Consider the following 57157-nt stretch of genomic DNA (forward strand, 5'->3'; position numbering starts at 1 on the left):
GCGTTCGCGCAGCTCATCGGGGTACTTCCTCGGTGCTGCCATGACTCTCATCCTTCCCAGGAATGAAAGCCTCCATCAGACCCGGCACGAAACAATCGGGCACGGTGACCCTGATGCCGTTGCCGATCTCGGTGGTCTCCTCCTCCTGCACGTCCCAACTGTGGAGTTCGATACCGGGCAGGTGGCGTTGGGCGCCCAGGGCGGGGATGGCCATGTGCACCTCCTGACCGTCCCAGCGCCTGAGCCCCTGCATGCCCCACAGCCGAGCCGCGGTCTGTCCGGCGGCCCGAGCATGCGGTCCGAGGGCGAGCTGGGCGGCCATGACCGCATGGTGGAGCCGCTCAGGGCTTGCCTGGGTGGGTTGCAGAGAGCGCACCGCGTAGACCTGGCGGTGCAGGCGCACCCACTCCCCGCCGCGGACGAGCCGCCTCAGGTCGGCCTGGGTGAGTCCGCAGAAACGGGCCTGCTGCCAGGAGATGGCGCCGTACTGGCGGAACGCGGTCGCGATGGCAGCGGCCATGGGCGGCCGCGCGCCGGGGACCGGCCATGCGGGTGGCAGGGCGCCGGCCTCTGGCACAGGACGGGACAGAGGCACCGAGTCCGCGTCGCCCCCGGTCCCTACCGGCACCCAAGCACCGTCCCGGGAGGGCTCGTTCCCCCGCTGCGAGCCAGAGCCTGGGCAAGCTCCGGAGCTTGCCTGGGGCCGGGGGCCGCGGCCCGGCCCCCACCGAAGACCGAGCCCGGGCAGGGATCCGGGACCAGAGACACGGCCGAGGCCGGAGGCAGAACCGGGGTGAGAGCGAGAACCGGGAGCAGAGCAGGACCAGGGGTTCGTGTGCGCCGAAGGGGTCATGGCTCCACTATCGGCAGGTCAGCTCCCCCGCGCCATACTTCGCCGAGGCCTGTGGACAACCCCTCCCCGCTCCCGTGGCCCTGTACCGGCAGCCGCTCTCACACGGGAGAACCATCCGGTCCGGCCGGATGCGCCCTCGGAAAACAACTCGACGGCCTCACACAGTGCTGCCACAGTATCGCCATGGTGAATCCGGAACTCGTGACCGCAGCTGACCTGAAGCTCATGCAGGGGCTGGCACAACACGTCACCGCCAGCCGCCCGGAACTGGTGAACAGCGACGCCGCGTTCGGTGAACTGGCCTGGAACTGGGGCAGGAGACACGCCGGGGAAGGAGCGCACGGTCCGCGCCGGCTGTGGTTCTCCGGCGGGGAACTGGTGGCCTGGGGCTGGGTCTGGCCGCCGCGGCAGGCCCGGTTCGACGACGGCTCGGTGAAGGAGATTCCCGACGCCTATCTGTCCTACCAGGTCCGTCCCGACCACGCAGGGCTGGTCGACGAGGTGATCGCCTGGTACGACAGCACGGCAGCCGGCACCGAGCGCCGGGTCGCGCCGAGCGCCACCGACGGGTTCGCTCTGGAGCGGTGGGCGGCGCACGGCTACGGGACCGACCCGGAATCGCTCGGCGACACCGGCTCCTGGACCCAACTCAACATGCGGGACCTCGCCGAGGTGGAGCAGCCGGCACTACCGGACGGATTCCGGTTCCGCACCGCCGACGAGGCAGGTGCCGAGGCCGCGGTCCGGGCCCATGTGGACGCCTGGTCACCCTCCACCTACACCGCCGAGAGCTACCGGGGCGTCCGGCAGGCGCCGGGATACCGCAGCGACCTGCACGTCCTGGTGGAGGCCCCGGACGGGACGATGGCCTCCTCGACGATCGTGTGGCTCGACGAGGTCAACAGGATCGCCCAGTTCGAACCGGTAGGGACGCACCCGGCCTATCGGCGCCAAGGCCTGGGAAGGGCCATGCTCCTGCACGGAATGCACCTGGCCCGGGAGGCGGGAGCCACCCGCATGGCGGTCGTCTGCCTGGGCGCTCCGGGGCACCCGGGGGCACGGGGTCTGTACTACGGCGTCGGGTTCCGGATGTTCACGCGGGACGCACCACTCGTCAAGCCCGCGGGCTGAAGGTCGACCGGGGCAGCGGCCTTCTCGACCGGCAGACCTGGGCAAGGGCCCCGATCGCGTCCAGTGAGCCCGGACAACGCGAGGGCACTCGATCGCTGTGTTCGGGAGGTGGCATCGGGAAGGCACTCTCCGACCGGGCTCACCTCTCCCCGTACCGCCCTCAAGGGAAAATGCAAGAGGCAAGCACCCGCAGCCCCGGCGGAGTGCTCGTCCCGTCGGCACCGTCTGCCCCATGCCGGTGCCCGAACGTGTGTCGAGACGAGAAGAGGCAGCACCGTGGCCATTACCACCCAGGTACGCACCTACACCGTCCGTGAGGGCCTGCTCGACGAGTGGGCCCGCCGCTGGAAGGAGGAGATCGTCCCTCTGCGTCTGGAGTTCGGCTTCTCCCTCGGTGGTGCATGGCTCGACAGGGAACGCAACCACTTCATCTGGGAGATCTCCTACGACGGCCCGGAGGGCTTCGCCGAACGCAATCGCCAGTACTGGGTCTCCCCCAAGCGCGAGGAGATATCGCTGGACCCCAACGAGTACCTGGTCACCACCGACGTCCGCGAAGTCACCCGGGTCTACTGACCTTCCTCCGTTCTCATCGCGAGCAGGTGCGTACGGCGCTCCTCCGGGGTCAGCGTCCGGAAGGTGCGCCGACGCGCCACGCGCATCAGCTCCTCCAAGGGCATGTCGGTATCCCACACGCGTACGGTTCCGTCCCTGGAGCCGGAGGCGACCAGGCGTGATCCTGCGCTCCAGGTGATGCTCAGAGCCCGGTCACGGTGGACGCCCACCACCAAGGGGTCCTCCCCACTGCGCACATCCCAGACCCGAACAGTGCGATCGTGGGACGCGGTGGCGATCTTTTCCCCGTCAGGTGACCAAGCCACTGCCGGCACGCGACCGCCGTGTCCGCTGAGCACCCGCTCCGCCTGGCCCGTGGCCAGGCTCCACACCCGCGCTGTCCAATCGGCGGAGGAGGTGGCCAGGCGCGTCTCATCGGGTGCCCAGGAGACGGCGTCCACCCAGTTCTCGTGACCGGTGAACACCATGCTTTCGCGGCCGGTGGCCAGGTCCCACACCCGAGCTGTGCGGTCGTCGGAACAGGAGGCGATCATCCGACCGCTGGGAGACCAAGCCAGGCCCACAACCCAGTCCTGGTGGCCGCGCAGTACTGCCAGCAGCGAGCCGTCACGGGCATCCCATACATGGATGCACCGGTCCTGGGCACCTGTGGCGATGCGATCGCCATCGGGTGACCAGGCCACACACCACACCGTGTCGGTATGCCCTCGCAGGACGACAAGTTCCTCCGCAGTGAAAACCCGGGCTGTACGGTCGGACGAGGCGGTGGCCAGCATGCTTCCGTCAGGGGACCACTCCACGTTCCATACACGGTCGCGATGGCCGCGCACCAGGAGAATCTGCTCGCCTGTGGCGGTGTCCCAGACGCGAACGGTGGAGTCACCGGAAGCCGTGGCGACGCGGGTACCGTCGGGATGCCAGGACACGCCCTCGACGAAGTCGCGGTGACCCGTGATTGGCGGTCCCGGGCTCGGCAGAAAAGTCCCGGCCCACAGGCGCAGAACTCAGCGCAGGCCGAGAAGGCCGAAGCCACCTCCGCGGTCCTGGTAGGCCACCACGACCGCACCGGGCACGGACTCCACCGAGGAAACGTGCGCACCGGGGATGCCCAGGTCCACGCGGATGTCCTCGGCGCCGGCCTCCCAGGGACGGAGAACCGCTTCGGGGTCCGTTCCGCTGCCAACCGTGAAGGCCAGGCCCTCGCCCAGGACCGCTACAGGATCCCCGTCGGCAGGGCCGTCCGCGGGACCGAGCTCGGCGGCCTTCCCCCACGAGGGTCCGCGCAGTACACGGCGGCCGTCCTCCTCGCGGGTGACCGCATGGCCGCGGGGGCCGGTGCCGACCAGGTCGACGCGTTCGGCCAGAACTCGGCCGGTGGCCGCGTCCACGAGGTTGGGCAGGGGGTCGATGCCCCACATCAGCAGGCGGCCTTCTCCGGTCGGCACCATGCGGGCGAGGTGGAAACCGAGATCGTCCACGGACTCCTCGGTCCGCCACAGCTCGCGCCCGTTCCCGGCGGCGAGTGCCACCGTCCCGGCGATGCCCTCCTCGTCACCGGGACGTTCGGTGCAGGCGTAGCGGATCACGACCGCACCGCCGGCTGCAACCGGCTTCCCGCTCTCGGCCGACAGCTCTGGGCCGGTCTCGCAGCGCAGCTCCTCCAGCTCCCAACGGGGTTCGCCGCCGTGCAGCGGGTGGGCGACCAGACCGGGGCCCCCGGCGGCTCCGGCCTGCTCGACGGCCAGGTCCTCGGTGAGGAGGATCTCGGTGCCCTCGGCCACGGTCCGTTCGTCGACGACCGCGCCGGTGTGCGAGTCGAGCAGCCGCAGCAGCCGCTCCTGTCCGGCGGGGTCCTCGGCCAGGTGCAGGGCGAGGTGGCGGCCTCCCTCGGCCAGATGCCACCCGGTCACCTGGAGGCTGCCGTCCTGGTGGTCCCACAGGGTCCTGCCGTCGTCGCCGGACAAGGCCACCACGCCCTCCGCCCGGACGACGGCGACACCACCGGGAAGGGCCGCGGTCTCGGGTGCGGAGACTCCGCCGAATCCCCGCTGCCAGGCCACCGAGCCGAAGGAGTCTCGGTGGTCGGCGGCGGCCGGGAGCACTTGCGGCACGCTGCCACCGCACAGCAGCACGGTGGCGGCCGCCAGCGCGAGGGAGAGGAAGCGAAGTACGTTTCTGGGCACCACGAGGTCCGGGGTCGAGAGAGGTGGGGTGGCATGCCCGATCGTATCCGCGCCCGCCGGACGGGTGGCGGCCCCGTCCTCTTGCCGGCCCGGTCACGGGACAGCGTATTTTCTCCGGAATGCAGCGGGGCCGCACAGAGCGGCCCGGGCCGGCCCGGCGAACGGTCGAAGGGGTCCGTTCCGGGCCGTTCGGCGCAGGGATGCGATCGACTCGCGCATGTGTCCGGGGACCGCGCCCGCGGGAAGGCCCCACAATGAGGTATGGACGTCCCCCGGTTGCTGGAAGCCGCTGCCCTGCTCGTTCCCACCGGGACCACCACCGAGAACGACATCACGGTCAACGACGTCTGGGAGTACCTCGCCCGGGACGAGTGGGAGGTGGCCCTCGGGCTGCTGGAGGAACTCGGCGACGCCCCACCGCTTCCGGCGGGCTTCTGGGAGACACTGGCCACCGCGGCCGGGCAGATGCGGCTGGACAGGAGCGCGTCATGGTGCCGTTTGCGCTGCTACGAGGCCCGCAACGGCACCATCCGAGCCGACCTGACCCTCCGTTCGGCAGCCGAGACGCGACGGCAGGCACCTGTCCCCGGCGCCGGCGTCCTGCGACCGATGTGGGACATCGGCGGCCGCACCCCTGTCGGCGGACCGGACCTTCTCGTCGCCCTGCTCTGGGTGGAGTACACGGCCTTCTTGGAACCCGGCGCACGGGCCCCGGTGCGGCTCGCTCCCCTGAGTCCCTCTCTGTGGCACGGCCTCCGGCCCGGCCAGGTGATCACCATGCACGAGGACCGCTCGGTGGTGGGCACGGCGGTCGTCCTGGAGGTCCGACCGCCGATGGATCCGGTCGGCCTCCAAGACGTCGGCAGTGCGGTGCCGCCTCGGCCCGCGGGATCGGCCGGGGTGTCCTGAACGCTCGCTGCTCAGGGCTTGCGGGCCAGTCCGCAGAACTCGTCCATCTCCATGGCCCCACCGGCCTCCGCGGGGTGCGGACGCCACAGCGGACACGGAACCACACCCGGTTCCACGAGGCGCAGGTTGGCGAACAGGGCCGTGATCTGCTCGGGGGTGCGCAGGTGGTAGCGGGCCGAGCCGACCTCGTTCCAGCGGCGCACCGCCTCGACCATCGCCTCTCTCGTCACCGCACTGGTGCTGTGCACGATCGTGAGGAAGCTACCCGGGGCCAGCCCTCCCATGATGCGGTCGACGATGGCGCGTGCCTGAGTGTCGTCGCCGACGAACGGCAGGATTCCGGACAGGACCACCGCCACCGGCCGCGACAGGTCCAGGGTGCGGGCGGCCCCTGTGAGGACGACGAGGGGGTCGCGCAGATCGGCGCAGACGTAGTCGGTCGCACCCTCACGCGTGCCGGTGAGCAGGGCGCGAGCGTGGGCGAGCACCAGCGGATCGTTGTCGGCGTAGACCACGCGGGCGGACGGGGCGAGCGCCTGGACGACCTCGTGGGTGTTGTCGGCGGTGGGTAGGCCGGCGCCGATGTCGAGGAACTGGTCGACGCCTTCCTCCGTCACCAGATGGGCGAGGACGCGCTTGAGGAAGCTACGGGTGGCGAGGGCGATGTCGACGATCTCGGGCAGGGCGGCGGCGATCCGGTCGCCCGCCTCGCGGTCGACCGGGTAGTTGTCCTTGCCGCCGAGCCAGTAGTTCCAGATCCGCGCGGAGTGCGAAACGGTGGCGTCGAGGGGGAGCGTGGCAGTCATTGCGACTCCAGGGAGCGGGGAGACGGCCACCCACCCTACGGCGCTCGGAGGAAACACGCCCGACCGCGGGAGGACGCGCCCCTCGGGGCCCGGCGTCTGCCGTGGTGCCCGCGCCTTGGCGGACCGGTGGCCGGATCCGGCCACCGCCGGAGAACCACTTACAACACATACCGCACGAAAGCTACTTTTCCAGTCATTTCGCCACCAATTGCACCATTCCCCTCATTCCAAACAAAAGGGGCCCCATTGGAAATGAAAAAGTTACCTCGCATGAAAAACATTCCGTGCTATCTTCTTTCCAGCGCGCCTACCCCCCATCACAGGCACGCGGAAGATGCAGCGACACGCACCCTCGAAGGACCTGACCTGCTGTGTCGTCGACACGGTGATCGGGCGAACGAGAGCCCGCGCCACCGACCGCGCCGCGGACGCACCGGCGGCACGAGAAAGTGTCTTCCCGGCCGCCGGACAAGGTCGGCCCCGACGAGAGGGCATGTTTCGGAGTCCGGCCCGAGCACCCCGTCGATGAACCTCCGGGACACCGCCGAGGCCAGCAGGTGCTCCCACTGGCCATCGGTGACCAGTCCTCCGAAACCGCGCCTGGGCATGGGCCCCTCCTTCTTCCGCGCCGTGGACGGCAAGGAGGATTCTCGCCCTCCGGGCGCGGTCCGATACGGCGTTGGCCGACTCCGGACAGCGCCGCGGCGCCCCGGCCCGGGGCTCAGGCCTTGGGATGGTGGTGGCCGCCGGGCGCCAGGAGGGTGATGAGGATGCGCGCCGCCCCGCCGACGGGAGCGACCGCGTGGGTCACGGAGGCGGCGACATGCACCATCCCGCCGACGCCCAGCTCGTGGCTCTCCCCCTCGACGTCGAAACGCACCCGCCCCTCGATCACCTGCACCAGGATGGGCACGGGCGCGCTGTGGTCGGGCAGGCCGGCGTCCTCGGCCAGGGCCAGGTGCATGACGCGGACGTCGTCGTCGGAGAACAGGCGCGCGGGCGAGACGCGGCCCTCCTTGTAGGGGTTCTGCTCCCGGAGCTGGTCGATCCCGGCGGAGACGAGGGTGGCCGGTGCGGTGTCGCGTGTCATGGGGTGCTCCTCCTGTGGCGTTCGTCCGGCCCCAGGCTCGCACGGAAGCGGGCGCGGGGGCCCGCAGCCCCTCCCGGAATGTCGCGGGCCGGGGGCATCGTCCGCCCACGGAGGCCTTCCTCTTGCGCCCGCCCCGCCCTGGTCGAAAATCGGAGGAGCCCCGACTCGGCGGTCTCTCCGACGACGGGCCTGGGGCCTCTCCGGCGGGCGCGAGGACCGGCACCGGGAAGCCTCCCCGCCGCCGCCCCGCCCCCTGTGAACTGCGCCAACCACGGCTCCGTGCTCACGCGGAGCCCCGGTCGGCATGCCCTGTGTATAGTCAGGCCCTGTCAGCGCACGACTCGAACGGGAAGGCCGCATGGACACCGGTGACGTGGAGGTGACCTCCGCCGAGATCGCCCGGATCGCCGGGGTCAAGCCCACCGCGGTCAGCAATTGGCGGCGGCGGTACGACAACTTCCCCGCGCCCGTAGGCGGCACCGACCGCAGCCCCCGGTTCGACCTGGCCCAGGTGGAGTCGTGGCTGGCCGCCCACGGCCGGGAGCCCAACATCGACCCTGAACAGCGCCTGTGGCAGGCACTGGAATCGGTCCGTTCCTCCCTGCCCGCGGCGGACGCCCTCGGCCGGGTGGGCACGGTGCTGCTGCACCTGCACCGCAACCCCGGCCTCCTCGAGAAGGACGCCGACACCGGTGAACTGCTGAGGGCGGCAACCGAGGAGTTCGCGGTTCTGCAGGGGCGCACCGGCCTGGAGACCCACGACGACGACAGCGGTTCCCCGTCCGAGGGCCCGCTGTCGGTACTGGTCGACGCGGCCGTGCAGGCCGCCCGCCGCAAGAGTCCCGCCTCGGTCTTCGAAGGCCTGATGGCACGCCTGGACCAGCGCTTCCCTTCCGGTTCGCACACCGTTCCGCCCGCCCTCGCCGACCTCGTCGCGCACCTGGCGGGCCCCGGAAGCACCGTGGCCGATCCCGCCTGCGGCCGGGGCGAGTTCCTCGCCGCCGCCGCCCGCGCCGGGGTGGACCGTCTGTACGGCCAGGACCGGGAGGCCTCGGCGGTGCGGCTGGCCGCGCTGCGCCTGGCCTTCGCCGGCGCCCTGGACGGGGAGGCGCAGCTGCGGGCGGCCGACGCGCTGCGCTCCCCCGCCTTCCCCGAGGCGCAGGCCGATGCCGTGGTGTGCGCTCCTCCCTTCGGAGAGCGCAACTGGGGTGCCGAGGAGCTGGCCGAGGACCCGCGGTGGACCTACGGGGTGCCGCCGCGCCTGGAGTCGGACCTGGCCTGGGTCCAGCACTGCCTGTCCCTGGCGCGTCCGGGCGGGCGCGTGGTGGTGCTGCTGCCGCCCGGTGCCGCCCAGCGCCCGTCGGGACGGCGCATCCGGCGGGAGATGGTGCGCGCGGGACTCTTCCGCGCGATCGTGTCCCTGCCTCCGGGCTTCGCGGCACACTACGCCGTACCCCTGCAGCTCTGGGTGCTGGAGCGCCCCAAACGCACGGGCGGCGGCGGGCCTGTGCTGGTGGTGGACACCGCCGAGGAGCCGCCCGAGGCCGTCGCCGACACGGCCGGACGCCTCTGGGAGGAGTTCTGCGCCTCCCCCGAGGGCTTCGCCGAGCGTCCCGGCACGGCGCGGACCGTGGACCTGGTGGACCTGCTGGACGAGGACGTGGACCTGACCCCGCGCGTACACCTGCCCCTGCCGCGCACCTCGGCCGGGGACGTGGAGCTGTTCACGCGGCGCCGGAGCCGGTGGGAGGAGGCGCTCGGCTCGCTGCGGTCGCTGCTGCCCGAGGTACCGGAACCGGGCCCCGTGCACACCGACGAGGTGGTGACCCTGGGAGAACTGGCCAAGGCCGGGACGGTGACGATCCGGCGGCCCTCGGCCCGCCGCGCCGACGAGGAGGCGGGACAGCGCACACGGGCGCGGGTGATCACCGGCAAGGACCTGGTGGCGGGTGCTGCGGCCTCACACGAGGAGGAGGTGGACGCCGACCCGATGCGCAATCCCCCCGTGCAGGAGGGCGACGTCCTCGTTCCCGTGTACGCGCCCCGGCCGGTGGCCCGGGTTGCCTCGGCCCAGGACGCGGGTGCCTATCCGGGGGCGGGTGTGTACGTGGTGCGCACCAACCCGGCCGCGGTCGACCCGTGGTTCCTGGCGGGCTTCGTCACCAGCGGAGCGGAGAGCCGCACCGCTGTGCGGGCCGGCAGCACCGGAAGCCTGCGCATCGACCCCTCGCGGATGCGGCTGCCGGTACTGCCTCTGCAGGAGCAGCGCCGCTTCGGGGAGATGTTCCGCCGCGTGGCCCGGTTCCGCGAGGCCCTGCGCGAAGTGGGGGAACTGGGTGACGCGCTCGCCGACCAGGCCTCCGATATGGTCGCCGAGCGCTGGGACGCCCGGGCCCCGCGCACCTGACGTCTCGGCCCCGCCCCGCGTCCCGGGGCGGGGCGGGCCCGGTCAGGTGCCGGCGGAGGCGGCCACCGCGGCCGGGGTCCGGAAGTACTGGTGGGGCTGGAAGATGCAGATGTTCGTCTCGCCCTGCACGTTGGCGTCGGTGACCTCGACGAAGTAGGCGTAGGAGGTGTCGGCTTCCAGTCCGGCGCCCACCTTCACCGCGGAGCGGTTGAGCCCGGCGTCGGCGCGCCCCCTCATCCGCTGGATGAAGATGTTGTCCCACCAGGTGAGGTTCTGGGTGTCGAACTCGCGGGCCGACCTTCCCCGGGCCAGGCGGTAGATGTAGTACGCGTCCGGCCCGCCGTCGAGGTCCAGGGTCCGCCACGAGCACTCCAGCTCGCCGTCATCGGGCACCCCGGGCAGTTCCTCGCGGCCGGAGGGGCTGAAGGAGTCCAGGAGCTGCTCGCGCCGGGCGGTGTAGTGCTCCACCAGTCGCCGCGAGGCGTCGCCGTCCTGCCGGCGGGTGCGGCTCTGCGTGCTGCCGTCGGTACCGCGCACCTCGATGGTGTACTCGCCGCCGGGCAGGAAACCGGTGGGCAGGTTGACCATGTACCAGTAGTAGTCGAGGGTCCGGTCGTAGATGTAGCCGTCGGTGTCGGCCGGGGTGAACAACTGGTTGGTGAACGCGACCTCGTAGCCGCCCGGCCCCCGGGCGGTGATGGACTCCACGAGGTCGGGGGTGGGCACGCCCGGGGTCGGGTGGAAGGAGACCAGGAACTTGTGCTGCTCCTTGGGCAGCGGGGTTCCGTCGAAGTCCCAGTAGACGTCGCAGGCCATGATGTCGTAGATGCGCAGGGGGGATCCGGTCACGGCGTTGTTCCTCTCGGTAGCGGTCGCTGGTCCGAGTGTCCTCCAGGCGGGACCCGCGCGCATCGGTCGATTGCCGGTTTTCGGACCGTCCCGCCTCCGTTCCCGGCCTTCCCGGAGACACATGAAAAATCCTCGCATTCCGCCATATCCGGAGCTTTTCCGCAGCGGGATCCCAGGTTTTCCCGGCGGATGTCGAGGAAAGCCCACGCAGTCTGTCACGGGAGCGGTAGAAGAGACGTGATCTGCTTTCAGCGAGGAGAAACCGGGAGCGGACATGCCCTCTCACCCCACCCCCCACCGGGACCTTCCGCCGTGCTCGGCCCGCCCCGCAGCCCTGCACCCGGCAGCGCGTCTGGCCTTCACCGCCTCCCATTCCCCCCTGTACGCCAACACCCTCGCCCTCGCGCGCTGGACCGGGCCCGCCGTCCCGGTCACCGCGCGCGGGATCCCCGAGCTCTCCCTCGTCCGCGAGGCCGTGGAGGTCCTGGCGCTGCAGCAGGAAGGTGAGCGGCCCGGCCCCGGTGTCCGGCGGCCCGACCGCTTCGGTTCCCCCTCGGGGACCCCGGCCTTCGACCTCCCCTGGTGGGAGGCCGTCCGGCTCGGCATGCTCGAGGTCCGCTCGGGCCGCGCCAGGCCGGCACCGAACCTGGAGGAGCGATCCCGCGATCCCGACCAGGTCCTGCGGTGGTGGACCGACATGTTCGAGACCACCGTGGAGTGCTGGCGCGGCGACCTGGCCGCGCTGGAGCCGGACGCGACCGGCGTCGGCCTGCTGCCGCGAGTGCTGCGTGTGCTCTACGACGCGCCCGACCGGTGCCGCATGCCCTTGGAGCAGCTGACCGAAGCGCTGCTGCCCGGGCCCGGCCTGTCCGAGCACGCACGCTCCCGTCTGCCCGAACTGCTGAGGTGCATGTTCTCCCAGCTCGGCGAGACCGGTGCGGTACGGGCCGGCCGCCTCTCGCCCGTACCGGACCGCGGTCCCGGGTCCCCGTACCTGGTCAGGCTCACCCCCCTGGGCCGCTACGGGGTGCGCGGACTCCTGCTCGCCTCAGGGGTGCCCGCCCCGCTGGTGGAGGACTTCGCCAAGACCGACGCCGCCACCTTCCTCGACTCGCTGCCCTCCTTCTCCGACGACGGACGGCTCATCGCCGTCGACACCTGGACCGCGGCGCGCGCCCCCGCCCGCGTGCTGTGGGAGCTCAGCCGGGTGGTGGACGGCCCCGGGCTGGTGCTGCGCCGCCGCGAGGCCGCGAGGGTCATCGGCACCGTCTGCTCGGAGCTCGTGCCGCAGCTGCGCTCGATGGCCTCCTCGGGCCGGCCCGCGCTGTCCGCCCTGGCCGCAGCGGTCCTGGTGACCTCGGGGATGCTGGACCAAGCCGAGGTCAACGCGGTCCTGGATCAGCACGCCCCCTGGGTGATGGTCGACATCACCGCCACCGCGCTGGCCGAGGGCGAGGACCCGGTCGACTTCCTCTCCGGGATCACGGAGGGGCTGGAGTCGGTCATCATCGACAACGCCGACTTGCTGGCGCGCTCGGAGCACCCCGACGCGCTGCGGGTGCTGGACGCGCTGGCCAGGCACCACCCCGACCCGGGGACCGCGGCGCGGGCCCGGGAGGCCGCGGACCTGGCCTGGGCCTGCCGGTCCCGGGGGCGCTTCCGCCGCTAGGCCCCCGGCCCGCGCCGCGGGGCTCGACGGCTTCCCCTGCCCGGGCAGGCCGGCGGCCTACCTGTCCGACCGCCGCGACAGGGGCATCCCACGGGCCCCGGAGCCGTCGGTCGGCAGGCCCCTCTTCCGAAGGGCCGGCCGCGGGCGCCTTCCGGCAGGACGGGCGGGTCTCTGCCGTCCTGCGGAAACACGCCGGACCCCGAGGCGGACGGGCCGGTCCTGGACGGATCTCAGAGAGCGTCGAGGTAGACCCAGTCGCCCTCGTGGCGGACGAACCTGCTGTGCTCGTCGAGCGTGCCCTCGCGTCCGTTCTCCCGGTACACGGCGCGGAAGGCCACCGTGCCCTCCTTGTGGAAGGGGGTTCCACCGGTGGTGGAGAGCACCTCCAGCCGCACCCACTCGGTGCGCGGGTCCAGGTCCAGGGAGGCGGGGCGGGTGTCGGGGTGCCAGCTGCGCATCAGGTAGGCGCGGTCGCCGACCGCGAAGGCGCTGTAGCGCGAGCGCATGAGCTGCTCGGCGGTGGCGGCCTGGGCCGAGGCGCTGTGCAGGCGGCCGCAGCACTCGTCGTAGGTGCCCGGTGCACCGCAGGGGCAGGGCGAGGCGGACCGGGGAAGGCGGTTGCGTGGCATCCCCCCATTGTGCCGCCCCGCGAGGTGAGGTGCGGTCGAACCGATCCCCGGAAGCCCTCAGCCGCCGGCGCTGAGGCGGCCCGCCGCCCGATCGCGCGGGCGGCGGGCCGCACGGCGGTTACCGCACCTCGGCGGTGTAGGTCTCGCCGAGGCCGAAGGAGTCGTTGAACTCGACGGAGGCGGCGGTGAAGGCGCCCTCCGCGGTGATGGTGCCCTCGGCTCGCTGGCCGGGGCTCAGGGTCACGGCGTCGATCTGCCCCTGTCCTGCCATCAGGGAGACGTTCTTCTTGGTGCCGTCGTCGGCAACGATCTCGAAGTAGAGGGGGTTGACGTCGATGTCCTCGTCCCCGTTGTTCTCCACCGTGACGTACACGCTGGTGTGGTCCCCGCCGGTGTCGAGGACACCCGGCTCGTACTCGACGGCCTCGGCGGTGAGGACGACGTCCTGCGGCTCCTCGGCCTCCTCCGTCTCCTCCACCTCCTCCCCTTCTGCCGCGGCCTCCTCGGCGACCTCCTCGGCGGGCTCCTCCTGTGCGGTCTCCTCCTGCGCAGTCTCCTCCCGGGTGGTCGCGGAGTCCCCCGAGCCGCCCGAGGAGAGCACCGCCACGCACCCGGCGAACAGGAACAGGACGACGAGGACGGCCAGGCAGCCTCCGCAGCCGAGGCCGATCTTCTTGCCCGTGGACATGCCCTGCTTCGGGGGCGCGGGCGGGCCGTAGGGGGGCTGCGGGGGCTGGGCCATGGTGCTCTCCGGTCTGTGTACAGGCGGTCCGGCGGACCGCCGGGGGACGTCGCGCGTCGGGGGCCGTGCCGGTCGGGGAAGGGCCGAAGGCGGTGTCTCCACGCCTTTCCCACCCAGTACGGGCGATACGCTCCCTCTGACGCGAAGCACACACTACACCAGTACGTGTGAACTATGCCAACCATGTACACGTTAGAACGTGAACAAGTACTCCCAGGGCTGCGCACACAGAGATCCCCGGTGCCCTCACACGCCGGTGCCGCACCGCCCGGGCAGGGGCAAAGCGTGTGTGCCCTCTCCCCCTGCGGTCGGCAAGGGAGCGCCCAGGCGCACGGAAAATCTCGAAGACCGCTCCCGGTCTGCGCGCCCCGCCGCCACGGAACCGCCAAGCCGCGGTGATGGACAGGGGAGGCCGCCCCGTCGCCGTGGGAACAGTGACCCCCATGACCGCACGGAACAGCACCCCCGGCTGCCCACGGAAGGTGGTTCACCATGACTGTGCTGGAGTTCCGGGTCCGCAGCCCCCTGCGGCTGCTCCTGGTCCCACCGCCCCGGTACGGACCGGCCTCGGCGGAACACGCCGGCATCGAGGAGGTGCTCACCGAACTGCGCGAGCACCTGATCTCCTTCGGTCACGAGGCCGCACTGGCGGACCCCGAGCAACCGGCACCGGCGACGGGCTCCGTGCTGCGGCTCGCCGAGGAGCTGCGCCCGCATCTGGTCCACGAGCACGCACCGACCGCGCAGCCCGCTGTTCCCGCGTTCCCCGCCCCCACCCTCGTGACCGTGCACGGGCCCGTGGCCCCCGACGTCCCCGCGCGCCCCGGAGCGGGCCTCGTCGCGGTCTCACAGGCCCAGCGGCGCTCGGCACCGCGGCTGCCCTGGATCGCCACCGTGCACAACGCGGTGGCTCTGCACCGCTGGCCCTTCCGGCCCCGGGACCGGAAGGAGGACCACGTCCTCGTCCTCGGCCGCTGCGCACCCGGTGAGGGGATCGACACCGCGATCCTGGCCGCCCGGGCCGCGGGCCGGCGCACCGTGCTCGCGCTGAGGTGCTCCGGACCCGACGAGCAGGAGCACTTCGACGCGGCGGTCCGGCCCCTGCTGGGACCCGACACCGCATGCCTGGGCGAGCCCACCGCGGAGCAGAGGGCGGAACTGCTGGGCCGGGCGGGGTGCCTGCTCCTGCCCGGCCGCCGACCGGAGCCGTGCGGTACGGCCGCCGTCGAGGCGATGGCCTGCGGCACACCGGTCGTGGCGCTTCGTCACGGCGCTCCGGCCGAGACGGTGATCCACGGTGTCACCGGAGTACTGGCCGCCCGGGAGGAGGAACTCGCCGCGGCGATCGGCCCGGCCGCGCGACTGGACCCGCGCGCCTGCCGCGAGCACGTGCGCCGCCGTTTCACCGGCAAGGCCATGGCACTCGGGTACGAGAGGACCTACCTGTCCTTCCTGAGCGGAAACCGCGCACGGGCCGGCGGGCGGGGAGACCGCCCCGTGGCCTGAGCCGCCGCGACCGCCTCAGTCCGCGGGCTCGGAGGCGGTGGTCTCGACGCTGTTGGGCGCACGGGTGTCCTGCGGGTCGCCGGTGTCGCTGCTGCCGATGGTGAAGAAGGAGCCGAGGATCCCGATCACGTACACGAGGAGGATGAGGACGAGGCACCCGGCGCACCCCAGGCCGACCTTCTTCCCCGCGGACATGCCGCCCCGGGGCCGGTCGGGAGGCGTGGAGGAGTCGTGGGGAGGCTGCTGGGATTCGCTCATGGCATAGCTCCGCTCTGTACGGACAGGGACGCGAATGGGCGGGACCATTGCTTCCGGACGCTCCGGCACCGTACAACACGGCATTCGGCAAATGCCAAGCAACTCTCTGCCCTTGCCCGGAACTCTCCCATTCGATTTCTGAAACCCGGTCGTACACAAAAGGAACACAAAAAATGGCCAGGGTACGCACCGGGCCGGGCTCCCCGCCCCGCGCGGCCCGCCTTCGGGCCGGGAGGGCACCCGCGGCCTCGGGGAGGCCGGACACCACCGGGCGGCCGCGCGAGAGCGGCCGCCCGGGGTCCGCCGGGGCCGGGGCCGGCGGGCCGGGAAGAACCTAGGACAGGTTCTTGCTGTCGGTGTCCCACTCGCCGGCGCACAGGCCGCAGTCGGGACCGACGAACTCCCGGCGGGCCTGCTGGTCGCCCTTGAGCTGCCACTTCAACCAGGCCGTGCCCACCCGGCCGTACTCGCCCCCGTTGGGCTCGGCGAAGGTGCCGTAGTGGCCGACGTCGAGGTGGCCGATGAAGGCGGGCAGCCCCCGGGGCAGGCGGCCGTAGTCGTCCAGGGCGTTCTCGTAGGCGATGTCGCTCGGCCCCCCGGTGAAGTAGGCGATGGGGGCGTGCAGGTCCTCCAGCAGGTCGTTGTCGCGGTCGCTCAGCAGGCCGCTGTTCCACAGCACGGTGGTGTCGATGCGCGGGTCGTCGGCGACCTCGTAGGTCTCCAGCCCGCCGCAGGACTGCCCCATCACGGCGATGTTGTCGGTGTCGATGCGCCCCCGGTACTCGCTGAACAGTCGCCCGTTCTCCTCGATCGCCCAGTCGACGGCCTCGATGAGCATGTCGGCGTCGGTGCGGCCCGAGCCGCCCGGGCGGCCGTTGGCGATGACCAGGAAGCCGTGGGAGGCGAACTCGGTGAGGATGTTCTCGAACCAGGTCCCGTCGGCCCGGCAGGCGCCGTTGCCCCAGGCGACGACGGGCAGCCGCTCGCCCTCGGGCAGGTCGACGGGGCGGTAGACGGTGTGGTCGCGCAGGCGCCAGGTGGTGGTGTACTCGGCATCGTAGGGGCCGGTGCCGCCCATGGTCTCGACGGTGTCGGCGGAGGCAGCCGACACGGCGGGGGCGAGGGCGACGGCCGTCAGCAGGCCCAGGAGTAGAGCGGTCGTTCGGCGAAACGGATTTCGCGATCGCATGTCGCGGCTCCTCTGATTTCAGCGGGGTTTCGGGGGGTGTCCGACGCGCCGGACTTCGAATATTCGTCACGCACCGCAACGTGTCAACGACAGCAGAAAAGGACACGTGATTTCACCGATGCCTTTCCTCCCGTTTTCCCGGAAAACACGGGAGGCGGAATCCACTCCGGCCGGAGGTCCCCGCGCCCTCAGAGGTCGATGACGGTCTTGACGCCGTCGCCGCCCGGCCCGAAGGCCTCCAGGGCGTGCTCCAGCGGCAGCCGCCGGGTGATCATCCGCTGCAGCCAGGAGCGGTCGGCCGCGGCCAGCGCCCGGGCGGCCTGCTCGTAGTGGCGCAGGTTGGCGTTGACCGACCCCAGGAGGACGTCGTTCTCCAGGACGAGCTCGCGGTTGACCGCCCCCGCGTCGATATCGACCGTGCGGCCCCGCCCGGAGAGCCCGGTGAAGCACACGATCCCGTAGGGGGCGTTGCGGGACATCACGTCCACGACCAGCTCGGGGGCGCCCGTGGCCTCGATGACCACGTCGGGTTCTCCGCCCGCCGCGGCGACGGCGCCGGCGACCCCGCCCGTGTGGTAGGCGGCCCCCAGGTCGGCGACCAGGGCGGGCTTGACGCCCTCCTCCACCATGTCGAGCACGTGCACCTCCAGGCCGCGCTGCACGCCCATCAGGGCGGCCAGGAGGCCGATCGGCCCCGCACCGGTCACCAGCAGGCGGCGGGGCTCGAACCAGGACCGGTTGCCGATCTTCTCGATCTGCTCCCAGGCCTTGGCCACGACCGTGGCGGGCTCCATCAGCACCCCGACGCGTTCCAGTCCCGGGTCGAGCCGCACCGCGTAGTCGGCCTCCACGGTCCAGACCTGCGAACCGTAGCCGTGCAGGCCCTTGATGCCGCGTTCGGTGAAGAGACCGTTGCGGCACATGTCGAACTCACCGCGCGCGCACGCGCCGCACGGTTCGGGGTCGGGGCGGCGCACGACCCCGGCCACCAGGTCCCCGGTCGCGAAACCGCTGTCCGGCGGTGCCTTGCGCACCCGCCCCAGCGACTCGTGGCCCAGGATCAGGTACTCGGCACCGGGCGGCGCGGAGCCGTGCTCACCCCGGACGATCTCCCGGTCGGTGCCGCAGATGCCCAGCGCCACACCGTCCACGAGCAGTTCCCCCGGCCCCGGCACGGGTTCGGGGACCTCGCGCACCTCCGGTGTCCCGGGCCGCGACGGCACCACTGTCAGAGCGCGCATGGCCTTCCCTTCCTCCCCGGGCCGCACGGTCCCCTGTCCGGCGGCTCCTTCTCCCGGCTACCCGGACGGCGCCCGCGGCACACGAGGCGGGCACCTCAGGAAAGATTCGATTACCCAATTTTTTTGCCGAACGAGGAGAATCCCCTCCGAACTCCATGAAACCATCACCACCCTCCGCCATTTCCCTTGTTCCCCACGCGCACACCGGACGGCGCCCTACACTGAAGAAGGGAATCGCCTTTGGGAAATATCCGAAACCTCCGAAAGGGAATAATCCAGCATGTCACCAGAAGAAATAAGGTCAGCACTGGCATCCTCCCCGACACACCCCTACGAGACCCTCTTTCCCGATGACCACTGGGGGCACAGAACCCAGGCGGCCGCGAACAAAACGATCTCGGGTGTGTGGAAACTTCGCAATTTTCCTGAAATCAACGTGAACCCGCCCGTCGACTGGGAAAAGGCAGCATCCCCCAACAGGGCGTGGAATTTCCATTTCCACTCCTGGGACTTCCTCAGCTGCGTCCTGGCGGCCCATGACCGGACCGGGGAGCCCCGCTACCTCTCCTGGGCCGTGCAGGTCGTCTGCGACTGGGCCAGGTGCCACCCGCAGGTCGCCCCGGGGATGGCCTGGTACGACACGGCGATCGGACTGCGCGGCTACCGGCTCGGTTACGTCGTGGAGCGGGCCGCCCGCTCCGAGCACGTCGGCGACGCCGACCTCACCCTCCTCCTGCGGTGCGCCGAGCTCCATCTGGAGGCGCTCTCCGACGACCGGTTCTTCGCACCCCACTCCAACCACGGCTTCTACGTGGCCGCGGGGCAGCTGGCCCTGACCCGCAGGCTGCGCGGCCTGCCCGGCCTCGGGATGCACAGGAGGCAGGCGCGCGAGCGCGTCCGCCAGCTGGTCAGGACGCAGTTCACCCCCGGCGGGATCCACCGGGAGCACTCCCCCGGATACCACCTGGTGGCCGCGGCCACCTTCCAGAAGCTGCTGGACACCGGGCTCGTCGGCGAGGAGGAGTTCCGGCCCATGCTCGACCGCATCCAGGAGGCACTCGCCTGGTTCGTGCTCCCCAACGGCCGCCTGGCCATGTTCGGGGACACCAGCCACGTGAGCGTCCTGCGCGAGGAGCAGCCGCACATCGCCGACCCCGCCCTGACCTTCGCCGTCACCGGAGGCACCCGCGGCAAGGCGCCCAACGACCGCTGGCGCTCCTTCCCCGAGGCCGGTTACTTCATCGCGCGCGACCGCTGGCCCAAGGGCCCCGAGGACTACGCCGACTGCTCCTACCTGGCGCAGACGGCAGCGTTCCACTCCAGGACGCACAAGCACGCCGACGACCTCTCGATGGTCTGGTACGACCGGGGCCACGAGATCCTCGTCGACGCGGGCAAGTTCGGCTACCTCGACCAGACCACCCCCGACAGCGACCTGGGCAGGGCCGGTTTCCCCTACGCCCACCCCTCACGCGTGTACGTCGAGTCGACCCGGGCCCACAACACCGTGGAGATCGACGGGGCCAGCTACCAGCGGCGCGGCGTCACCCCCTACGGCTCGGGGATACGCCGGGCGGGCGAGCACCGGGGGATCCTCTACTGCGGAACCCACGTCAGGCACAACAGGACCATCCGGCACGCCCGCACCCTGGCCCTGCTCCCCGGCGAGTGGCTGCTGGTCCACGACTGGCTGTGGGACACCGCGGAACGGCCCCACACCTACACGCAGCGGTTCCACTTCGCGCCCGAGCTCGACCTCTCCCCGGTCGGCGACCGCTTCGCCGCCGATCTGCCCGACACCAGCCGGCTCCACGTCGTACCGCTCCTGCCCGCGACCGCCCTGCCACCGGTCAAGGGGCAGAGGGAGCCCGACCTGCTGGGGTGGATCTCGCGCAGGGACGGCGAACTCCGCCCCTGCTGGACGTCGGCCTACCAGATCGCCGGGGAGCCGTCCTGCTCCATCTCCACCCTCATGGCCTTCGGCAGGAAGGCCCCCGAGCCGGGGCTGTCCACCGTCGACAAGCAGGGCGAGAGGGTGTGCCTGCGCTGGGCGCACGAGGGTGAGGACTGGACCCTGTCCTTCGGCCGCCCGGACCGCAAGGACTTCTACTTCCACATGGAGCGGGAAGCGGTCCCCTACGAGCCCACGCCTCTCCAGCGGGTGGTCGACTGGATGCGCGAACGCCTGCCCGTCCTTCCCGGTGACGGCCTGGCGGAGGAGTCCCGTCGGGAGAGCACCGCCGGACGCCTGTACAGCCGGCGGTGACCCGGCGGGGGCGGGGCTGCGCCCCCGCCCCCGCCGCGGTCCGGGACCGGAGATGCACCGCCACGGCCCCGGGGACGCGGCCGTCAGCCTTCGGCCGGGCGGAGCATGGCCCAGGTCCGGGGGCCGCCACCGGGCAGGTCGTACTCGGCGGTGACCTCGAAGCCCAGCGTCTCGTAGAAGCCCACGTTGCCCGGTTCCGAGGTCTCCAGGAAGGCGGGGACGCCGGCGGCGTCGGCCTCGCGCAGGCCGGCGGCGACGACCGCCCGGCCCAGGCCCCGCCCCTGGAACTCGGGGCGGACCCCCACCGTGCCCAGGAACCACACCGGGTGGTCGGGCCGGTGGCGGGACATCTCCTCCTCCGCCGAGGCGTAGAACTCGGCACGGTCGCCCGCCAGGTCGGTGAAGACCGGCAGAAGGTTCTCCATCACCTCGGCGGCCCCGCCCGACTCGGGCGTGGTCCACACGGCGACGGCGCCGAGGTCCTCGGACACCCACACCCTGCCGTGGGGCAGGCCGACATCGCTCAGGAACAGCCGCTGGAAGCGGCGCAGCCGGTCGGGGTGGTTCTCGGCCGCGATCGTGTGGCGGGTGAAGGCGTAGTCGGCGAAGGCCGCGGTCAGGGTGTCGGCGGCCGCGTCGACGTCGTCGTCGACGGCTTCTCGGATCACGTGTCTCCTCCTCGTCGGTACCCGGTCCCCGACCGGGCACAACGGAAGAGGCTACCGGCGGTCTTTCCGGCCGGACGCGGAGGCCCGGCGGCGGGCCGCCCACCGCCGGGGCGGACGCGGCGGCACACGGCCGCCGCGCCCGGGGGCTGCTCAGGAGGGGATCAGTTCGCGCTGCACGTGACTGTGGGCCAGGTCCAGTTGCCGTTGTGCTCGATCGTCACACCCCAGTTGTTGCCGTTGCCGTTGGGGGTGGCGTGCATGACCTGGGAGCTGGGCCAGTTGGCGCTGACGTTCCAGGTGGCGCTGATTTTGGCCGGGGAGGGCACGTTCATCGTCACGGTCCAGTTGTCGGAGCCCGAGACCGAGACGTTGAGGTTGTAGCGGTCGTCCCACTGCTGCCCGGCGGACAGCGTGGCGGTGCAGCCACCGCCGCCCGGGTTGCCGGGGTCGGGGTTGCCGGGGTTGCCGCCCCCGGAACTCCCCAGCGTCACGTTGGAGCTGCCGCTGCTCTGGTAGCCCTCGGTCGCCATGATCATGTAGTCGTGGTTGCCCAGGTTCATTCCGTGGCGGGCCCAGGCGTCGAAGTGGTTGCCGGCGTTGATGCTTCCGCTGGAGCGCCTCGACTGGCGGACGCTCCAGTACTGGGGGAAGGTCTGGGTACCGTCGATGGAGGGGGCGTCGTAGCGCATCGTGCGGTAGATGTCGTAGGTGCCGCCGTCGGTGGTGACCGTGCCCTTGTAGTCACCGGTGGGCCGGTAGGTGCCCCAGTTGTCGACGATGTAGTACTCCACGAGGGGGTTGCGGGTCCACCCGTAGAGGGTGAGGTAGGAGTTGCCGGAGGGGTTGAAGTCGGCCGAGTAGTTCACGGTGCGGCGCCCGCCGGTGCTCCATCCCTTGCCGGCGACGAAGTTCCCGGTGTTGCGCCACGAGGTGCTGTAGTTGCCGCCCTGGCCCAGTTCCATGGAGACGGTGCCGGGGCTGTCGGTCCAGAACGAGTAGAAGTAGCCGCCGTGGTTGCCGGTCTGGTTGGAGGTGACGGCCGCGGCGGCGGTGCCGGGCAGCATCGCCGCGGCCATCACGAGTGCCGCTGCGGCGGCGCACGCTCGGCCGGCGAGCCGCCGCAGGCGGTTTCTCGTACGGGTGGGGGTGAAGGACATGCTTCCTCCTGGTGAAAGCGGGTGGGGGCCAGGAAGCGCGAGACGACCCGGCGGGGTGGTCGGCGGCCGGAAGAGGCCTCCGCACGTCGGCGTCGGGCAACGCGGCGAGTTTGTCCGGTTGCTGTAGGTGACAGTATTTGTTCGACCTCTCCGGCTGTCAACAGTTTCCGGAACCTTTCAGGAAAGTTAATCTGCCCAAGAAAGCATAAACCCAGGACAGGCGGCGCCTCCTGGCACTCCATCCCGGAAAGTACGGCGAAACCCTCAACACAAAGGCCTACGACAGGGACAAAGTTGCCGAAAATTTTCGGACACCTTCCGGGGTGGAACGAGCGGTCCGAGACATGGCGGGAGCCGGTGCCCGCAAGGCCGCACCCTCGGCGGGCACATCCTGCTCACCTTCCCCGCCCGCCCGGACCATGGGCATGTGGACGCAGGAGGAAGTGCAGGCGCAGAAGCGGCCGAAGGTTTCCAGTCACCCTCACCCTGACCAGCGGCTTTTCTTCTCGCGGTCTTGTACTTGCGGTCACTTCGGCCGGCTGTGGAACAGCAGTAGAACGGGGTGAAGTCGACTCCGGACACCAGATCACGAGGAATGAGGAGTAACCGGGAGAGCAGGGCCTCGGAGTTCTCGCACTTCAGATCCCTGCGGCTCGATCCCAGGTGGTCCCGTGAAGCCCGAAGGTTCTGTCCGGGTCGATGGCAACCGCTCTGCCGAGCCTTCGTGTGCCTGTGAATACGAACCCCGACCTTTATGGCGTAGATTCACGTACTTTGTCCGCACAAGGGTCCCGTGGAAAGCCTGGGCCGGCAGGAGGCCTGCGGCCACGGCACCTCGTCCGCCCCCGGAGCCCGGACCGGCCGCCGCCCCTCCGCCGGCGCTTCCGAGGGCGGCGGCCCCGCGCTCCGGCACTCACCCGGCCACACGCTCACGCAGGATCTCCACGCCGTCGCCGGTGAGCTCGCCGAGGTAGGCGGGGCGGCCGGTCATCGCCATGACCAGCTCGAGCGTGCGTCCGGAGACGAGCGGTCCGGTGCCGGAGGCGAAGGGGCCGTCGACGGCCCGGAGCCTCAGGCCCCGGACCCGGCTTCCGGCGACGACGACCTGGTCCGAGCCCTGGTAGTAGGCCGCCACACGGGTCAGCACGTCGATCGGACGGTCACCCGCCATCCCCAGGGGCCCTCTGATGTCCTCCCCGTGCACGATCACCTCTCCCAGGAGGGCGGGCCCGGGCAGCGGCGGCGACGTCGTGCTCTCCACCACCGACCGGAAGCGCGCGAGGGTCTCGGCACCGGAGTCCCCCAGCTGCTCCGCCAGGCGCACGGCGACCTGGGCGTCGAAGTCGAACCGGCAGCGGACGACCCCGGCCAACCATTGGAAGCCGTTGAGGGTCGCCGACGAGGTCAGGTGCGCCAGCACCTCGCGCACCGTCAGGCCCTCGCACAGCGACGGCGTCGCCCACTGCTCCTCGGTCAGCCCCGACAGGTCGTCGGCCAGTACCGAACGTTCCCGGTGGATCAGCGGCCACAGCCGCGCGCGGCCGCTCACGGGCGGTCCCCGGGGCACGGGCAGAACACTGGTGGCATCATCGGACACTCCTCGGAGCACGCCTTCCCGACCTGGTCGGGCCGGACACCGGATTGTCGCCCCGGCCTACGACAATCGCGTGAGCGCTCCCGGGGTCCGCCGCCCCGCCCGAACCGGGCAGGGGGACCTCCGGCTATCCTCCGGGAGCCGCTCCCGTGGCGGCGCCCGGGAGACCGGGACCGTACGCCGCTCACCCCCGGAGGGCCCATGCCGCACACGAGACCCACGAACTGGGCGGGCAACGTCACCTTCGCCGGCACTCGGATCCACCGGCCCGGGAGCGTCGACGAGCTGCGCCGCATCGTCCGGGACAGCACGCGGGTCCGTGCTCTGGGCAGCGGCCATTCCTTCAGCACCGTCGCCGACTCCGACTCCGAGCTGGTGCGCCTGGACGGCCTCCCCTCGGAGGTCGAGGTCGACGCGCGCAAGCGCACCGCCACCGTCACCGCCGGCATGCGCTATGCCGAACTGCTTCCCGCGCTGCACGAGCAAGGGTTCGCCCTGGCCAACCTGGCGTCGCTGCCGCACATCTCGGTCGCCGGCTCCTGTGCGACCGGTACCCACGGGTCCGGGGACGGCCTGCGCTGCCTGTCCGCCGCGGTCCGCGCCGTGCAGCTCGTCTCCCCCGACGGCGACCTGTTCCGGCTGAGCCGCGAGGCCGACCCCGAGGTCTTCCCCGGCGCGGTGGTCGCGCTGGGCGCTCTCGGCGTCGTCACCCGCCTCACCCTGGAGATCGAGCCGGCGTTCGAGGTGTCCCAGCGGGTCCGGGTCGGGGTGCCCCTGGACGAGGTGGCCGACCACGTCGACGACGTGTTCGGCGCGGCCTACAGCGTCAGCCTGTTCACCGACTGGCGCGACGAGGGCACGGTGTGGCTCAAGCACCGCACCGACCGGCCGGAGGGCAGGTGGAGCGGAGGCCGGCCGGCGCGGCGGCCCGTGCACCCCGTCCCGGGAATGCCGCCGGAGGCCTGCACCGAGCAGGGGGGAGTCGTCGGCCCCTGGTACGCGCGCCTCCCCCACTTCCGCCCCGAGCTGGAACCGAGCGCGGGCGAGGAGCTGCAGTCCGAGTTCTACGTGCCCCGCGAGTCCGCGAGGGACGCCTTCACCGCCCTCCGCGGCATCGGACACCTGCTGGCCCCGGTGCTGCACGTTGCGGAGGTGCGGACGGTCCGCGCCGACGACCTGTGGCTGAGCCCCGCCCACGGCCGGGACTGCGTCACCTTCCACTTCACCTGGCTCAAGGAACCGGCGGCCGTGGCGCCGGTCCTGGCCGCCGTGGAGGAGCGCCTCCTGCCGCTGGGCGCCCGCCCGCACTGGGGCAAACTCACCTCGATGGCCCCGGCCGACGTCATCGGCGGGTACGGGCGCGCCGCGGACTTCGCGCGCCTGATGCGCGACCTCGACCCGGACGGGAAGTTCCGCAACGCCTTCACCGACGCCCTCTTCGGCCGCGGGTGACGGGGGCTCCGCGCCCCGGCCGCTCACAGGCAGTCGATGAGGCCGCACATGTCGGCGCGTGAGGCGGAGGCCTCCAGGTCGTCGTACCAGACGTAGCTGTCGCGGTCCGGGGCGAACCCCTCGCTGGAGCCGCCGAAGAAGGTCGAGAAGTAGGCCTTGTCCACCAGGTCGCCGTTGGACACGAAGCGCAGTCCGGTGACCAGCGCGGCGGGCTCGCCGTCGTAGAAGACCTCGATCTCCCCGTCGGGGTTGGCCCGGCCGTCGGTGACGGTGTTGATCCTGACCCGCTGGACGATGTTCACCCACTCGCCCAGGGGGTAGTGGACGTCGGCGCCGTCCACGCGCAGGAGTTCCTGGTCGCCGTACTTCCCCTCCTTGTCCATGTGGTAGTAGTACACGGCCGCCTGGCCGTCGCGGCGCCAGACCATGCGCGAGGTGAAGCCGTTCTCCCCGTCGCACACCTCTCCGCCCGAGCACGCCTCGCCCGCGGCCAGGCCGATCCCGAGCTTGCCGCCGAACGAGGTGGTCCCCCAGCTGAAGTCCTCGCTGAAGCGCGCCCAGTGGGACAGGTAGTACTCGCGCGCCGGGGTGAGCCGGAAGGGTGCCAGCACACCGGAGTCGCGCGCACCGAACTCGCCCTCGGGGTAGAACACGCGCAGCGACTGCCCGCCGCTGCGGGCGGGGACCGAGTCGTCGATGAGGGTGCGCTCGTCCAGGCCGAGCTCGCTGTCGGCGTGCCAGCCGTCCTCCTCCCATTCCGCCAGGGTGTAGGCGCTGCCCGGGGCCGGGCGGTCGAAGGTGTTGTACCGGTAGGTGGGCGAGCCGGGCGGGGGTACACCGTCCGCGGCTGCGGGCACCGGGGCCAGGGCGGTCACGGTCAGCAGCACCAGGGAGGCGCACAGGGCCTTGGGCGTCATGGGCGACCTTGCTTCCGTCGGAGCGGGACAGGGAAGGCGCGCCGGCGCGGCCCTTCGGAGCGGCCGTGCCGGAGCCGCAGCCATCTTTTCCCTGGTCGGCCCCGCAGCCGGTGAACGACACGGGCCGGTACCCGAAGCAGAGCCCACCGCCTCCGCCCCGATCGGCCGGGGCCGGCTGCGGGGACCGGCCTCACACCGGTCCGAGGTCGCCCAGCAGGTCGTCCAGGACCGTCTCCTCCTCGACGCGCATCCCGCACTCGGCCATCGCCTCCGCCAGGGCCGGGTCCCAGCCGGTCGGGGCCGCGGTGCCGCTGAGTGGACGGCTCCGAGCACCGAGGGAGGAACGGTAGTCGGCGGCGGTGAGCCGCCACGGCTCCCAGGGCACCTGCCGTGCCACCGCGTTGGCGATCCGCACCCCGCCCCAGTCGAAGTCGGTGTGGAGCCGCACCGCGGCTCCTCCGTCCGCCGCCTGGCGCAGCAGGGTCAGGGCGGCCGCGCTCGGTCCCCCCTGGAGGCAGACCAGCGGTGCGCACCGCGCACCCAGGCGGTCGGCGGCCTCCGCGACCACGACCGGGTTCTCGCAGACCGAGACCACCAGCCCCGGCCAGAGGGTGTGCCGGGGCTCGGAGACAAGCTGGCGCAGGGTGAGCACGGCCGGCTGCCCCTCCCCGGCCAGGGAGGTCAGGGCCCGGCCCGTCGCGGTTTCCGGGTTTCCGGGAAGGTTGAGGACCAGAACGGTGGAGGACAGTTCGTCCTTGAGCACTCCCACCGAGGCCCACACGCGCCGCCGCCAGGCCGCACCCTCGCCCTCGGCCTCGTCCCCCAGCAGGCGGGCGGCGCCCAGGACCAGGGTGGTCACCGACCTGTCGTCGTCCAAGGCGTGGGCGTCGCCCAGGACCCGGGCGGCCAGGTGGGACAGGGCCACTCCGCCGGCCGGAAGCGCGGCCACGACCCGGGCCGCCCCCTCCAGCAGGGGGCCCGCCTGTTCGGGCCCGCCGGCCATCCGCCGGACGCGCCCGTCCCTGCGTATGCCCGCGCACCAGGTCCGCAGGGCCGGTACGGAGGCGCACACCTGTTCCAGGGGTGCGAACGCGCGGTCCCAGGCGCGCTCCTCCCGTTCACGCTCCTCCTCGCGCGGCACCACGGGCCCCGAGAGCAGTTCCACCGCCGCGGCCAGCCCGTCGGGGCAGGCACCGCTGTCGCGCAGGAGGGCGTCGACCTGTTCCAGGCGCACACTCACGGTGGTGCCGCGCCCGGGCCGGCGGCCCAGGAGTGAGGCGAGGGCGGCGCGCTCCTCCTCCGTCGCGCCGCTGCGGGTCACGGTCCCGGTCAGCAGCCTGCCCTCGTGCAGTCGGCGGCGCGCCCGCTCCAGGAGCCAGGCCGTGGCGGGGGTGCCCAGCAGCCGGCGCAGCCGGGGCAGGTCGGGGCCGCTCACTCCCACAGGCCTTCCTGCCCGTTTCCTCCCCCGGCCCGGCTGCCGGAGGGTACCTCCTGCGGGCTCTGCGTCCCCGGCTCGTGCGGTTCGGGCGCGGGGAGGCGTTCGCGGCCGTTCCACTCCCAGCGCGTGACCAGGACCGCGGAGATCCCGTCCACCCTGGACAGCTGGGCGATGGACAGTCCGGGTACCTGCGGGTAGCACCCCCACTCGCGTTCGCTGGTCATCACCACGTCCAGGTCGAAGGCGTGCAGCAGCCCCAGGCACTTGGCGCGGGAGTCGTCGTCGACCCCCGCGAAGGCCTCGTCCAGCATGATCAGGCGCGGGGCGTGCGGATTGGTGGCGGTGGCGTAGTAGGAGGAGGCCGCCGAGAAGAGCGGGATCGACGCCGCCAGCACGCGCTCGCCGCCCGAGGCCGGACCGGTGGCGCTGTTCCACTGCCCGTGCTGCTTGCGCTGCACGGTGAACCGGTGCCAGGAGCGGTGGTCCAGGGCCCGGGTGAGGCGGTCGAACCACGGAGCGCCGGGGTCCTCCTCGCGCTCCCGCTCGATGAGGCGCTGCAGGAAGTCGCCGACGGCGGAGCGGTCGTCGGCCGACCAGGCGTCGGCGGTCTGGCGCAGCAGCCGGCTGCGTGCCCCGGCCACCCCCTCGGGGGCGTCGCGGCGCAGCTGCCACAGCAGGCGCAGCCGCATGCCGGTGCTGGTGGGGCGTTCCTCCAGTTCGGCGTTCATCCGCTCCACCTGGAGCTCGGCGGCGCCGATCAGGTTCTGCAGCGTACCGGCGACCTCGGTGAGCAGGTGGTTCTCCAGCACCTCGCGTTCGCGGGCCGAGAGCAGGGCGCGGCGGGCGGCCACCTCCTCCCCCAGGGCGGAGGCGAGCTCGGGCACGGACTGCTCCCTGCCCTGGAAGGTGACCCGGACGAGGACGACGCCCGCCTCGGGCCAGGACGCGGCGCCGTGCCCGTGCTGGGACAGCGCGTCCTGCAGGTTCTTGAACTGCACCGACAGGTTCTTCTGGAGCCGGTCCCAGACCTGGTCGGAGTCCTCGGTCTCCTCCAGGGCGCGGTCGACGGCGCGGGCCAGGCGCACGGCCGGGTCGGCCGCCCACTCCCGGCCCGGGTTGGGTATGTCCAGGTCGGGCAGGGCGATGCCGAGCACGCCGGTGCCGGCGAAGGCGCGCAGGGCCTCGACCGCCTCGGCGCGGGCGCCCACGGCCTCCTCGATGTCGGTGTCGAGCCTTTCGACCTGTCCGGCTGCCCGGCCCCGCCGGTCCAGGGCGTCGGTGCGCTCGTTCTCCAGCAGGCGTTCCTGGTCTCGGCACTTCTGGAGTTCCTCGGCCACCTGGGCGAGCATGCGGTTGAGCTCGGCCACCGCCGTGCCCACGGTCCGGCCGAGGGTGTCGTGGCGCTCGGCCGCCTCCTCGGCCTCCAGCCGCAGTTCCTCGGCCCGCTCGCCCAGGTCTGCGGCGAGCTGGGCGGCGCGCTCGGCCTCCTCCTGCCCGCTCTCCCGTACGCGGGAGGCGTCGAGGTGGGCCCGGGCCGCGGGCCACAGTCCCGCCAGCGCCACCCGGTAGGAGGAGAGCGCCTCCCGCCCGGCGGACAGTTCCTCCTCCGCGGTGGGCGTACCCAGTTCGGCCGCGGTGTCGGCGAGCTCGGCCCGCGCCTCGTCGAGCCGGGTGCGGGTCCGGCCCAGGTCTTCGGCACGCTCGTCCCTGCGGCGGGTGAGGTCGACGGCGGCCCGGACGGTGTCGGCGACCCGCGCGTGGGCGGCGCGCAGGGCGGTGTCGTCGGGCAGCGCGTCGAGCTCGGCGCGCAGCACGCGGCGGCGCCCGGCGAGGCGCTCCAGGCCGGCGCCGGCCTCGGCCAGTCGCGCTCCGACGGTGTCGAGTGTGCGGGCGATCTGGTCCAGACGGTCGCGGCGGGCCTGCTCCCGGGCGCCCTCGCCCAGGTGCCGGGCCTCCTCCTTGGTCCAGCTGCCGCGCAGGGCGCCGGTCCGGAAGCGGCCCTGGACGGTGACCCAGGTGGGCACGTCCTCGCGTTCGGCCGTGCCGATGGCGGCCAGGAGGGCGGCCACCCGGGCAGGGGCGACCGCGGCGGCGTCGGGGTCGTCGGGGTCGACGGCCGGATGCAGGAGCTGTCCCAGGTGCGGGCCCGGAACGGGGCTGTCGGCGAGGACCAGGGTGTCGTGTCCCTCGGCCGGGGTGAGGGTCCCTTCGGGGGCCACCCAGGCGTCCAGGAGTCCGGAGGCCTCCAGCGCCGCTTCGAGGCGGGCGCGTTCGGTGCCGGTGAGGTGTTCGGCGAAGTCGACGAGCTTCCACAGGGGTGCGCCCGGGCGGCCCTGCTCGCGCGGAGCGGTGCGGGTGTGCGGAACCGGCGGGGGCGCGGGGCGGCCGTCCCGGAGCTGTGCGCGCTCCTCCTCCAGTTCCCCGCGCCGGAGGTGCAGGGTGTCGCGTTCCATGCCGAGCTCGGCCTCGCGGGCGGCCAGCTCCGTCTCGACCTGCTGGGCGTGCTGCCGGGCCCCCCGGCGGGCGGGGTCGGGGCCGTCCAGGACGGTGGTCCAGTCCGTGACCTGGTCGAGCAGGCCGGGCAGGTCCTCGGGGCACAGCTCGGTGCAGGAGGAGAGGTGGTCGCGCACGGCGGCGACGTGGTCGCGCGCGGCCGCTTCCAGCTCCTGTTCGGCCCGGGCGCGGGCCCGGTCCAGGTCGGCGAGTTCGGCCTCGGTGTCCTCCAGGCGGGTGAGGGCGCGCTGGTGGTGGTCCCGGGCCTCGTCCGCGGCGCGCAGCAGTGCGGTGGTGTGGTCCAGGGCCCGGAGCCGGCGCCGGACCAGGTCCTCGGCGTCGCGCTGGACGGGGTCGGCGTGTTCGGGAAGGGCCCGGTCGACCGTGTCGCGGTGCTGCGCGCCCAGGCCCGCGTCCCGGGCCGCGAGCAGGGCGTGCTCCCGGGCCTGTTCCAGGTCCGACTCCGCCCGCTCGGCGTCCCGGGACACCTGCTCGAGCCGCCGGCGGGCGCGGTCCGCGTCATCGCGGGCGCGTGCGGCGTCCGCCGTCGCCTGGTCGGCGCGCTGGGCGCTCTGGCGCGCCTCCTCGCCTGCGCGGTCCAGGTCGCGGGCGCTGTCCATCTCGGGGCTGCGGCGCAGGGACTGGTCCTGGCCGCGCAGGCGGGCGGCGCGGGAGGCCAGCTCCCCCGATCGGGCCGCGATCCGGTCCAGTTCGGCCTGGGCTTCGTCCCGGGCGGCGAGCGCGGCGGTGCGCTCGGCGGTGAGGCGCTCGTAGCGGGAGTGCTCGCGGCGGGGCGGGCGGGCCGCACGGCGGGCGGCCACGCGCGCGTAGTGGCGGTAGTGGCCCAGGAAGGCGGAGGAGGCGCGCTCGGCGTCGGCCATCGCCTGCAGCTCCTCCTCGTCGTCCTCCAGTTCCCGGTAGGCCTCGGCGACGTCGGCGACGACCGCCGGGTCCATCGGAGGCAGGGCCTCGGTGAGCGCCTTGGAGAGCGCGGCCTCGCTGGGGCGCTTGGACAGCTGGGGCTGGCGCAGCTGGATGAGCAGGTCCACCAGGGACCCGTAGCGCTCCTCTCCCAGTCCGAAGAGGGCCTCGTCGACGGCCCTGCGGTAGTCCCCGGCCTGGTCGTAGACCATGCCGTGGCCTTCGACCGCCTCCACGAGCCGGTCCCGGGACAGGGCGGTGCGGGTGGCGTCGAGCAGGCTGAGCCGGTCGGCCCCGGCACCGATGCGCTGGGGGGTGGAGAAGTACCAGCGGCGGGCGATCCCGCGCCCGGCGACGGCCTTGAGTCCGCAGCCCAGGGTGCGGTACTCGGCGGTTCCGTCGGCCGCGCGGCGGCCGAACTCGACCCAGGCGTAGCCGAGCCGTTCGTCGTGCGGGTAATCGCCGCCCAGGAGCAGGTTCCACTCCATGCGCTTGTTGGGGTCGCCGTCGGGTTCGACCCGGTGGGCGGACAGCTCCCCGTCCAGCAGGAACGGCAGGGTCAGGGCGAGCACCTTGGACTTGCCGGTCCCGTTGTTGCCGCGCAGCAGCAGCCGTCCGTCGCGGAAGTGGAACTGCTCGTCCTCGTAGTAGAACAGGTCGACGACGCCCAGGCGCAGGGGCTGCCAGCGTTCCCGTTCGGGCTCGGGCGCGTTCACGGGTTCTCTCCCTCGGGTGTGATCACGTGGGGTCGGGCGACGGCGTAGCGGGCCAGGGCCGGGCGCGGTGCGACGGCGGGACGGCCCTCGACCAGGGTCGTCCCGACCAGGCCCAGGGCGCGCAGGCGCTCGACGGCGGTGGCCACCAGCGCGGGTTCGCTGCCCGGTGCCCGGGCCGACTTGGACCAGTAGGAGGAGTGCTCCTCGGCCAGTTCCCGCACCTTGGCGCCGAGTTCGTCCAGGGTCAGGGGGCGGCCCGCCGCCGCCAGGTGTTCGGCCAGCAGCAGGGTGGCGTGCCCGGAGGTCCCCTGTTCGGGCATGCGCAGGTCGGTGAGGTCGTCGTCGGGGTCGACCATGGCGATGCCCTCGGCCCTGACCTCGGCGACCAGTCCGGTGAGTTCGCTGATTCTGCGAGTGATGGCCCCGCGCTGGCTGAGGAGGTAGGCGCGCTCCTCCTCGGTGAGGGTGTCGAAGTACAGCACGGGGTCGTCGAGCAGTCGGCGGGTGAGCCGGTGGCGGACGGCGGTGTTGCGCAGGTCGTCGCTGTCCATCTGGTGGGCGACGCCGTCCTCGGCCAGCGCGTGCAGCCGGTCGCGGTGCCCGGTGAGGTCGATGGTGGAGGGGCCGCGCGCGCCTGCCGGCATTCCGGTCAGCACGCGCCGGTCCACGTCGTAGAGAGCGTCTCCCCGGTCTCCGACGAAGGCGCTCTCGTCCCCGGCCACGCGGGAGAGCACGCCGATGTCGACCAGGGTCCGCACCACCGCCACCAGGTCCATGCGCTGGTCGCGCGTGGACAGGGTGAACTCCAGGTCGGCGAACTCGGGGGCGGATGCCTCGAGGACGATCTGCTCGGCCAGGCGGCCCAGGGCCGTCTGGGCCTCGGCCCGCTCCAGGACGGCCAGGGACAGGCAGAGCAGCACGTAGCGGCGCCGGTCGAAGGCGAGCCGGCCCCGCCCCGCCTCCCGGGCGGGATGGGTGGGGTCCTCGGGGTCACCGGGGACCTTGCGCAGCCGCACCGTCTCGGCGTCCACGTGCAGCCGCCAGCCGGTGTTGCGGTCGAACCACCGGCGCAGTTCGGGGGCGTGCTCACGTACCAGCCGGAACTCCCGGGGATGGGCGGACGCGCGCAGCAGCGGCCGCCGGAGCAGGGTGCGTGCCGCGCGGTGCAGGGTCTCCGGGGTGCTCACCCTCAGGCGCTCCCCTCGGTCAGGTCGACGATGCGTACCAGGTGGTCGGGGCCGTGGAAGGTTCCGCCGGGGGTGCGCACGGTGGCGGTGCGGCCGTCGGGCAGGGCGCTCAGGTGGATCTCCATGGTGCCGTCGTTGCTGGTGGCGCTGGTGTCGGTGGTGTCGGGGCCCCAGCGGGACAGGGCGTCGCCGAGCAGCTGGAGGAACAGTCCGAAGGCGACCGGGTCGAGCTCGTCCAGGTCGGACAGGCGCACCTGGCCGCGGGTGGCCAGCCGTGCGCGGGCGGCGGCGGTCTCCTGGGCCTGCTTGCGGGCGAGCTCGGCCAGGTAGCGGCGTTCGGCGCTGCGGTCGACGACCTTGCGGGCGCGGCCGCGCCGCTCGTAGCTGCCGGTGCGGCGCAGGCGGGGGCTGATGGTGATCGGCTCGACCTCGGCCCAGGGGGTGGTGGGGGCGACCGGGTCCCGTTCGCGCCGCTCCGCCGTGGCCGGGTCGACGGTCAGGTGGCGGGAGGGGTGCAGGGCGAAGGCCGTGCGCCACAGCTGGTGGCGGGCGTCGTCGTCGGGGGCCTCGGCGAACCAGCGGGCCAGGGTGCGGAAGTCCGCCGAGCGGTCGGAGCGCCCGGTGCGGCGCTCGTTGATGACCGCGACCACCCGCAGGAGCTGGGGGATGGCGCCCCGGGCGCTGACACGCAGCCGCTGGGACTGGGCCGGGGAGCCGGGGGCGGACAGGAACCAGGAGCGCAGCCCCTCCCACCGGCGCCGCCAGCGCTCCAGGGCGCGGTCGAACTCCGCGGTGTCGGCGGCCGCGGTGCCGCGGTTCTCCTTCTGGCCGGGGGCGGCGTCGGAGGCCTCGCGTGCGGCGGCCACGCGCAGCAGGTCCTCGACCGGCCCGGGCCGGGTGCCGTCCCCGTCGAGTTCGGTGAGCAGGAGGGCGATCTCGCCGCCCCGGGTGATGAGGTCGCCGATGAACCGCTCCAGGTAGGAGATGAGGCGGTCCTTGTAGGCGAGGAAGGCCTCGACGTCGGCGTCGTGCAGGTCGATGGTGCGCTGCAGGGACCCCATGAAGGCGCGGGCGTTGTCGGCCAGGTCGGTGAAGCGTTCCACGAGGCCGAGCAGGGTCAGGTGGACGACCGCCTCGTCGGGCGGCTCCTGGGCGGTCAGTTCCAGCAGCGCGCGCAGCTGGGTGGCGATGTCGGCCAGCGCCACGGTCTGGAGCGACCCCTTCCTGCCCAGGGCCTCGTCGTAGGCGGCCAGCGCGCGCTCGGCGGCCTCGCCCTCCCGGGTGAGCTGGTAGATGTGGCGGCGCCGGTAGAAGTCCTCCACCGCGGTGACGCGCTCGGTGTCGGGGTCCTGGCGCAGGTTGCCCCAGCCGTAGAGCTTCTCGAGCGCTTGGGCGACGGGTTCGGCGGAAGCGGGCCGGACCTCCTCGGGGAGCCCGGTGTGGACCTCCTCGGGGCGGAGGTGCACGCGGAACTGCTCCTTGGCCTTGACGAACACCCCCATCACCGCGCGGTAGAGCTCGCTGTGGGGTGCGGTGAGGTGGGTGAAGACCGCGTAGGAGCCGTCGCGGTCCTCGGGAGGGCGGGAGGGGGCGGACGTCCCCGGCGAGGGTCCGGGGTCCATGTCAGAACTCATCCCTCCCAGTATCGGCTTCGCCGGCACCGGGCGCTGTACATTCGGAAGATTCTTCGCTCCACGGTCTCTGCCCCGGTGATCCTGCTCCCGCGGGTGACCCCCGGCGCCGGCCCCGCCCCCTGGGGGCAAGATCATCGGGGAGCGGGGCCGCGCAGCCCGGCCGCGGCCGGGCCCGGCGGGTCACCGCGTGGCCAGGCTCCGCGCGGCGGCGGCGAGTCGGGCGGCGGAGGTGCCCAGGCCCGAGGGGCTCCACGCGTGGTTGGCGGGAACGCCCTCGCGGGGGTCCACCGGGGCGCGCAGGCGGTGCTGCTCCTCCTCGGTGTAGCGGACGCACTTGCGGTGCCATTCGAGGATCCCCGACATCCACTCCTTCATGCCCTCGGCGTCGCGGAGCAGGGCCTGGCGGGCCGGCTCGTCCAGGCCGAAGTCGTCGAGGAGCTCCGGCAGCTCCCGGGCGAGGATGTGCTCGAACTGCTCCATGCGGGCGCGCATCAGGTCGGCCACGACGTCGCGGGCCGCGAAGCGGTCGAGGCCGAGGAAGTTCTCCACGACCAGGACGAGGTTGTGGACCTCCCCCTCGAACTCGATCTCCTTCTGGTAGGAGAACAGGTCGTTGGTGAAGCAGGCGTAGTCCTGGGCCGCGGTCTCCAGCTCCCGCATGGTCCGCGTCTCGAAGACCTCCGAAGGCACGTCGGCGAAGCGGGTCAGCTTGGCCAGGCTCCGCGTCATGTCGGAGCCGAAGGTCATGCGGCGCATCTCCATGTAGTCGACCGGGTCGGGCACCCGGTGGTGGGCCTGGTTGTCGAGCTCCCAGAGCCAGCTGGTGGTCATGTCCTCCACCGCCTTGCGGAACTCGGCCCGGGCCGCCGGGGCCATGGGCCCCGCCGTGCGGCGCCACAGGTCGGCCAGACCGCGTTCGAGCGGGTTGGACGGCTCGGGGGTGGCGCCGGCGTCGAGCGGCATGAAGGCCGGGAAGCGCTCGTTGCAGAGCTTGGCCGCCGCCGTGCTGCGCGTGCTCCCGAACACCAGGGGGAAGAAGTCGTCCCCGTAGGTGCCCCAGGCCAGCCAGTCCGCGGAGACGCACAGCTGCTCGTAGTCGGCGTCGGCGTGGATCATGGCGGCGCAGTGGGCCAGGTCCAGGCCGATGAACTGGCGCTCGTCCCACACCCCGCCCATTTCCGTCCCGGGCAGCGAGTCGAAGAAGCCCATGCGCCGCGCCCAGTCCACCGCGTACGTGCGGACCGCGTCGATGTGCGGGTTGGTGCGGACGGGGAACGGCATGTACAGCTCGGGCAGCCGCAGGGGGCCGACGGGCCGGAACACCGGCTGCAGGTGCTGCCGTGCGCGCCGCACCACCCCCGGGGTGAGGGCGGAGGAGGCCGGGCGTACGGCGGAGGTTCCCAACCCCGTGGGTCCGGCCAGTCCTCCGGCCGGATGGGTGGCCACCCCCTGGTTCATGTACCGGTTGGAGCGTGCGTGCCACTCGTGCCCGCCCGCCTGCCAGTCCTGCAGGCCCCTGACGTAGGCGGCCACCGCGGTCTGCTCGTGCGGGGCCGCCGCGTGGTCGGCCAGCAGCTCGGGCACCTCGATCAGCGCCGTGTCCTCGAACTGCACCAGTCGCGAGGTGAGCAGGTCGTTGACGAGCTCGGCCGCCTCCTGCGTCGGGATGTCGAAGAACCGCTCGAAGACGAGCACCGCGTTGGAGTTCTCCCCTTCCTCCCGGACCTCGCGCTGGTAGGAGAACAGGTCGTTGCGCAGGTGCACGGCGTCGGAGAAGGTGTCGGACAGGACCCTCAGCGGCCGCGTCCCGGCCAGGGCGGCGGGCAGCTCCGCCCCCACCGCGACCTCGACCAGGTTGGCCGACCACGGTGCGCCGCCGACCCGGCGCCTCATCTGGATGTACTCGATCGGGTTGGCCACCCGGTCGCGTTCGATGTTGTCCAGCTCCCACATGGACTCGACCATGAGGTTGTGGGTGCTGGTGGTGAAGCGCCGCCGCCAGTCGGCCGACATCGACGGCACGGTGCGCCGCCACAGGTCGGCCAGGCCCGCCTCGGCCGGGTTCTCCGGCTGCCGGGGCTGCCCGCCGCCCTCGGTCATGAACTCCTCGAGGCGGTCGAGGAAGGACCGGGCGCCGCGGAAGTCGCGGGAGTACTTGTACTGCTCCAGGAAGTGGTCGTCGAAGAAGAACACCCACACGTACCAGTCGGTGACGAGGTCGAGGGTGGGGCCGTCGCAGTCGGGATGGGTGTAGGCGCACATCAGCGCGTAGTCCATCCCGGCCAGGGTGGCCTCGTCCCACACGAGCCCTCCTCCGGGGGTGGGGGTGTCGAGCATGCCCATCCGGCGGGCCCAGGCCGTGCTGTGCTCGCGGGTGCGCTCCAGGTGCGGGTTGATCCTGGCCGGGTGCGGCAGGTAGAAGTGGGGCAGTTCGAACGCTTGCATGGGAGAGCCTGTTCTGGTCGACCGGGGCGGAGGGTGTCCGTACGGCCCCGGCGGCGTCCGATCACGCGCCGGGGCCCGCGTGCGGGGTCAGGGGCTGCGGACCTGCAGCGGCAGGGTGAAGGTCACCGTCTCGCGGACGGTCCCGTGCTCGGAGACGGTCACCGGCCCCAGCCCTGCCAGCGCGTCGACGGTCTCCTCCACGAGGTGGTGGGGGGCGGAGGCTCCGGCGGTGAGTCCGATCGCGGACACCCCGTGGAGCCATGCGGGCCGGATGTCGCGCGCGTCGTCGACGAGGTGGGCGCGTGCTCCGCGGCGGCGGGCGAGCTCCACCAGGCGCAGGGAGTTGGAGGAGTTGTCCGAGCCCACGACCAGGACGAGGTCGGCCCTGCCCGCGACCCGCACCAGGGTGTCCTGGCGGTTGGTGGTCGCGTAGCAGATGTCGTCGGACCCGGGCCCGCGCAGCGAGGGGAAGCGGGCCCTGAGAGCCTCGACCACCTCGGCGGCCTCGTCCGCGGCCAGTGTGGTCTGGGTGAGGTAGGAGACCCGTTCGGGGTCCTCGACCCGCAGCCGCGCCGCCTCCTCGGGCGTCTGCACCAGGACGGTGCGGCCGGGGGCCTCCCCCAGCGTGCCCTCGACCTCCTCGTGCCCGGCGTGTCCGACGAGCACGACGGTGTCGCCGCGCGCGGCGAACCGGCGGGCCTCGCTGTGGACCTTGGTGACCAGGGGGCAGGTCGCGTCGATCACGTCGAGGCCGCGGCGCCCGGCCTCCTCGCGTACGGCCGGGGAGACCCCGTGCGCGGAGAACACGACCGTGGCGCCGTCGGGGACGGCGTCGAGCTCGTCGACGAACACCGCTCCCCGCTGTTCGAGGTCGGCCACCACGTGCCGGTTGTGCACGATCTGCTTGCGCACGTGGACCGGGGCGCCCCGCTGCTCCAGGGCACGTTCGACGATCTCGACGGCCCGCTCCACCCCGGCGCAGAACGACCGCGGTGTGGCGAGCAGCAGTTCCCGGGGCCGTCCGCACACCGCGGACCAGGCCTCGACGGCTGCCCGGGCGGCGTCGGATCCGCGCTCGTCGCACGCGGCCGCCCCGAACGCGGCCGCTCCTGCGTCCGCGCCCAGGAGAACGGCCGGACCGGTGCCCGAGCCCTCCGGGGCACCGGACAGGGGTCCGATCCGCAGGGGGCCGCGCACCGTGCGCCCGCCGCGCCTGCGCACCTCGCCCTCGACGAGGACCGCGGCGGGGCAGGTCAGGGCCGTCCCGTCCGCGCGCAGCAGCGTGTCGGCCACCAGCACGGTTCCGGGGTCCAGGGGGCCGGTGGTGTGCGCGGCGTGGACCGAGGGTGCGGTCGACATGGGAACCTCCCGGGTCAGTGGGTGCGGCGGACGGCGAACCGGGCGAGGGCGGCGAGCTCCTCGGCCGGTCCGGGAACGGGGTCGGCGGCGTGGAGCGCCTCCAGTGCCCTGGCCAGCAGCGCCTCGGCCTGCTCCTGGCTCCACCGGCGCCCTCCGGCGGCCTCGATCAGTTCCGCGGCGCGGGCGGTCTCGGGCTCGGAGAGCTCCCCGTCGCGGAGGTAGAGGCCGGCCAGTTCCCGCCCTTCGGGGGTACCGGAGTTCAGTGCGGCCACCACCGGCAGGGACTTCTTGCGGCTGCGCAGGTCGGAGCGGACCGGTTTTCCGGTGGTGTCGGGCCGTCCCCAGATCCCCAGGAGGTCGTCGACGTGCTGGAACGCCGTTCCGAAGCACCTGCCGAACTCGCCCAGCCGCTCCGCACGGACGCCCCCGCCGCCGAGCACGGCGCCGAGGGCGCAGGCGCAGCCGAGCAGCGCGCTGGTCTTGCCCTCGGCCATGCGCACGCACTCCTCCAGGCCGACGTCTTCCCGGCGCTCGAAGTCGATGTCGGCCCATTGCCCGTTGATGAGGGTGAGCACCGCGGCGCTGAGCATCCGCAGGCCGTCCTGGGCCGCGGCGTTGCCGCTCGCGGCGAGCACGTCCAGTGCCAGTGTGAGCAGGGCGTTGCCGGTGAGGATGGCCGCGTCGGACCCGAAGACGGTCCAGGCGGTGGGCCGGTGGCGGCGCGTGGTGTCGCCGTCCATGACGTCGTCGTGCAGGAGGGAGAAGTTGTGCACCAGTTCCACGGCCACCGCCCCCGGCAGGGCCACGGCGGGCTCCGCGCCCACGGCCTCGGCGGCCAGCAGGGCCAGCACGGGGCGGACCGCCTTGCCGGAGTCGGCGCCGGCGGGGGCGCCGTTCTCGTCGCTCCAGCCGAAGTGGTAGGCGGCGACGGAGCGCACCGCGGGCGGCAGCTCGTCGACGGCGGCGCGCAGGGCGGGCTCGAAGAGAGCGCGGTTGCGGGCCAGGACCGCCTCCGGCCCGCGGCCCCGCGTGGTGTCCTCGGTGATGGACATGTGTCTCCTCAGCGCGTGATGTCGACGTTCTCCAGGACCCCCAGTGCGTCGGGCACCAGGACGGCCGCGGAGTAGTAGGTGGTGACGAGGTAGGAGGTGACGGCCTGCGCGCTGATGCCCATGAAGCGGACGTTCAGCCCGGGCTCGTACTCGTCGGGGATGCCGGTCTGGTGCAGGCCGACGACGCCGTGGGCCTTCTCGCCGGTGCGCAGGGCGAGGACGGAGGTGGTGCGCGTCCTGGTGACGGGGATCTTGTCGCAGGGCAGGAGGGGAACGCCCCGCCAGGCGGGCATCGTGCGCCCCTCGACCTCCACGGCTTCGGGGTGGAGGCCGCGGCGGTTGCACTCCCGTCCGAAGGCGGCGATGGCCTGGGGGTGTGCCAGGAAGAACTGCGTCCTGCGCCGGCGTGAGAGGAGTTCGTCGAGGTCGTCGGGGGTGGGCGGGCCGGTGCGGGGCTGGATGCGCTGCTCGAAGGAGGCGTTGTGGAGCAGCCCGAAGTCGCGGTTGTTGATCATCTCGTGCTCCTGGCGCTCGCGCAGGGCCTCGATGGTCAACCGGAGCTGCTGCTCCACCTGGTTCATCGGCTCGTTGTACAGGTCGGCCACCCGGGTGTGCACCCGCAGCACCGTCTGCGCCACGCTCAGCTCGTACTCGCGCGGCTCACGCTCGTAGTCCACGAACGTCCCCGGCAGAACCGGCTCCCCGGAGTGCCCCGAGGCCAGATCGATCGCCGCCTCGCCGTGCTTGTTGTGGGGGCCGGGGGCGGCGGGCCGGTCGCGCACATGGGCCCGCAGCACCTCGGAGCCGTCGACCGCCCGTTCGGCCGCCTCGCGCGGAAGGACCATGACGGTGCACGGGGTGAGGGTGCGGACCGTGTGCTCCCAGTTCCCGTGGTCGTGTGCGAGGACCTCCGCGCCGAAGAACCCCCCGTCGGCCAGGACGTCGAGGACGATGTCGTCGCCGTACTTGCCCTGCCCGTGCCGCTCCACCCTGCCGTGCGCCAGGATGTACACCCCGTCCCGGGGACGCCCGGCCTCCACCACCACCTCACCCGGACCGAGCTCACGCTGCTCGAACCTGTCCGCCAACGCCTCCAGCACCGCATCGTCACCGAACTCCCGCAACACCGGAAGCTCCCGCAACTCCGCCGGCACCACACTCACCCGAGCACCGGTATTCACACACGTCACACGACCATCACCCACCGTGTACACCAGGCGGCGGTTCACCCGATACGCACCACCCCGCGCCTGCACCCACGGCAACATCCGCAACAACCACCGCGACGTGATCCCCTGCATCTGAGGAGACGACTTCGTCGTCGTCGCCAGATTCCGCGCCGCCGACGTCCCCAGGCTGAGCGGCGGGGGCCCGGGGCTCCCGGTGTCGGTCACTGTCATGGCACGAGCCACCAATCCTGCTGTGTGCTGTCGGTCGAAGGAGCCGCCCGTGGGGCGGGACGTGTTCCGCGGACACCGGGCCTTTCACGGGGGTGGACGGCCGTCCGCGGAACCGTCCCGGGACGGCCCGAGCGGCGGAGACCGGTCCGGTTCCGCCGCGGGAGGTCCGCTCAGCCCTCCCGGCCGAGCTCGACGTCCTCCAGGATCCCCAGTGCGTCGGGCACCAGGACGGCCGCGGAGTAGTAGGTGCTGACGAGGTAGGAGATGATCGCCTGCTCGTTGATGCCCATGAACCGCACGGAGAGGCCGGGCTCGTACTCGTCGGGGATGCCGGTCTGGTGCAGGCCGATGACGCCCCGGTTCTTCTCGCCGGTGCGCATGAGCAGGATCGAACTCGTGCGGGCCTTGCTGACGGGGATCTTGTTGCAGGGCAGGAGGGGGACGCCCCGCCAGGAGGGGACCTTGTGTCCGGACATGTCGATGCTCTGCGGGTAGATGCCGCGGCGGCTGCACTCCCGCCCGAAGGCGGCGATGGTGCGCGGGTGGGCCAGCAGGAAGCTCGGTTCCTTCCACACCGTGGCCAGGAGCTGGTCGAGGTCGTCGGGGGTGGGCGGGCCGGTGCGGGGCTGGATGCGCTGCTCGAAGGAGGCGTTGTGGAGCAGCCCGAAGTCGCGGTTGTTGATCATCTCGTGCTCCTGGCGCTCGCGCAGGGCCTCGATGGTCAACCGGAGCTGCTGCTCCACCTGGTTCATCGGCTCGTTGTACAGGTCGGCCACCCGGGTGTGCACCCGCAGCACCGTCTGCGCCACGCTCAGCTCGTACTCGCGCGGCTCACGCTCGTAGTCCACGAACGTCCCGGGGATCGTGGGCTCCCCCACGTGCCCCGAGGCCAGATCGATCGCCGCCTCGCCGGTGCCCTCCTCCGCGTCCTGGACCCGGTCGCGCACGCTGCGGGCGTGTTCGCGCAGGGCGTCCGCCTGGCCGTTCAGTCCGCCCAGTGCCTGGGCGGAGAGCACGAGGACCGTGCAGCTGGTGACGGTCCTGGCGGTGAAGTCCCAGGGTTCCTCGGAGCCGGCCAGAACCTCGTCGCCGAAGTAGCTGCCGCCCGCGAGGACGTCGAGGACGATGTCGTCGCCGTACTTGCCCTGCCCGTGCCGCTCCACCCTGCCGTGCGCCAGGATGTACACCCCGTCCCGGGGACGCCCGGCCTCCACCACCACCTCACCCGGACCGAACTCACGCTGCTCGAACCTGTCCGCCAACGCCTCCAGCACCGCATCGTCACCGAACTCCCGCAACACCGGAAGCTCCCGCAACTCCGCCGGCACCACACTCACCCGAGCACCGGTATTCACACACGTCACACGACCATCACCCACCGTGTACACCAGGCGGCGGTTCACCCGATACGCACCACCCCGCGCCTGCACCCACGGCAACATCCGCAACAACCACCGCGACGTGATCCCCTGCATCTGAGGAGACGACTTCGTCGTCGTCGCCAGATTCCGCGCCGCCGACGTCCCCAGGCTCATCTGCTGCCCATTCTGGGACGCCGGGTTCGACTCGACCGTTTCCGTCACCGAAAACACCACCGTTTTCCGAACGCAGCCAATACACATCCATACGGGCACACAAGGAGCGACGGCCCTTCGGCGGCCCCGGTCTCCGGCCCGCACCAAAGAGACCACAGGCGCAGGAGAGCTCGCAACGAAAACGGATTTTTTCTGAAAATGGCGTGGCACGCCGCATTCTTGCAGGCCTACCCGACCAGAGCCTCTCCACACCAACAAAAAGATGAACCGGACACAGCAATCACAGTCCGCCATTTCCCTCAAAAATGACAGAACCATGCCCGCGAGGACAAAAATCATCGAGCGCGCCCACGAAATGCAATGCAATGCCCGAAGAGATCCTTTTCCCTTGCCTCTCGCGACGGAACCGGATCTTTCCCCTTGCGGACATCCCCGAAAGCCCGAAAGAGGCAGCCCCGCCCACCGGCGCCCCTGCGGCCGGACGTCCAGCCGGGGCGGGTCGGCTGGGTCGGCAGGTCGGCCGAGCGGCGGGGCGGCCGCCGGCGGCATCCGGCCGGGCCCTCCCCGGTCGGCCGCCGGTGGCCGACCGCGGTGACCCACCTTATTTATTTGACGGGGAAGAAACTTCCCAGAAGGATTGTTGTTGCGGGCAGGGGGCCATCCGCCCCGCGGGCCAGGAGGCCCCGAACCGACGCGACACAGGGAGACCGCCATGACCGATTCCGTGAAGCAGGCACCGCATGCCCCGTCCGTGGACGAGCGGACCCTGAACGGCGACACGGGCATGGACGCCGTGACCCTGCACGTGGGCGACCTGGAGTCGATGTCCTCGTACTACGCGAACGCCCTCGCCATGGAGCCCCTCGAGGAGCGGGCGCACGGCCGCCAGGTGTACCGCGTGCTCGGCCGCGGCAGAACCCCGATGGTCCGCCTGGTCTCCACCCCGGGGCTGCCGGCCGTCGACCCGCGCCAGGCCGGGCTGTTCCACACCGCGTTCCTGTTCGACGACCCCGCCTCGCTCGCCGCGACCGTCTACCGCGCGGCGCAGGAGCCGCGCAGCCGCTTCGTGGGGTCCTCCGACCACCTGGTCAGCGAGGCCTTCTACTTCACCGACCCCGAGGGCAACGGCATCGAGCTCTACACCGACCGGGACCGGTCGGACTGGAGCTACGACCAGGGGCGGCTGCAGATGGACACGCTGTACCTCGACCCCAACGAGTACCTGCGCACCCACCTCGACGAGAGCGTGGTCGCCGAGGGGCCGAACCGCGCGGGCAAGGTCGGGCACGTCCACCTCCAGGTCGGTGACATCGAGACCGCACGGGCCTTCTACGTCGACGCGATCGGGTTCGAGACCACCGTCGACACCTACCCCGGTGCGCTGTTCGCCGCGGCGGGCGGCTACCACCACCACGTCGCGATGAACACCTGGAAGAGCGCGGGTGCGGGTCCGCGCGCCGCGAGCCTGGGGCTCGGCGACGTGGCGATCACCGTCCCGGAGCGGCAGGACCTCGACGCACTCGTCACACGCCTGAAGGCGCGCGGACTGGAGCACGCCGACACCGGCAGGTCGGTGGTGCTCCGCGACCCGTGGGGCACGCAGGTGACGGTCGCCCTTCCGGGCACCGGCACCGAGGAGCTCCTGGAGCGCTGACCGCCTGCCCCGCCCGACCCCCGGTCAGGCCCGGACCAGGGCCTCCGGGGTCGGGGAGGAGGCCAGTATCTCCTCGGGTGCGGTCAGGTACCACGCCTCCAGGACGAGCTCGCTGAGCTCGTCCAGCTCGATCCCGTCGAGGTGGACGACCACCCAGCCGAACCCGCCCGCGGTGAACTGCACCTCGAACACCTCGGGCCGCTCGGCCACGAGCGCGGTCTGCTCCAGCAGGGTCTGCTTCAGCCCGACGGTGGCGGTGAGCGGCCACAGGTAGCCGAACGGCCGGCCGCGCACGCGGAACGTCGTGTACCGCTCCGATTCCCGGTGCTCGCACTCCGGAAGCGCATCCACCAGCCGGACGAAACGTTCGATCTCCACAGCCATGGGAGAAGGCAACCACACACCGCCGACCGAACGGCGCGCGGCGGAGTCCTGCGCGCGGGAACCGGAGCCGGTTCCCGCGCGCGGCAGGACGGCTGCCGACCGGTTCCGATCCAGCCTAGACCGACGCCGCGACCACCGCCTGCCCACCGTCCCACCGGGCGAGGAGGCGCGGCCCTCCCTCCGGCTCCTCGTCGAGGACGTGCGGGATCAGCACCTGCCCGCCCGCGGCGTTCTCGGCCGCACCGGGCTCCCTGGAGAGCAGGACCTGCTGCGGCCTCCGCTCCACGAGACGCCCGTCCTCCCAGATCTCCAGTTCCGCCTGCTCCTGCTCGCCCGCCAGGGCCCGCCGGAAGCACGCGACCGCGACCTCGTCCCGGGTCCCGTCGTAGACCCAGCGCGGGCCCAGGACGGAGTGCTCCACCGTTCCCACGAGATACTCCTCCCCTCCGGGCAAGGGCGCGCCCCGGTAGGCCAGCGGCACCTGGAGCAGTCGGCCACCGCGCCGGAGCAGGAACACCTCCACCCCGACCTCACCCTCGGGGTCGTCGAACCTGTACGCGCCGAGAATTTCGTCGGGGCCCCGGCCGGCCCAGGGGCGTCCGTCCAGCCAGGCACTGATCAGAGTCGGTTTGTCCGGTACGAGAGTCGCCTTGTAGATGATCGCCATGGGCACCAGTATCCGTCAGTGGAGCCCACCGGTGCGGTCGGTCCGCGCCCCCGGTTCCGGCTGGGGGGCAGGGGCGCCGAGGGCGAGGAGGGCGGTGTCGTCGTCGAGTCCCTCGCCGAAGCTCTCCAGCAGTTCGGTCAGGGCGGCGACCGCTCCCTGGGCCGTGGCAGGGGCCAGGTCGGCGGCGAAGGAGTACAGGGCCTCCTCGCCGTAGAGGGTGCTCCGGTCGGGTCCGGTACGGGCCTCGGTCAGGCCGTCGGTGTAGAGCACGAGCGTGTCCCCGGGGGCGAGCTCGGTGACGGCCGTGGCGAAGTGGGCCTCGGACAGCATGCCGACGGGCATCCCTCCCGGTGTGGACAGAAGGTCCAGCCACCCGCTGCCGCGCAGGACCAGGGCCGGGGGGTGGCCCCCGGAGGCGATGCGGACGCGGGTCCCCCCGGTGTCGCCCCCGGGTTCGAGAATCCCGAAGACGACGGTGCAGTAGCGGGGGTCGTCGTGGCCGTCGCGTTCGGCGAGGACGGCGTTCAGCGTGGTCAGGGCCTCCTCCGGTGCGTCCGAGCACAGTGCCGCGGCGCGCAGGGCGTAGCGGGCCTGGGAGGTCAGGGTCGCCGCTTCGGGGCCCTTGCCCTGCACGTCGCCGAGGAAGAAGGCCCAGCGGTCGTCCCCGAGCGGGAAGACGTCGTAGAAGTCGCCGCCCAGCCGCCCCGGGAAAGCGGTGCGGTAGTAGGAGGCCGTGTCCACGCCAGGTACGCGGGGCAGGACCTCGGGCAGGAGGGCCCGCTGCAGGACGGAGAGCGCCTCGGCCAGGCGGGCGCGGTCGGCCTCGGCCTGGCGGCGTGCCTGCTCCGCCTCGGCTCGGGCCTGGTCGGCCTCCTTGCGGCGGCGCAGCAGCTCCTCCTCGTAGGAGCGCCGGTCGGTGGCGTCGAAGACGGTGGTGCGGATCAGCAGCGGTTCTCCCGCGCCGCCGTGTTTGACGACGGAGGAGACGAGCACCGGTAAGCGGCTTCCGTCGGCGGCCCGCAGCTCCAGGGCGACCCCGCTGATCTGGCCGCGCATGCTCAGCAGGGGCGCGAAGTGCGTCTCGTGGTAGAGCTTCCCGCCCACGGTGAGCAGGTCGGCGAAGCGCTTGCGGCCCACCACGGCCCTGCGCTCCATGCCCAGCCAACCCAGCAGGGTGGCGTTGATCCGGGCGATCGTGCCGTCCATGAGCGTCGACAGGTAACCGCAGGGCGCGGACTCGTAGAGTTCCTCGGCACTGTCCTCCAGCAGCGCGGCGAGGGCCTCCCCGGCGCCGGCGCCGGTGGAGGAGGGGCCCGTTTCCCCGCCCGGACCGCGCCTCACAATCGCTCCAGGAATTCCAGGATCGCTTCCGCGGTGGCCTCGGGGGCGCTCAGGTGCGGGCAGTGGCCGACGGCGTCCAGGGTGACCAGCCGGGAGGAGGGGATGGCGGAGTGGACGAAGGCGCCGACCTCGCGCGGGGCGATGATGTCCTGGGTGCACTCCAGGACCAGGGTGGGGACCTTCACCTCTCCCAGGTCGTCGCGGTTGTCGGCCAGGAAGGTGGCGCGGGCGAAGACCCGGGCCATGTCGGGGTCGGTGGCGCAGAAGCTGTCGGTCAGTTCCTGGCCGAGTTCGGGCCGGTCGGGGTTGCCCATGATCGCCGGCGCCATGGCCGAGGACCAGCCCAGGTAGTTCGATTCCAGGGAGGACAGCAGCTCGTCGATGTCCGCTGCCGTGAAGCCTCCGGTGTAGCCGTCGTCGTCGATGTAGCGGGGCGAGGGGGCCACCATCACCAGCGCCCCGATCCGCTCGGGCGCCTCCCTCAGGGCCAGGACGCCGACCATGGAGCTGACCGAGTGTCCCACGAGGACCGCCTGCCGCAGGTCCAGCGCCCGGCAGACCTCCACCACGTCCCGGGCATAGCCCTCCAGGGAGGAGTACCTCTCCTCGTCCCAGGCGCCGGGGTCCGCCTTTCCGGAGCCGACGTAGTCGAACAGCACCACCCGGTACCGCTGCGCGAGGGCGGGGACGACCGAGCGCCACATGTTCTGGTCGCAGCCGAACCCGTGGGCCAGGACGACCGGGGGGCCGTCGGCGGCCCCGGTGACGGTGACGTTGTTCCTGTGCAAGACGTCGGTCCCGGTCATCTCTTCTCCTCTTTCGGCCCCGCCGCACAGGATCTCCTGCGGGCGCGGTCCTCTCCCCCGTACGGAACCCTCCGGAGTGCCGGAGCGGTCCCCTTCCCCCGGAGGAACCGGTGTGCCGTCCTCCTCATTCCGACTGCCCCGGTACGGGACGGACAGTCCGGTCTCCGCGGTGTATCTCCCCGGCGGCCGGGCAGGCCACTCATCGCCGCAGCCTGCCGTGCGGAGGTTCGGCGGCAGGTGGACTCCTCGGGCGCACCGCTGTTTCCCCCGGGCCCCGGCGGGTAGTCGCATCCCCAGCTCCGGGCGGCCGAGCGCGCCGTACCGCGCACCGGGACACGGCATCGAGGGGGAAACGGTGTCCACACCACCGCAGGCACGGCGGAACACACGCCACGGCCGCAACCTGGTCGCGGGCGTCCTGCTCGGCCTGGGTACGGTCGCCTTCGTCGACGAGGTGGTCTTCCACCAGCTGCTGCGCTGGCACCACTTCTACGACCTGTCCACCCCTGACGTGGCCCTGATCTCGGACGGGCTCTTCCACGCCTTCAGCTGGTTCGCCACCGTCGCGTCGCTGCTGATGGTCGCCGCGCTGAGCCGCGAACGCGCCTTCTGGGGCGCGGCCTTCGCCGCCGGGTGGCTGACCGGCGCCGGGTTCTTCCAGCTCTACGACGGGCTGATCCAGCACAAGGTGCTGGGCCTGCACCAGATCCGCTACGGGGTGGACCTGCTGTCCTACGACGTGACCTGGAACGTGATCGCCGCCGTCCTGCTCCTGGCCGGGATCGTGCTGTGGGTCACGACCGCGCGGCGCGCGCGGCGGCTCGCGAAGCCCGCCCGGACCTGACCCGTGGACCACCACACGCATCCCGGCCCGGAAGCCGCCCTGCCCGTTGCGGGCGAGTGGCCGGCCGCCGCACTGCCGGCCGTCCTCCTCGTGTCCTACCTGGCTGCGGTCCTGGTCCTGCGCGGACGCGGTATCGCATGGCCGGCGGCGCGTACGCTGGCGTGGGCGGCGGGATGTCTGTCCGTGGGCGCGGCCGTGGTCGGGCCCCTGGCCCGGCCGGCCCACCACGACTTCACCGTCCACATGGCGGGGCACGTCCTGCTGGGCATGCTGGGCCCGCTCCTGCTGGTCCTGGCGGCTCCGGTCACCCTGCTCCTGCGGGTGCTGCCGGTGCGTGCGGCCCGCCCCGTCGCGCGGCTGCTGGCCTCCCGTCCCGCGGGTGTCCTGGCGGGTCCGCTCGTGGCGGGCGTGCTCAACGTCGGCGGTCTGTGGGTCCTCTACCGGACCGGTCTGTACGCGGCCATGCACACCGACCCGCTCCTGCACGCCCTGGTCCACGTGCACGTCGCGGCCGCGGGATACCTGTTCGCCTTCGCCGTCCTGGGAGGTCCCGATCCCGCTCCGCACCGGTCCTCCCCGCAGTGGCGCGCGGCGGTGCTGGTGCTCGCGATCGCGGCGCACAACATCCTCGCCAAGACGCTCTACGCCGCACCTCCCGAGGGGGTGCCCGCCGAGCAGGCCCGTGCCGGGGCCGAGCTGATGTACTACGCGGGAGCCCCGGTGGAGATCGCGCTGATCTTCCTGGTGTGCCGGCCCTGGCTGCTGCCGCGCGAACGCGGAACCGTTCGGGCCGCCGCGTGACCTGCTGGGGCGTCCGCCCCGGCCTCCCCGAGGCACCGGAGGAGAGCGGACCCGGCCGCCGGGCCGGCGGGCGCGGGATCCGAGCGCTCCGTTCCGGGGTGAGGACGGCACGCAGTGCCGCAAGGAGATGCTCTGCACGTCTTGTGGCGCAACACAACTACGCATAGCATCATCGCGACCCCGAGGGGTCACAAAACGACATCAGCACCCTCACCCCCAGGGAGACCCCCCGTGCTGAGACGCATCCTCACCCCCCTCCTCATCGCACTGAGCGCGCTGGCACTGACGCTGACGGGCACCGCCCCGGCCACCGCGGCTCCCGCCGAGCAGACCCAGCAGCTGAACCAGACCGTCCTGTACTACGACGCGAGCAGGGCCGCCGAGTACACCTCCGCCGTCTCCTCGGCCGTGAGCATATGGAACTCCAGCGTCAACAACGTCCGCCTGGTGCCGGTCCCCTCCGGCCGCCGCGCCGAGATCCTCGTCATCGCCGACAACGGCTGGCCCCGCGCCCACCTGGGTCCGGTGCGGCCGGGCCGCCAGGTCACCGTCTGGATGGGCCGCCAGGGCACCGCCGAGGGCTATGACGCGGTGCGCATCGCCGCGCACGAACTCGGCCACAGCCTGGGCCTGCCCGACGCCAAGCCCGGCCCGTGCTCCTCGCTGATGTCGGGCTCCACCGGCGGCGTGAACTGCACCAACCGCGCCCCCAACGCCTCCGAGCGCGCGCGGGTCGAGGCCAACTACGGCAGCGGCCTGGCCGGCCGGAGCGCTACCGACGGGCAGCTCCTGGTCGACCGCTTCTGAGCCACCGACCCCGTTCCCGGCCACGGCCCGCCCGTGCGGACCGTGGCCGGAGGCGGACCGTGGCGGGTCCCCGGTCCGGTCACGGCCGGGGGTCCGCCCCGGAGGTCAGCCGGAGGCCTGCGGGGCGTGGTCGCCTCCCGGCGCGGCGCGGGAGAGCCTCTCGGCGATCACCGCGCAGACCAGGAGCTGGATCAGGTGGAAGATCATCAGCGGGAGCACGTACATCCCGGCCTGCTCCGAGGGGAACAGCAGGACGGCCATGGGCAGTCCGCTCACCTGACTCTTCTTCGACCCGCAGAACAGCAGGACGATCCGGTCGGCGCGGTCCATGCGCGACACCCTGCCCAGCCATCCGAACAGGGTGAGCACCACGGCCAGGAGCACGCAGGAGACCAGGACGACGACGAGCAGCTGCGAGGGCGGGACGACCTCCCAGAGCCCTTGGGTCACCCCGGCGCTGAACGCCGCGTAGACGACGAGCAGCACCGACCCCTGGTCGACGGCCGAGACGGTCCGGCCGTGCCTCTTGAGCCACGGCCCCACCCTGCTGTGCAGGAGCTGTCCGAGGACGAAGGGGACGACGAGCTGCCCGAAGATCCCCAGCAGGGACTCGGGGGTGATCTCCACCGTGGAGCCCAGCAGGATCGCGGCGAGCAGGGGCGTGAGGACCACTCCGAGGACGTTGGAGATGGACGCCGAGCTGACGGCGAGGGCCACGTTGCCCCGGGCGATCGAGGTGAAGGCGATCGAGGACTGCACGGTCGAGGGCAGGATGCACAGGAAGAGGAAGCCCGTCGCCATCACCGGGTTCAGCACGGAGGACGGCAGTGCCGCGATCGCCAGCCCCAGCAGCGGGAACACCAGGAACGTGCAGCCGAGCACGAGCAGCTGGAACCTCCACCGGGAGAACCCGCGGCGGGTCTCGAAGGGGGAGAGCTTGGCTCCGTGGAGGAAGAACAGCAGGCAGATCGCCGCGACGGTGGCGTGGTCCAGGGCCTGCGCCGCCACCCCTCGGGCCGGTATCAGCGTCGCGGCGACCGGCAGGAGGAGCAGCAGGAGCATGAACGGGCTCAGGATCCGGGACAGGCGGGTGAACATCCGTCCACTCTGCCGTCCGCGGACCCGTCCGCCAAACGGGGCCGACGCGGACCGCGCACAACCTGGTCCGGCGGCGCCCCGGCACCGCCCCGCGCGGCGGCCGGAGGAGTCCGGAAGAGGAAACTCTGCGGACGGACTTGCATCTCAAGCCGCTCGAGGCCCCACAGTGGCCCTATGCACGACCGAGAGCTGTACCCCATCGGAGACGCCGCGCGCCGCAGCGGCCTGAGCGTGAGCGCCGTCCGCTTCTACGCCGACGCCGGAGTCGTCGAGCCGACCCGCCTGAACGAGGCCGGCCACCGGTTCTACGACGTCGGCGCCATCGCCCGGCTGGAACTCGTCCGCACCCTGCGCGAGCTGGACACCGACCTGGGCGAGATCCGCCGGCTCCTCGGCGGCGGCACGACCCTGCACGACCTGCTCACCACCCACCTGGAGATCGTCGAGCGCCACGAGCGCACCCTGCGGGCCAGGCGGGCCGTGCTCAGGACCCTGATCAGGCAGGGCGGCACGACCGCGCAGGCCGATCTGATGCACAAGCTCGTCTCGATGACCGACGAGGAGCGCGAGCGGGTCGTCGACGACTTCTGGAACGAGGTTGGCGAGGGCCTCGACGTTCCCGACGGCTTCGTCGACCGGCTGCGGACGATGCGCCCGGTCCTGCCGGCGGATCCCACGGCCGACCAGCTCGAGGCCTGGATCGAACTGGCCGACCTGGTGCGGGACGCGGAGTTCCGCGACTCGGTCCGCACCTATCTGCGGGACACCTACTCCACACCGGAGGGACAGACCGTGGCGAGTGCCCCCGTCCAGGACTTCATCCACACGGACGGGGCGGCGCTCGTCGGCGAGATCCTTGCCGTGCACCGTGCCGGGGAGTCCCCCCGCTCCCCTCGGGCCCAGGAGGCGGTCGTCCGCTTCATGGAGGCCGCGACAGCACTGTCCGGCATGACGCTCACCCCCGAGTTCCGCGACCGGATGGCCGAGGGATACCGCCGGATCCCCGACCTCATGCGCCAGATCGCGGAGGAGGACGCCGCCTCCGAGGGCCCCGTGTACGACGACACCCACGGCCGCTACCTGGCGCTGGTGGCGGCGGTCAACGGAACCGCACCCGAGGAGGGCCCGGAGGACCTGCCCTACGCCTGGATCGCCGACGCCATGCGCGCACCGACCACCGGCCCCTGAGGCCCCTCCCCCGCCCGGGCCGCGGCGGCCCGGCAGCGGCCGGGAGCGGCCCGCGTCCTATCCGAGAAGGCCGCGGCGGTAGGCCTCGGCGACCGCCGCGGCCCGGTCGCGCACGCCGAGCTTGTTGTACACGTGCTGCAGGTGGGTCTTGATGCTTGCCTCGCTGATGAACAGCCGCGCCGCGGCGGCCCGGTTGGAGGCGCCGTCGGCGACGAGCCCCAGCACCTCCAGCTCCCGGTCGCTCAGGTTCTGGCCCACGGGCCTGCGCACCTGCCCCATCAGATGCTTCACCGCGGTCGGCGCCAGGACGGACTCCCCGCGGTGCACCGAGCGCACCCCGCGCAGCAGTTCGTCGGGGGAGGCGTCCTTGAGCAGGTAGCCGGCGGCCCCGGCCTCGATCGCCGGAAACACGTCCCTCTCGCTGTCGAAGGTGGTGAGGACGAGGACGCGCACCTCGGGCCGGGTACGGGACAGGGCGGCGATCGCCTCGACACCGGAGAGGACCGGCATGCGCAGATCCATCAGGACCACGTCGACGGCCAACCGGCCGACCTGCTCGATCGCCTCGCGGCCGTTGGCCGCCTCGCCGACCACCTCGATGTCCTCCTCCGCGGCGAAGGCGCCGCGCAGGCCGTCGCGCACGACGGGGTGGTCGTCGGCGATGAGGACCCGGATCACGCCGCCTCCACCGCAATCGCGGGCACGGTGGCGCTGACGGCGGTGCCCTCCCCCTCGCGGCTCTCGATCTCCACCGTTCCCCCGATCCCGCGGATGCGCTGGCTCATGCTCCTGAGCCCGAACCCGTGCTGGTTGTGTCCCGTGATGCCCCTGCCGTCGTCGCGGACGTCGAGCAGGACGACGTCGCCGGAGTAGGACAAGGTCACGCCCACGCGCGAGGCGCCGGCGTGCCGGGCAACGTTGGTGAGCGCCTCCTGGGCCACCCGGAAGAGGGCCACCTCGATCGCCGGGCTCAGCGCGACGCGCTCGCCCGTGACGTCGAGGTCGGGGCGGACGCCGTTCTCCTCGCCCCAGCGGCGGGTGAGCTCACCCAGGGCCTCGGGCAGCTGGCTCTCCGCCAGCTGCCCGGGGCGCAGGGCCTGCACGGAGCGCCGCGCCTCGGTCAGGCTCTCCCTCGCCAGGCCGAGCGCGCGGTCCACGTGCGGACGCGCCGCCTCGGGTGTCTCCCACACCCGCTGGGCCGCCTGGATCTGCGTCACGATCCCGGTGAGCCCCTGGGCCAGGGTGTCATGGATCTCCCGCGCCATCCTCTGGCGCTCGTCCAGCACCCCGGCCTCCCGGGCCTGGGTGAGCAGCTGCGCGTGCAGCCCGGCGTTCTCCTCCAAGGCCGCCTCCAGCCTGGCCACCGTCAGCCGGCGCTCCCGGTGCTGCTCGGCGGTCCTGGCCGCGAGCGCGAGCCCTCCGCCGACGGCCACGGTCTGGATGGCGATCACACCGACGTAGACGAACAGGTGCTCCAGGAAGGGCTTGTCCGCGTCCGTCCCGGGGAACCCCATGACGGCCGTGTACAGCGCGATCGCGGTGGCCGCGACCCCGGCGAAGACCAGCTGCCGGGGCAGCACCATGGCGCGGAAGAACAGCGCGACGGTGAACATCACGAACAGGGGGTCGTGCGCCATCAGCGCCGAGGACAGGGCGAGGAGTCCCGCGAAGTGGAGCCCGGCCAGGAGCGGGCGGCCGCCCTGCCCGGGCAGCGCGTACCCGAGGAGCATCCAGGCTGCGGTGAGCGCGGTCAGGCCGGCGACGGCCGCGTGCCCTCCCCCACTCGCCGAGGGCTGGGACAGGACCAGTGCCGCCGCGGGCAGCAGCAGGGCCCAGGGGGCGACGGCGAGGAACCCGTCCCACCACCGGTCCCCGTTCCAGGCCGTGTCCGCCTTGCCGCTCCCCCCGTTCATCCGCCGCTCACTCCCATCGGAACAGCCGGGCCGCCAGTGCGGCGGCCGCCAGCGCGACACCGGCCATTATCGCCAGCTGGACGAGCGGCGGGAGCACCGCGCCCCCGGAGTCCCCCGACCAGCTCGCCAGCAGGAGCTGGGCCCCGGGGGGTGTGACCTCTCCCAGGCGCGCAAGGAAGCCGGGGAGGACGTTCTGCGGCAGGAAGACGCCGCCCACGAGCAGCAGCAGCATGTACAGGGCCGTCGACAGGCCGGAGGCCGCTGTCGCGCCGGGCGCCACGGCGGCGACCAGGACCCCCAGCGCGATGAGCGAGGCGGTGCCGACGGCGAACGCGGCGGTGAACAGCAGCGGCCGGCTCGGCGGCTCGACGTCCAGGACCAGCCAGGAGGACAGCACCAGGAGCAGCGCGGAGAGGGTCGCCGCGGCGGACACCACGCCGATCTGCGCGGTCAGGAGCACCCCGGGATGCACCGGCGTCGTCGACATCCGGCGCAGCACACCCTTCTCCCGGTAGGAGGCCAGGGTGGACGGCAGGTGCTGGACGCACAGGATCCCCGTGCCGAGGATCAGGGCCATGGGAGCCCAGGTGTCGACGAAGCGCAGGCCGCCGAACTCGGGGGCGGGCTCCCGCAGCACCGGCAGTGCGCCGAGCCCCAGCAGGAGCACGGTGGGGAGCAGGATCCCGACACAGATCGCGACGGGCTCGCGTGTCAGCAGCCGGGCCTCGGTCGCGGCGGTGCGGAGCAGGGCGGACACAGGGGACCTTCTCTCGGTGTCGGTGTTCATGCTTCGGGGGAGCGGCCGGTCAGGGCGACGAACGCGTCGTCGAGGTTGGAGCGCTCGACGCGCAGGTCCTCGGCGACGACGTGCTCGCGGGCCAGGACGGAGGTCACGGCGTGGAGCAGGTTGCCCCGGCCGGTCACCCGGACCTGGTGCCCGCTGCGGTGCGCGGAGGCCACCTCGGGCCGCGCCGCGAGCACCTGCTCGTCGAAGTCCCGGGGGGCGCGGAAGGTCACCCGCTGCTCGGGGTCGGTGCGCGCGACGAGCCCGGCCGGGGTGTCCAGGGCGGCGATGCGGCCCGAGTCGACCACGGCGATCCGGTCGCAGAGCCGTTCGGCCTCGTCCATGAAGTGCGTGACAAGCACGACCGTGACACCGGAGTCGCGCACGTTCTCGACGAGGTCCCAGGTGTCCCGCCGCGCCTGCGGGTTCAGTCCCGTGGTCAGCTCGTCGAAGACGGCCACCCGGGGGTTTTCCACGAGGGCCAGGGCGATGGACAGCCGCTGCTTCTGGCCCCCGGACAGCCTGCGGTACTGGGTGTCGCGCTTGTCGGCGATCCCCAGCGACTCCAGGAGCCGTCCGGTGTCGGCCGGGGAGCGGTAGAACGAGGCGTAGAGGTCGAGGGCCTCCCCGGTCCGCAGGCGGTCGGGCAGCCGCGCCTCCTGGAGTTGGACTCCGAGGAGCTCGCGGACCTCGTCCCGGTCCCGCCGGGGGTCCCGGCCGAGCACGCTGACCGACCCGGCGTCGGCGGGACGCATCCCCGCGACGCACTCGACCGTGGTGGTCTTCCCGGCTCCGTTGGGGCCGAGGATCCCGAAGATCTCACCCTCCTCGACGGAGAAGGAGACGTCGTCGACGGCGGTCTTCTCCCCGTAGCGCTTGTGCAGGTTCCTGACATCGATGATCGGCATGCCCCGAGCCTCTCCCGGGGAGGTCGCCGCGCGGATCGCCCGCCCGGCCACGGGATCGGTGGATCGCGGCATCAACCGATCGGTTGACGGGCCCCGCCCGGACGGTGCGCGGACCGGCACGCCGCGCCGCGGGCAGGGGCTGAGGCGGCCGCACATCCCCGCGCCCGAAGTGGGTAGGGGCGGTCCGAGGCCTGGACACATACCGTGGAGACGCGGAGGCCCGGTACTTCCGCCGGGACGCCGGGGAGCACCGCGGCGGCGATCACCGCGTCCTCGGAGGAAGGGGCATCCCGATGACCAATCCGGAGGCGAACCCGAAGACCCATGTGTGCGCCGACGGCGGCCGGCCCGGACCGCAGGCCGAACGCGAGGACGGGGCCCCGGTCGAGATCATCACCGCCCGCGCCGTGCCCCTGGGCGGACCGCGCGCCATGCACGTGCGGCGCACCCTGCCGCAGCGGCAGCGCTCGCTGATCGGCGCGTGGTGCTTCATCGACCACTACGGGCCGGACCGGATGTCGGCCAACGGCGGGATGGACGTGGCCCCGCACCCGCACACGGGGCTGCAGACGCTCAGCTGGCTGTTCGAGGGAGCGATCGCCCACCTCGACTCCGGGGGCAACGGCGCCCGCATCCTTCCGGGGCAGATGCACCTGATGACGGCGGGCTCGGGCATCTGCCACTCCGAGACCTCGACCCCCGACACCGACCTGCTCCACGGGGTGCAGCTGTGGATCGCCCTGCCGGAGGAGGCGCGGCACAGGCCCGAGCGCCGGCTCGAGAGCTTCGTCCCCGAGCCCGTGGAGTTCGACGGCGGCTCCGCCCTCGTGTTCCTCGGTTCGCTGCTGGGCTCCGAGTCTCCGGTGGGCACGCACACGCCGCTGGTGGGGGCCGAGATCGGCCTCGGCCCGGGCAGGACCCTCGACCTGCCGGTCGATCCGGGGTTCGAGCACGGCCTGCTGGTGGACACCGGGGAGGCCGTCACCCTCGAAGGCGTGCACGTGCCCGAGGACACCGTGGGCTACACCGGGGTGGGCAGCCGGACGCTGCGCGTCGCCAACGGCGGCGGTGGACCGGCTCGGCTCGTGTTCCTGGAAGGGGCTCCCTTCACCGAGCAGGTCCTCATGTGGTGGAACTTCCTGGGGCGTTCGATGGAGGAGATCCAGCGGTACCAGGAGGAGTGGCAGGAGCACGGCGAGCGCTTCGGCCGCGTCGAGGGCTACGTGGGGCACGGCGGCCCGGGCAGGAACCGCGACGGGATGTCCCGGCTCCCGGCCCCGAAGCTGCCGCCGGTGCGTATCCGGCCCCGGGAGAACCCGCCGCCCCACGCGCGCTCCCGGACCTGACCGGGGTGCGGGCGCCCGCGCCCCGGGCCGGTACGCCGCCGACCGCTCCGGACGAACCGACACCGTTTCCACAGAGAGGTGGTCGCCATGACCGAACCGCGGACCGACAAGACCGGCGCTCCCGTGCACGTGGACCTCGGCGAGGAGCAAGGCGTCAGCACCTACACCGTGGCGCTGGACGACGGCACCACCGCCGGCCGCGCCGATTTCGTCGACCCGCCCGACGGGGGCGGCGAGCGCGTCTTCTTCCACACCGAGGTCGCGTCGGAGTTCAGGGGCCGCGGCCTGGGCGGGCTGCTCGTGCGCGAGGCCCTGGACGACAGCATCCGCAGAGGCGTCACCGT

Annotated in this window: 48 protein-coding genes (1 of these 48 cut by a window edge); 15 read left to right on the forward strand and 33 right to left on the reverse strand. The window is 72.5% G+C overall.

Annotated features, from left to right (window positions below; all coding sequences use genetic code 11):
- Nucleotides 1–13 precede the first annotated feature (13 nt).
- Complete coding sequence (locus FHS13_RS06635) at nucleotides 14–520, reverse strand: type IV toxin-antitoxin system AbiEi family antitoxin domain-containing protein (protein WP_184289236.1); 507 nt, start codon at nucleotides 518–520, stop codon at nucleotides 14–16.
- A 516-nt stretch (nucleotides 521–1036) separates the two neighbouring features.
- Between FHS13_RS06635 and FHS13_RS06640 the strand changes: the two genes are divergently transcribed.
- Both FHS13_RS06640 and FHS13_RS06645 read left to right on the forward strand, forming a co-directional pair.
- Nucleotides 1037–1984 carry a GNAT family N-acetyltransferase gene (locus FHS13_RS06640; protein WP_184289238.1) on the forward strand — a complete coding sequence of 316 codons (948 nt, stop codon included), beginning with the start codon at nucleotides 1037–1039 and terminating at the stop codon, nucleotides 1982–1984.
- A 276-nt stretch (nucleotides 1985–2260) separates the two neighbouring features.
- Nucleotides 2261–2560 carry an NIPSNAP family protein gene (locus tag FHS13_RS06645; protein ID WP_184289241.1) on the forward strand — a complete coding sequence of 100 codons (300 nt, stop codon included), beginning with the start codon at nucleotides 2261–2263 and terminating at the stop codon, nucleotides 2558–2560.
- Here the strand turns inward: FHS13_RS06645 and FHS13_RS06650 are convergent.
- Nucleotides 2554–3561 (reverse strand): WD40 repeat domain-containing protein, encoded by a 1008-nt coding sequence (locus FHS13_RS06650; protein ID WP_343064952.1) that lies wholly within the window; start codon nucleotides 3559–3561, stop codon nucleotides 2554–2556. The genes FHS13_RS06645 and FHS13_RS06650 overlap by 7 nt on opposite strands.
- 3 nt (nucleotides 3562–3564) lie before the next feature.
- The gene (locus FHS13_RS06655) at nucleotides 3565–4743 is read right to left on the reverse strand and encodes a hypothetical protein (RefSeq protein WP_184289244.1); all 1179 of its coding nucleotides are present in this window, start codon (nucleotides 4741–4743) and stop codon (nucleotides 3565–3567) included.
- A 261-nt stretch (nucleotides 4744–5004) separates the two neighbouring features.
- Here FHS13_RS06655 and FHS13_RS06660 point away from each other — a divergent pair, with 261 nt between their 5' ends.
- A complete protein-coding gene (locus FHS13_RS06660) occupies nucleotides 5005–5652 on the forward strand; it encodes a hypothetical protein (protein WP_221442505.1) in 648 nt (215 codons plus the stop codon).
- Between the two features lie 11 nt (nucleotides 5653–5663).
- Here FHS13_RS06660 and FHS13_RS06665 read toward each other — a convergent pair whose 3' ends face one another.
- Entirely contained in the window at nucleotides 5664–6458 is a 795-nt protein-coding gene (locus FHS13_RS06665; protein ID WP_184289247.1) for an SAM-dependent methyltransferase, read from the reverse strand.
- Between the two features lie 721 nt (nucleotides 6459–7179).
- Nucleotides 7180–7548 carry a cupin domain-containing protein gene (locus FHS13_RS06670; protein ID WP_184289250.1) on the reverse strand — a complete coding sequence of 123 codons (369 nt, stop codon included), beginning with the start codon at nucleotides 7546–7548 and terminating at the stop codon, nucleotides 7180–7182.
- Between the two features lie 358 nt (nucleotides 7549–7906).
- Between FHS13_RS06670 and FHS13_RS06675 the strand changes: the two genes are divergently transcribed.
- A complete protein-coding gene (locus tag FHS13_RS06675) occupies nucleotides 7907–9955 on the forward strand; it encodes an N-6 DNA methylase (protein ID WP_184289253.1) in 2049 nt (682 codons plus the stop codon).
- A gap of 42 nt (nucleotides 9956–9997) precedes the next feature.
- Here the strand turns inward: FHS13_RS06675 and FHS13_RS06680 are convergent, their stop codons facing one another.
- The gene (locus FHS13_RS06680; RefSeq protein WP_184289256.1) at nucleotides 9998–10804 is read right to left on the reverse strand and encodes a hypothetical protein; all 807 of its coding nucleotides are present in this window, start codon (nucleotides 10802–10804) and stop codon (nucleotides 9998–10000) included.
- Nucleotides 10805–11078: 274 nt separating this feature from the next.
- Between FHS13_RS06680 and FHS13_RS06685 the strand changes: the two genes are divergently transcribed.
- On the forward strand, nucleotides 11079–12473 hold the full coding sequence (locus tag FHS13_RS06685; RefSeq protein ID WP_184289259.1) for a hypothetical protein: 1395 nt from the start codon (nucleotides 11079–11081) through the stop codon (nucleotides 12471–12473).
- A gap of 230 nt (nucleotides 12474–12703) precedes the next feature.
- Here FHS13_RS06685 and FHS13_RS06690 read toward each other — a convergent pair whose 3' ends face one another.
- A complete protein-coding gene (locus FHS13_RS06690) occupies nucleotides 12704–13102 on the reverse strand; it encodes a YchJ family protein (protein ID WP_184289262.1) in 399 nt (132 codons plus the stop codon).
- Nucleotides 13103–13220: 118 nt separating this feature from the next.
- Nucleotides 13221–13844 carry a DUF4352 domain-containing protein gene (locus tag FHS13_RS06695; protein WP_246404778.1) on the reverse strand — a complete coding sequence of 208 codons (624 nt, stop codon included), beginning with the start codon at nucleotides 13842–13844 and terminating at the stop codon, nucleotides 13221–13223.
- Nucleotides 13845–14336: 492 nt separating this feature from the next.
- On the opposite strand from FHS13_RS06695, the gene FHS13_RS06700 reads away from it, so the two are divergent.
- Nucleotides 14337–15350: a glycosyltransferase gene (locus tag FHS13_RS06700; protein ID WP_184289265.1), complete on the forward strand. Its 1014-nt coding sequence runs from the start codon at nucleotides 14337–14339 to the stop codon at nucleotides 15348–15350.
- A 15-nt stretch (nucleotides 15351–15365) separates the two neighbouring features.
- On the opposite strand, the gene FHS13_RS06705 is transcribed toward FHS13_RS06700, so the two are convergent.
- From FHS13_RS06705 to FHS13_RS06715, 3 genes are all read right to left on the reverse strand, one after another.
- Nucleotides 15366–15608 carry a hypothetical protein gene (locus FHS13_RS06705; protein WP_184289267.1) on the reverse strand — a complete coding sequence of 81 codons (243 nt, stop codon included), beginning with the start codon at nucleotides 15606–15608 and terminating at the stop codon, nucleotides 15366–15368.
- A gap of 334 nt (nucleotides 15609–15942) precedes the next feature.
- Nucleotides 15943–16797 carry a poly(ethylene terephthalate) hydrolase family protein gene (locus FHS13_RS06710; RefSeq protein ID WP_184289270.1) on the reverse strand — a complete coding sequence of 285 codons (855 nt, stop codon included), beginning with the start codon at nucleotides 16795–16797 and terminating at the stop codon, nucleotides 15943–15945.
- A 188-nt stretch (nucleotides 16798–16985) separates the two neighbouring features.
- A complete protein-coding gene (locus tag FHS13_RS06715; RefSeq protein ID WP_184289273.1) occupies nucleotides 16986–18038 on the reverse strand; it encodes a glucose 1-dehydrogenase in 1053 nt (350 codons plus the stop codon).
- A gap of 280 nt (nucleotides 18039–18318) precedes the next feature.
- Here FHS13_RS06715 and FHS13_RS06720 point away from each other — a divergent pair, with 280 nt between their 5' ends.
- A complete protein-coding gene (locus tag FHS13_RS06720) occupies nucleotides 18319–20304 on the forward strand; it encodes a heparinase II/III domain-containing protein (protein ID WP_246404781.1) in 1986 nt (661 codons plus the stop codon).
- Between the two features lie 83 nt (nucleotides 20305–20387).
- Here the strand turns inward: FHS13_RS06720 and FHS13_RS06725 are convergent, their stop codons facing one another.
- From FHS13_RS06725 to FHS13_RS06735, 3 genes are all read right to left on the reverse strand, one after another.
- A complete protein-coding gene (locus FHS13_RS06725; protein WP_184289279.1) occupies nucleotides 20388–20972 on the reverse strand; it encodes a GNAT family N-acetyltransferase in 585 nt (194 codons plus the stop codon).
- A gap of 161 nt (nucleotides 20973–21133) precedes the next feature.
- On the reverse strand, nucleotides 21134–22129 hold the full coding sequence (locus FHS13_RS06730; protein ID WP_184289281.1) for a glycoside hydrolase family 11 protein: 996 nt from the start codon (nucleotides 22127–22129) through the stop codon (nucleotides 21134–21136).
- 913 nt (nucleotides 22130–23042) lie between these two features.
- Nucleotides 23043–23678 (reverse strand): maleylpyruvate isomerase family mycothiol-dependent enzyme, encoded by a 636-nt coding sequence (locus tag FHS13_RS06735; protein WP_184289284.1) that lies wholly within the window; start codon nucleotides 23676–23678, stop codon nucleotides 23043–23045.
- Nucleotides 23679–23924: 246 nt separating this feature from the next.
- On the opposite strand from FHS13_RS06735, the gene FHS13_RS06740 reads away from it, so the two are divergent.
- Nucleotides 23925–25175, forward strand: coding sequence for an FAD-binding protein (locus tag FHS13_RS06740; protein WP_184289287.1), 1251 nt, complete (start codon nucleotides 23925–23927; stop codon nucleotides 25173–25175).
- A 23-nt stretch (nucleotides 25176–25198) separates the two neighbouring features.
- Here FHS13_RS06740 and FHS13_RS06745 read toward each other — a convergent pair whose 3' ends face one another.
- The 10 genes from FHS13_RS06745 to FHS13_RS06790 form a co-directional block, all read right to left on the reverse strand.
- On the reverse strand, nucleotides 25199–26092 hold the full coding sequence (locus FHS13_RS06745) for a polysaccharide lyase (protein WP_184289290.1): 894 nt from the start codon (nucleotides 26090–26092) through the stop codon (nucleotides 25199–25201).
- Between the two features lie 190 nt (nucleotides 26093–26282).
- Nucleotides 26283–27527, reverse strand: coding sequence for a TIGR02679 family protein (locus tag FHS13_RS06750; protein WP_343064930.1), 1245 nt, complete (start codon nucleotides 27525–27527; stop codon nucleotides 26283–26285).
- Entirely contained in the window at nucleotides 27524–31660 is a 4137-nt protein-coding gene (locus tag FHS13_RS21310) for a TIGR02680 family protein (protein WP_184289296.1), read from the reverse strand. The genes FHS13_RS06750 and FHS13_RS21310 overlap by 4 nt, the downstream gene beginning before the upstream one ends.
- Entirely contained in the window at nucleotides 31657–32847 is a 1191-nt protein-coding gene (locus FHS13_RS06760) for a TIGR02678 family protein (RefSeq protein WP_343064931.1), read from the reverse strand. The genes FHS13_RS21310 and FHS13_RS06760 overlap by 4 nt, the downstream gene beginning before the upstream one ends.
- A gap of 2 nt (nucleotides 32848–32849) precedes the next feature.
- Nucleotides 32850–34481: a TIGR02677 family protein gene (locus FHS13_RS06765; RefSeq protein ID WP_246404784.1), complete on the reverse strand. Its 1632-nt coding sequence runs from the start codon at nucleotides 34479–34481 to the stop codon at nucleotides 32850–32852.
- Nucleotides 34482–34661: 180 nt separating this feature from the next.
- Entirely contained in the window at nucleotides 34662–36926 is a 2265-nt protein-coding gene (locus tag FHS13_RS06770) for a terpene synthase family protein (RefSeq protein ID WP_184289299.1), read from the reverse strand.
- An 87-nt stretch (nucleotides 36927–37013) separates the two neighbouring features.
- Nucleotides 37014–38285: a 4-hydroxy-3-methylbut-2-enyl diphosphate reductase gene (gene ispH / locus FHS13_RS06775; RefSeq protein WP_184289302.1), complete on the reverse strand. Its 1272-nt coding sequence runs from the start codon at nucleotides 38283–38285 to the stop codon at nucleotides 37014–37016.
- Between the two features lie 14 nt (nucleotides 38286–38299).
- On the reverse strand, nucleotides 38300–39337 hold the full coding sequence (locus FHS13_RS06780) for a family 2 encapsulin nanocompartment cargo protein polyprenyl transferase (protein WP_184289311.1): 1038 nt from the start codon (nucleotides 39335–39337) through the stop codon (nucleotides 38300–38302).
- 8 nt (nucleotides 39338–39345) lie between these two features.
- Complete coding sequence (locus tag FHS13_RS06785) at nucleotides 39346–40737, reverse strand: family 2B encapsulin nanocompartment shell protein (RefSeq protein ID WP_184289314.1); 1392 nt, start codon at nucleotides 40735–40737, stop codon at nucleotides 39346–39348.
- A 170-nt stretch (nucleotides 40738–40907) separates the two neighbouring features.
- Nucleotides 40908–42320: a family 2B encapsulin nanocompartment shell protein gene (locus FHS13_RS06790; RefSeq protein WP_425491147.1), complete on the reverse strand. Its 1413-nt coding sequence runs from the start codon at nucleotides 42318–42320 to the stop codon at nucleotides 40908–40910.
- 664 nt (nucleotides 42321–42984) lie between these two features.
- On the opposite strand from FHS13_RS06790, the gene FHS13_RS06795 reads away from it, so the two are divergent.
- Nucleotides 42985–43926 carry a VOC family protein gene (locus FHS13_RS06795; protein ID WP_184289320.1) on the forward strand — a complete coding sequence of 314 codons (942 nt, stop codon included), beginning with the start codon at nucleotides 42985–42987 and terminating at the stop codon, nucleotides 43924–43926.
- A gap of 24 nt (nucleotides 43927–43950) precedes the next feature.
- Here the strand turns inward: FHS13_RS06795 and FHS13_RS06800 are convergent, their stop codons facing one another.
- The 4 genes from FHS13_RS06800 to FHS13_RS06815 form a co-directional block, all read right to left on the reverse strand.
- Nucleotides 43951–44310 (reverse strand): MmcQ/YjbR family DNA-binding protein, encoded by a 360-nt coding sequence (locus FHS13_RS06800; protein WP_184289323.1) that lies wholly within the window; start codon nucleotides 44308–44310, stop codon nucleotides 43951–43953.
- Nucleotides 44311–44425: 115 nt separating this feature from the next.
- Entirely contained in the window at nucleotides 44426–44977 is a 552-nt protein-coding gene (locus FHS13_RS06805; RefSeq protein ID WP_184289326.1) for a maltokinase N-terminal cap-like domain-containing protein, read from the reverse strand.
- 15 nt (nucleotides 44978–44992) lie between these two features.
- Nucleotides 44993–46318, reverse strand: coding sequence for a PP2C family protein-serine/threonine phosphatase (locus FHS13_RS21680; RefSeq protein ID WP_343064932.1), 1326 nt, complete (start codon nucleotides 46316–46318; stop codon nucleotides 44993–44995).
- On the reverse strand, nucleotides 46315–47124 hold the full coding sequence (locus FHS13_RS06815; RefSeq protein ID WP_184289329.1) for an alpha/beta fold hydrolase: 810 nt from the start codon (nucleotides 47122–47124) through the stop codon (nucleotides 46315–46317). Before FHS13_RS06815 ends, FHS13_RS21680 begins: the two co-directional genes overlap by 4 nt.
- Before the next feature lie 355 nt (nucleotides 47125–47479).
- Here FHS13_RS06815 and FHS13_RS06820 point away from each other — a divergent pair, with 355 nt between their 5' ends.
- The 3 genes from FHS13_RS06820 to FHS13_RS06830 all read left to right on the forward strand — a co-directional run bounded on the left by FHS13_RS06820 (nucleotide 47480) and on the right by FHS13_RS06830 (nucleotide 49576).
- The gene (locus FHS13_RS06820) at nucleotides 47480–47968 is read left to right on the forward strand and encodes a DUF2243 domain-containing protein (RefSeq protein WP_184289332.1); all 489 of its coding nucleotides are present in this window, start codon (nucleotides 47480–47482) and stop codon (nucleotides 47966–47968) included.
- Nucleotides 47969–47971: 3 nt separating this feature from the next.
- Complete coding sequence (locus tag FHS13_RS06825; RefSeq protein WP_184289335.1) at nucleotides 47972–48769, forward strand: cytochrome c oxidase assembly protein; 798 nt, start codon at nucleotides 47972–47974, stop codon at nucleotides 48767–48769.
- Nucleotides 48770–49000: 231 nt separating this feature from the next.
- Nucleotides 49001–49576: a snapalysin family zinc-dependent metalloprotease gene (locus tag FHS13_RS06830; RefSeq protein ID WP_184289338.1), complete on the forward strand. Its 576-nt coding sequence runs from the start codon at nucleotides 49001–49003 to the stop codon at nucleotides 49574–49576.
- 105 nt (nucleotides 49577–49681) lie between these two features.
- Here the strand turns inward: FHS13_RS06830 and FHS13_RS06835 are convergent, their stop codons facing one another.
- Nucleotides 49682–50674: a bile acid:sodium symporter family protein gene (locus FHS13_RS06835; RefSeq protein WP_184289340.1), complete on the reverse strand. Its 993-nt coding sequence runs from the start codon at nucleotides 50672–50674 to the stop codon at nucleotides 49682–49684.
- Nucleotides 50675–50848: 174 nt separating this feature from the next.
- Here FHS13_RS06835 and FHS13_RS06840 point away from each other — a divergent pair, with 174 nt between their 5' ends.
- The gene (locus tag FHS13_RS06840; RefSeq protein WP_184289343.1) at nucleotides 50849–51862 is read left to right on the forward strand and encodes a MerR family transcriptional regulator; all 1014 of its coding nucleotides are present in this window, start codon (nucleotides 50849–50851) and stop codon (nucleotides 51860–51862) included.
- Nucleotides 51863–51919: 57 nt separating this feature from the next.
- Here FHS13_RS06840 and FHS13_RS06845 read toward each other — a convergent pair whose 3' ends face one another.
- The 4 genes from FHS13_RS06845 to FHS13_RS06860 are packed head-to-tail and all read right to left on the reverse strand — an operon-like array spanning nucleotide 51920 to nucleotide 55467.
- Nucleotides 51920–52540, reverse strand: coding sequence for a response regulator (locus FHS13_RS06845; protein WP_184289346.1), 621 nt, complete (start codon nucleotides 52538–52540; stop codon nucleotides 51920–51922).
- Nucleotides 52537–53775 carry a sensor histidine kinase gene (locus FHS13_RS06850; RefSeq protein WP_184289349.1) on the reverse strand — a complete coding sequence of 413 codons (1239 nt, stop codon included), beginning with the start codon at nucleotides 53773–53775 and terminating at the stop codon, nucleotides 52537–52539. Before FHS13_RS06850 ends, FHS13_RS06845 begins: the two co-directional genes overlap by 4 nt.
- Nucleotides 53776–53782: 7 nt before the next feature.
- A complete protein-coding gene (locus FHS13_RS06855) occupies nucleotides 53783–54532 on the reverse strand; it encodes an ABC transporter permease (RefSeq protein ID WP_343064933.1) in 750 nt (249 codons plus the stop codon).
- Nucleotides 54533–54558: 26 nt separating this feature from the next.
- Entirely contained in the window at nucleotides 54559–55467 is a 909-nt protein-coding gene (locus FHS13_RS06860; protein ID WP_184289355.1) for an ABC transporter ATP-binding protein, read from the reverse strand.
- 293 nt (nucleotides 55468–55760) lie between these two features.
- On the opposite strand from FHS13_RS06860, the gene FHS13_RS06865 reads away from it, so the two are divergent.
- Both FHS13_RS06865 and FHS13_RS06870 read left to right on the forward strand, forming a co-directional pair.
- On the forward strand, nucleotides 55761–56813 hold the full coding sequence (locus FHS13_RS06865; protein WP_184289358.1) for a pirin family protein: 1053 nt from the start codon (nucleotides 55761–55763) through the stop codon (nucleotides 56811–56813).
- Nucleotides 56814–56900: 87 nt separating this feature from the next.
- Nucleotides 56901–57157 carry the 5' portion of a GNAT family N-acetyltransferase gene (locus tag FHS13_RS06870; protein ID WP_184289361.1) on the forward strand. It continues 136 nt past the right edge of the window, so the window shows 257 of its 393 coding nt (coding positions 1–257); it begins with the start codon at nucleotides 56901–56903; its stop codon lies off the right edge, out of view.

The organism is Nocardiopsis algeriensis (assembly GCF_014203695.1).
GTDB lineage: Bacteria > Actinomycetota > Actinomycetes > Streptosporangiales > Streptosporangiaceae > Nocardiopsis > Nocardiopsis algeriensis.

Excerpts from the sequence above, each read along its gene's own strand:
- FHS13_RS06840 (WP_184289343.1), top strand. The coding sequence starts at position 50,849 with ATGCACGACCGAGAGCTGTACCCCATCGGAGACGCCGCGCGCCGCAGC.
- ispH (WP_184289302.1), bottom strand. The coding sequence starts at position 38,285 with ATGTCGACCGCACCCTCGGTCCACGCCGCGCACACCACCGGCCCCCTG.
- FHS13_RS06745 (WP_184289290.1), bottom strand. The coding sequence starts at position 26,092 with ATGACGCCCAAGGCCCTGTGCGCCTCCCTGGTGCTGCTGACCGTGACC.
- FHS13_RS06690 (WP_184289262.1), bottom strand. The coding sequence starts at position 13,102 with ATGCCACGCAACCGCCTTCCCCGGTCCGCCTCGCCCTGCCCCTGCGGT.
- FHS13_RS06675 (WP_184289253.1), top strand. The coding sequence starts at position 7,907 with ATGGACACCGGTGACGTGGAGGTGACCTCCGCCGAGATCGCCCGGATC.
- FHS13_RS06695 (WP_246404778.1), bottom strand. The coding sequence starts at position 13,844 with ATGGCCCAGCCCCCGCAGCCCCCCTACGGCCCGCCCGCGCCCCCGAAG.
- FHS13_RS06740 (WP_184289287.1), top strand. The coding sequence starts at position 23,925 with ATGCCGCACACGAGACCCACGAACTGGGCGGGCAACGTCACCTTCGCC.
- FHS13_RS06710 (WP_184289270.1), bottom strand. The coding sequence starts at position 16,797 with ATGCGATCGCGAAATCCGTTTCGCCGAACGACCGCTCTACTCCTGGGC.
- FHS13_RS06780 (WP_184289311.1), bottom strand. The coding sequence starts at position 39,337 with ATGTCCATCACCGAGGACACCACGCGGGGCCGCGGGCCGGAGGCGGTC.
- FHS13_RS06815 (WP_184289329.1), bottom strand. The coding sequence starts at position 47,124 with ATGACCGGGACCGACGTCTTGCACAGGAACAACGTCACCGTCACCGGG.
- FHS13_RS06795 (WP_184289320.1), top strand. The coding sequence starts at position 42,985 with ATGACCGATTCCGTGAAGCAGGCACCGCATGCCCCGTCCGTGGACGAG.
- FHS13_RS06805 (WP_184289326.1), bottom strand. The coding sequence starts at position 44,977 with ATGGCGATCATCTACAAGGCGACTCTCGTACCGGACAAACCGACTCTG.
- FHS13_RS06730 (WP_184289281.1), bottom strand. The coding sequence starts at position 22,129 with ATGTCCTTCACCCCCACCCGTACGAGAAACCGCCTGCGGCGGCTCGCC.
- FHS13_RS06865 (WP_184289358.1), top strand. The coding sequence starts at position 55,761 with ATGACCAATCCGGAGGCGAACCCGAAGACCCATGTGTGCGCCGACGGC.
- FHS13_RS06665 (WP_184289247.1), bottom strand. The coding sequence starts at position 6,458 with ATGACTGCCACGCTCCCCCTCGACGCCACCGTTTCGCACTCCGCGCGG.
- FHS13_RS06850 (WP_184289349.1), bottom strand. The coding sequence starts at position 53,775 with ATGAACGGGGGGAGCGGCAAGGCGGACACGGCCTGGAACGGGGACCGG.
- FHS13_RS06765 (WP_246404784.1), bottom strand. The coding sequence starts at position 34,481 with ATGAGTTCTGACATGGACCCCGGACCCTCGCCGGGGACGTCCGCCCCC.
- FHS13_RS06800 (WP_184289323.1), bottom strand. The coding sequence starts at position 44,310 with ATGGCTGTGGAGATCGAACGTTTCGTCCGGCTGGTGGATGCGCTTCCG.
- FHS13_RS06860 (WP_184289355.1), bottom strand. The coding sequence starts at position 55,467 with ATGCCGATCATCGATGTCAGGAACCTGCACAAGCGCTACGGGGAGAAG.
- FHS13_RS06770 (WP_184289299.1), bottom strand. The coding sequence starts at position 36,926 with ATGCAAGCGTTCGAACTGCCCCACTTCTACCTGCCGCACCCGGCCAGG.
- FHS13_RS06685 (WP_184289259.1), top strand. The coding sequence starts at position 11,079 with ATGCCCTCTCACCCCACCCCCCACCGGGACCTTCCGCCGTGCTCGGCC.
- FHS13_RS06700 (WP_184289265.1), top strand. The coding sequence starts at position 14,337 with ATGACTGTGCTGGAGTTCCGGGTCCGCAGCCCCCTGCGGCTGCTCCTG.
- FHS13_RS06835 (WP_184289340.1), bottom strand. The coding sequence starts at position 50,674 with ATGTTCACCCGCCTGTCCCGGATCCTGAGCCCGTTCATGCTCCTGCTG.
- FHS13_RS06635 (WP_184289236.1), bottom strand. The coding sequence starts at position 520 with ATGGCCGCTGCCATCGCGACCGCGTTCCGCCAGTACGGCGCCATCTCC.
- FHS13_RS06705 (WP_184289267.1), bottom strand. The coding sequence starts at position 15,608 with ATGAGCGAATCCCAGCAGCCTCCCCACGACTCCTCCACGCCTCCCGAC.
- FHS13_RS06785 (WP_184289314.1), bottom strand. The coding sequence starts at position 40,737 with ATGACAGTGACCGACACCGGGAGCCCCGGGCCCCCGCCGCTCAGCCTG.
- FHS13_RS06715 (WP_184289273.1), bottom strand. The coding sequence starts at position 18,038 with ATGCGCGCTCTGACAGTGGTGCCGTCGCGGCCCGGGACACCGGAGGTG.
- FHS13_RS06670 (WP_184289250.1), bottom strand. The coding sequence starts at position 7,548 with ATGACACGCGACACCGCACCGGCCACCCTCGTCTCCGCCGGGATCGAC.
- FHS13_RS06720 (WP_246404781.1), top strand. The coding sequence starts at position 18,319 with ATGTCACCAGAAGAAATAAGGTCAGCACTGGCATCCTCCCCGACACAC.
- FHS13_RS06660 (WP_221442505.1), top strand. The coding sequence starts at position 5,005 with ATGGACGTCCCCCGGTTGCTGGAAGCCGCTGCCCTGCTCGTTCCCACC.
- FHS13_RS06640 (WP_184289238.1), top strand. The coding sequence starts at position 1,037 with ATGGTGAATCCGGAACTCGTGACCGCAGCTGACCTGAAGCTCATGCAG.